The following is a 57,671-nucleotide window of genomic DNA, read 5'->3' as shown; positions in this document are numbered from 1 at the left end:
CGGCGCACCGTACCGGTCCGGGCGAGCAGAGCGCGGCGTTCCAGCCCGAGCCGGTTCTCGCTCCACTCCAGGGTCTGCAGGAGCAGTTCGTCCTTGGTGCGGAAGTAGTAGAGCAGGTGCCCGCTGCTCATGCCGACGTCCCGCCCGAGCGCCGCCATGGTCAGCCCGTCGAGCCCCCGGGCGGCGATGGCGGCCATCGCGGCGGCGAGGACGTCCTCGCGCGGCGGGGCCGCGTGATGGCGGCGGCGGGGCGCGGATGTCATGGGTTCACACCTTCGGCTGCTGCTGGGTGACGCAGTGGATGCCTCCACCGCCCGCGAAGATCGTACGGGCGTCGACCGGTACGACGGCGCGGTCCGGGAAGAGGTTCCGGAAGATCGCGGCGGCCTCCTCGTCGCGCGGGTCGTCGAAGGCGCAGAGGATCACCGCGCCGTTGCAGAGGTAGTGGTTGATGTAGGAGTAGTCGACCCACTCGCCGTCGGCCCGCAGCACGGTGGGCGCGGGCACCTCGACGACCTCCAGCCGGCGGCCCCGCGCGTCGGTCGCGGCGCGCAGCAGGGCGGCGGTCTCCCGTGTGGGTTCGTGGTCGGGGTGGGCCGGGTCGGGCTGGACGTGGACGACGACGGTGCCGGGCCGGGCGAAGGCGGCGACGATGTCGACGTGGCCGAGGGTGCCGTAGAGGCCGTAGTCGCCGGTCAGGCCCCGGGGCAGCCAGATCGCCTTCTCGGTGCCGAGGCGGGCGTGGATCTCGGCCTCGGCCTGCTCGCGGGTCCAGCCGGGGTTGCGCTCCTCGCCGAGCTGGACGGTCTCGGTGAGCAGGACGGTGCCTTCGCCGTCGACGTGCAGGGCGCCGCCCTCGTTGACCAGCGGCGAGGAGTGCACGGGCACGCCGAGGAGTCCGGCGACGGAACGGGCGATGTGCCGGTCGTTCTCCCAGCGGGCCCAGCTCTGCGCCCCCCAGCCGTTGAACGTCCAGTCCACGGCTGCCAGTTCACGGCCGTCGGTGACGAAGGTGGGGCCGATGTCGCGCATCCACGCGTCGTCGAGCGGGCGGACCGCCAGCTCGACGTCCGGGCCGAGGAGCGCGGCGGCGCTCTCCTCCTGGCCGGGGCCGACGACCATGGTGACCGGTTCGAAGCGGCGTACGGCACGGGCGACGGCGGCCCAGGCGCGGCGGGCCTCGTCGAGTTCGGCTCCGGTGGCGAAGGTGGGGTTGGGGCCGGGCCAGGCCATCCAGGTGCGCTCGTGCGGGGCCCATTCGGGAGGCATGCGGAAGGGGGCGGGGGGCTGGGGCATGGCTGGTGTCCTGGGGTGTCGGATCGTTCGGGACGTGTCGTTCGGGACGTGTCGTTCGGGACGTGTCGTTCGTGACGTGTCGTTCGGGACGTGTCGTTCGGTCAGGTCGGTCCTGCCGGCGGGCGGCGGTTTCGACGACCGGTCCTAGAGGAAGTAGAGGCGGTTCAGGGCGACAGTGTCGGCGGGCTCGGAGCGCAGCGGGTCGCCGTCCAGGGTGACCAGGCCGGTCTCGCCGTCGACGCCGACCTGTCCGGTACGGGAGTTGAGGACCAGGTCGGCCGGACCGATGCCGCGGGTGCCGCGCACGGCGACGCGGCGACGGCGCGACGGCAGGGAGTCGGCCCCGAGCTGGGTGGCCGCCTCGGAGACGAAGGCCACGGAGATGTCGGCGGGCGTCGCCCCGTAACCGCCGAACTGCGGTCCGAGGACGAGTGGTTCGCAGGTGTCGGTGGCGGCGTTCGGGTCGCCGGTGACGCCGTACGCGGGGAAGCCGGACTTGAGGACGAGCTGCGGCTTCGCGCCGAAGAACTCGGGCCGCCAGAGCACGATGTCGGCGAGCTTGCCGGTCTCGATGGAGCCGACCTCGTGCGCGATGCCGTGTGCGATGGCCGGGTTGATCGTCAGCTTGGCCATGTACCGCAGGACGCGTCCGTTGTCGTCGCCGGGGCCGTCGCCCTCCGTCGGGCCCAGCTCGGCCTTCATCTTCGCGGCCATCGCGAACGTCCGGCGCACGGTCTCCCCGGCCCGGCCCATGCCCTGGGCGTCGGAGGAGGTGATCCCGATGGCGCCCAGGTCGTGCAGCACGTCCTCGGCGCCCATGGTGCCCGCCCGGATGCGGTCGCGGGCCATCGCGGCGTCGCCCGGCAGATCCGTCTTCAGGTCGTGGACGGAGACGATCATGCCGTAGTGCTCGGCGACCGCGTCGCGACCGAAGGGCAGGGTGGGGTTGGTGGAGGAACCGATGACGTTCGGCACGCCCGCCATCTTGAGCACGTTCGGGACGTGCCCGCCGCCGCAGCCCTCGATGTGGAACGCGTGGATCGTCCGGCCCTCCAGGACGCGCAGGGTGTCCTCGACGGAGAGGCACTCGTTCAGCCCGTCGCTGTGCAGGGCGACCTGGACGTCGTACTCCTCGGCGACGCGCAGCGCGGTGTCGAGGGCGCGGGTGTGCGCGCCCATGTCCTCGTGCACCTTGAACCCGCACGCGCCGCCTTCGGCCAGCGCCTCGATCAGCGGCGCCTCGTGCGAGGAGGAGCCCCGGCCCAGGAAGCCGATGTTGACCGGCCAGGCGTCGAAGGCGTTGAAGGCGTGGCGCAGCGCCCAGGGCGAGTTGACGCCGACGCCCCAGACCGGGCCGAACTCCTGGCCGATGATCGTGGTGACGCCCGAGGCGAGCGACGCCTCCATGATGCGGGGCGAGAGCAGGTGGACGTGCGGGTCGACGGCGCCCGCCGTGGCGATCATCCCCTCGCCGGAGACGATCGTCGTCCCGGTGCCGGTGACGACGTCGACCCCGTCCAGCGTGTCCGGGTTCCCGGCGCGGCCGATGGCGTGGATGCGGCCCTCGCGGATGCCGATGGAGACCTTGCGGACGCCCAGGACGGCGTCGATGACCAGGACGTTGCTGATCACCACGTCACAGGTGTCGCGGACGGCGGCGGCCTTGAGGTGCAGTCCGTCGCGAGCCGTCTTGCCGAAGCCGGCGAGGAACTCTTCCCCCGGCTTCTGGGCGTCCGACTCGACCCGGACCGTCAGCCCGGAGTCACCGAGCCTGACCCGGTCCCCGGCGCGCGGGCCGTGGGTGGCCGCGTAGGCGTGGGGGTCCATCACGTCGTCTCCTCCGCTCCGGGGTGTTCCGGGCCGGGGCCCTGCGCTCCCGGGCCTTCCGGTCCCGGGTTGTCCGGTCCCGGGTTGTCCGGTCCCGGGTTGTCCGGTCCCGGGTTGTCCGGTCTCGGGCCTTCCGGTCCCCGGCTGTCCGCTCCGAAGCCGTCCGCTCCGGCGCTCTCCGATCCGAGGTAGCCGCAGGCCGCCGCCCGGCGCAGGGCTTCCTCCCTGGCTCCGGGCGCGTCCAGCGGCCCGTCGACCAGCCCGGCGAATCCGATGGCGATCCGGTCGCCGCCGATCGGCTCCAGTGCGACCTCGACGTGCTCGCCGGGCCCGAAGCGGACGGAGGACCCGGCGGGTACGCACAGCCGCATGCCGTAGGCGGCGGCGCGGTCGAAGGCGAGCCGGGGGTTCGCCTCGAAGAAGTGGAAGTGGGACGTGACGCTCACGGGCACGGTCGCCGTGTTGCGGACGGTCAGCCGGAGCGCGGGCTCCCGCTCCGGGTCCGGGGGGCCGGGCAGGAGGGCGCCGGGCCCCTCCTCGCCGGATCCGGCGCCCAGCGGCCGGGAGACCACGGCGAGCCGCGACCCGTCGTCGAAGACCGCCTCCACGTGGACCTCGGTCACGATGTCGGCCACGCCGGGCAGCACGTCGTCCGGTCCGAGGACGCGACGGGCCGCCTCGATGGCCTCGGCGAGCCTGCGCCCGTCGCGGGCGGCCTCGCAGACGGTGTCCGCGATCAGCGCGGTCGCCTCGGGGACGTTGAGCCTGAGGCCCCGGGCTCGGCGGGCGCGCGCCAGCTCGGCGGCGCCGAAGAGCAGCAGCCGGTCGCGCTCCGTCGGGGTCAGTCGCACGCCCCTCACCTCCTATTTAGAGTGCCACTCTAAAGGCATGGGGAACGGATACGAAAGGGCAGTGGCCTCCTTTCGAGCGGCGCTCCAAGTACCGGGCACGGAAGTGGCCACACCCGGCGGCGTGCCGGATGCGGCCGGATCGGCGGGCGGGCTTGTCAGTGGCGTCTGGTTGTCTGGACGGGTGAACGAGACCAGGGGTGTGCAGGGGGAAGGCGAGAGGTCGGCTCTGCTCGACCGGGCTCGGGCATTGGCGATGGTCGACGCGGTCTGTGAGACCAGGTACGAGATAGAGGAATGGGGTGGTTGGGGTGGCTACACGCTGACGGGGCCGGAGGAGGGGCACCCGTGCCGCGTGCTGACCAGTGACGACGGGTTCCGTGGGCTGGATGTGCACTTCCACCCGGAGGGGATGTTCGTCATGGGATGGGACAGGGATGAGGGGGCCCTCGTCCCGCCCAGTCATCTGTGGCGGCTGGTGGTGGAACAGGTCCCCGAGGCACTGCGGTCCTGCATCCGCGGCAATCCTGCCCGTAACTGGGTCAACTGGGCCGAGCCGGAGTCCGACGCCGACGATGACGACCAGGATGACTGGGTGCCCTATACGTTCGCCCTGTGGCGCTCCGCCGGTGAACCCTCCTGGCACGTGCTCGACACGCCGGCCGATTTCGAGTTCCCCGAAAGGAACGAGAAGCGGGAGCCGGTCGAGCTGGAGCGCCTGCCGCCCTGGTCGCTGCTGGCGGATCTGGTCAGTCCGTCGCCGGACCAGCTCACACACGGATCGGAAACCGTGCGGGACAAGGAATGTGACGAAGTGCCCTGGCGCAAGACGGGGATGACCCGGCCGGAAGCCGTCCGTCATGTCATCGCTCTACGGCCGCTGACCGAGCAGGTGGTCCGGACGCTGAACCCCTTCATCGGCCTGGACGACCTGCGGGAGGACATCACGGCGATCGGCTACCCCCAGGACGGCTCACGCGCCCGGCAGTCCTTCGAAGGATCGGGCAGCCCCGTCATCGTGGGCCGCGACGACACGGTCGAGTTCTCGGGATTCGCTCTGGAAGCCACCCCGGACGGACTGCACCGGATCTTCGTGCGCCACACCGGCATGGCGTGGGAAGTGACCGGCGAAGGCGCCGACGCCCGCATCGTCCAGGCCGAAGCGCACGAAGGGAACAGCCAGCGCTTCACGATCCAGCTCGTCACGGACGACGAAGGCTACGAACCGGCCGACACCTGGGTCAGGTACTCCTATTACCGGATCCTGACCGCCGACGCCCGACTCGCCCTCGAAGCCCCCCTGGCAAGCGGCCCGCTGTTCCTCGCGGGACCGGACGACGGCCCCGGCCAGCGTTTCGAAGCCGAAAGCGCCTACCTCTCGGTGAACGAGCCCCCACTCCGGCACTACCAAACCCTTCACTCCATCGCCGGCCGCGTCCACATCCCGGATCCCCCTCCCGCTGAACGACAGTGAACAGCGCCACGCGCCCCGTCGCCGAAGGTCCAAACTCCGCCTCATGGCCGATTGGCCTCGTTCACCAGGTATTCCGCCGGCGGAGGTCGTGAGCCCGGCGCTGGCGGTGCACGATCCGGATGTCTGGCGGTGCACGATCCGGATGTGCCGTGGGGAAGGCGGCCGGGCGGGAACTTCGGCCGCCGACCGGCGGAAACGGCCGTAGCCGTTCCCGCTCGGCAGCGCTCGGATCACCCCGCGCCATCTCCGGATCACGACCCGGGGGCGGAGTGTTCGCCTGCTCGACCGAACAAGCCCTAGCCGAGCGGGTGCATCCAGCCGTGGGTGTCCTCGGCCACACCCCGCTGGATGTCCAGCAGCCGCTCGCGCAGCCTGCTCGTGACCTCGCCGGGCGTGCCGTCGCCCTGGGTCCACTCGCCGTCCGCGGACTTCACGAGGCCGACGGGCGTGATGACGGCGGCGGTGCCGCAGGCGAAGACCTCGGTGAGCGTGCCGCTCGCGGTGTCGTCGCGCCACTGGTCGATGGAGACGCGGCCCTCTTCTGAGCCGTAGCCGAGGTCGCCGGCGACCGCGAGCAGCGAGTCGCGGGTCACGCCCGCGAGCAGCGAGCCGGTCAGGGCCGGGGTGACGATCTTCTTCGAGCCGTCCTCCTGGGCGTACACGAAGTAGAGGTTCATGCCGCCCAGTTCCTCGACCCACTTGTGCTCGACGGCGTCGAGGTAGGCGACCTGGGCGCAGCCGTGGGCGGCGGCCTCGGCCTGGGCGAGGAGGGAGGCGGCGTAGTTGCCGCCGGTCTTGGCGTCGCCCATGCCGCCCGGGACGGCGCGGACGCGGTCCTGGGAGAGCCAGATGGAGACGGGCTTGACGCCGCCGGGGAAGTAGGCGCCCGCGGGCGAGGCGATGACCAGGAAGAGGTATTCGTTGGCCGGCCTCACACCGAGGCCGACCTCGGTCGCGATCATGAACGGCCGCAGGTAGAGGGATTCCTCGCCGCCGTGCGCGGGGACCCACGCCTCGTCCTGCCGGACCAGGGCGTCGCAGGCGGCGACGAACGTCTCGACGGGCAGTTCGGGCATCGCGAGCCGTGCCGCCGAGCGCTGGAAGCGCCGCGCGTTGGCGTCCGGGCGGAAGGAGGCGACCGAGCCGTCGGGCTGCCGGTAGGCCTTCAGCCCCTCGAAGATCTCCTGCGCGTAGTGCAGGGTCATGTTGGCGGGGTCCAGCGACAGCGGACCGTACGGGACCAGCTGGGCGTCGTGCCAGCCGCGGCCCTCGGTCCAGCGGATCGTCACCATGTGGTCGGTGAAGTGCCGGCCGAATCCGGGGTTGGCCAGGATCGCCTCGCGCTCCGCGGCGGACAGCGGGTTCGAGGAAGGCTTGAGCTCGATCGTGGGCGTCGTCATGAGTGCGTGTCCTTCACCGGTCTTGTATGTGATGGACCGCGCTCACGTCCGCTCCGGCCCGACGTTGTCCGGTCAGGTCCTCGGACGTCCGAGCTTTGCCACGAGCCACGGCCCCGCGTTCGATTATCACTTGCGGGGGGCCGTGCACGAAACGGGGTGAATGCGGTCCAGGGGTCGATGGTGGCACCCGGGGCCGCACAGGTGAAGCCGCCGGGTCCTGTGCGACCCGGCGGCTTCGAAGTTAGTCGTCGGGTCAGCCCGCTACGCGTACCGCGAGCGCGTCGCCGATCTCGTCGGTCGTACGCGTGGTGCTCCCGTCGCGCTCCGCGAGGTCGGCGGAGACGGCGTCCTCGACGCGGGCGGCCTCGGCCTCGTATCCGAGGTGGCGCAGCAGGAGGGCGACGGAGAGGATCGTGGCCGTCGGGTCGGCCTTGCCCTGTCCGGCGATGTCCGGGGCGGAGCCGTGGACCGGCTCGAACATCGACGGGAAGGCGCCCGTCGGGTTGACGTTGCCGGAGGCCGCCAGGCCGATGCCGCCGGTCACGGCGGCGGCGAGGTCGGTGAGGATGTCGCCGAAGAGGTTGTCGGTGACGATGACGTCGAAGCGCTCCGGCTGGGTGACGAAGAAGATCGTCGCGGCGTCGACGTGCAGGTAGTCGGTGCTCACCTGCGGGTATTCGGCGGCGACCCGGTCGAAGGTGTTCTTCCACAGGTGGCCGGCGTAGACGAGGACGTTGTTCTTGTGGACCAGCGTCAGCTTCTTGCGCGGGCGGGCGGCGGCGCGCTCGAAGGCGTCCCGCACGACGCGCTCGACGCCGTAGGCGGTGTTGACGCTGACCTCGGTGGCGACCTCGGCGGGCGTGCCGGTCCGCAGCGAGCCGCCGTTGCCGGTGTACGGGCCCTCGGTGCCTTCGCGGACCACGACGAAGTCGATGTCGGGGCGGCCGGCGAGCGGGGTCGCGGTGTTCGGGAACAGCTTCGAGGGGCGCAGGTTGATGAAGTGGTCGAAGGCGAAGCGCAGCTTCAGCAGCAGCCCGCGCTCCAGGACGCCGGAGGGTACGGACGGGTCGCCGATCGCGCCGAGGAGGAGGGCGTCGTGGTTCCGCAGCGCCTCCAGCTCCGCGTCCGGGAGGGTGTCGCCGGTGCGGTGCCATCGCTGGGCCCCGAGGTCGTACTCCTTGGTCTCCAGCTTCACGTCCTGCGGGAGGACGGCGTTGAGGACCTTGAGACCCTGGGCCACGACTTCCGGGCCGATTCCGTCACCGGGGATCACTGCGAGATCGATGCTGCGAGACATGCCGGAAGCCTAACGGTGCGTCCCACCCCATGACATCCGTTGTCCACCATACGGACGTACCGACCATACGGACGTACCGAGGGGCGGAGCGGCGTACGGCGGCGGGTTGGTCGCGGGCGCGGGGCCGCACCCGGGCCCGCCGGGTGCTTGCGGCTGGGGCCCGGCTGCGGGCGGCGGGTGCGGGCGGCGGGTGCGGCGGGCGGCTCAGTGGCCGGTGGAACCGCCGTTGTCCCGGCGGTCGAGGGCGCGCTGGAGCGCGGCGGCGGCGTTCTTGCGCTCCGACTCGGCCTGACGGGCGGCGTGACGGACGCGGCGAGCAGTGGTCTGGGCCATGATGGATCGACTCCTGGAGATCGCGTGGATGTACGAGACCGGGACGCGGAGCGCGGGCTGCGGCCGGGTGAACGGGCGCGGCGCTTGCGGGCATCACGGTGTCGAGAATCGGGATCGGGATTTCGAGGCGCCGGAAGGGGCGGGGAGCGTACGCCGCAGGGATTGCCTGCTTCGGGACGTGCGCCCGCGACCGCCAGTCGCTGGTTCGAGCGATTCGTTCGGCTCATTCCACGCTAAGGCAGTCGGGCCGCTCTGTCTCCACAGTTACTCGGACTTCCTACTATCTGAGACGATCGATGTCACGCCGTGTTCGCGCGGTCTCCGGATCAGACTCCGTGCGAAGCCCTTCCCTCCACCTTCCTCCCTGGCCAGAGGCGGTGTCCGGGCTGTTCGGGCCGTTCGGGCCGCTGCCGGGGTCCGGCCGGGGTCCGCCGGGCCGAGAGCGGTGCTCTCAGAGCAGATCGCCGTCGCGCCAGTCGAAGGCGAGCGGTCGATCGGCCGAGGGAAGCGGACGGCCGGCGGCGGCGCGGACGTAGGTGGTGCCCTCCTCCTCCGGCAGCGGAACGGGCCCGTGCGGGCCGAGGGCGACGAGCCGGCCCGGCCAGATCCGCCAGCCGCGGCCCGCGTAGAGCGCCGCGCCCGCCGCGGAGGCCGACAACGCCCCGAAGTCGTACGCCCCGTCGACGACGCGTTCCAGCGCGGCCATCACCCGGCCGCCGAGCCCCGCGCGGCGGTGGTCGGCGCGGACGGCGACGCCTTCGACGTATCCGGCCCGGTAGGAGCGGTCCGCGTGGAGCACCCGGCGCTGGACGACGCTGCCGTGGGCGATCAGCACTCCGTCGGCCCCGCGCACCAGGGCGTGCACGCCACCGAGGCAGTGCTCCCAGTCCTCCTCGCCGAAGTCGCCGTCGAAGGCGGTGTCGAGCAGGGCGCGGATCTCGTCGCGCTCGGGCGCGGTCAGTTCGTGGGTGGGAACGGTGCGGACGTCGCGGGCGGGGGCGGTGCGGACGTCAGGGGACTCGGTCATGGAGCCCAGCCTTCCAGCCCCCGGCCGGCCGCGTCGACGCGTTTCCCGGGCGGGGCGTTCCCGGGCGGGGCACGGGCGGGCCCGCCCGGACCGGGTGGCGCGGGGTCCGGGCGGGCGCCGGGTCGGTGCGGCGGCGCGGGGCTCAGTACACGGTGACGCCGTAGGCGGCCAGGGCTTCCTTGACCGGCTGGTGGATGGCGGAGCCGCTGGTGCCGGTGCAGCCGGAGCTGCCCGAGTGGATGCCGAGGGCGACGGTTCCGGCGAAGTGCGCTCCGCCGCTGTCGCCGCCCGCGGAGCAGGCGGTGGTGCGGACCATGTTGTAGACCGGCCCGTCGCCGTAGTTGACGGTGACGTTCACGGCCGTGACGGTGCCGCTGGTCACCTTCGTCGTCGATCCGCTCTTGCGGATGGCCTGGCCCACCACCGCGTCGGCGGCGGAGGAGATCTCCTGGCTGCCGCCGTTGTGGAGGTCGACCGTGCCGGCGGGCGAGGAGCCGTCGGTGTAGCGGACGATGCCGTAGTCGTTGGTCGGGAAGCTGGTGCCCTCCCGGACGCCGACGACCGGACCGCCGGAGGCGGCCGACCAGTTGGCGGAGAGGTTGGTGCAGTGCCCGGCGGTCACGAAGTAACGGGCCCCGCCCTTGGTGACGTTGAAGGCGGCCGAGCAGCGGCTGCCGCCGCCGTAGATCGCGCCGCCGCCCAGCACCTCGCGCTGGAAGACGCCGGGGACGCGCTCGACGGCGACCGCGCCGCCGAGCCGTTCGGCGACGGCGTCGAGACGGGCCATCTCCCGGGCGGAGACGGAGGAGTCGGCCTCGACGGCGACCTGGTTGGTGCGCGGGTCGACGCCCCAGGAGGTGCCGGTGATCTTCGCCTCGGCCTCCAGGACGTCCATCGCGGCGGCGAGCTGGGCGGCGCTGCGGGCCACCCGGCGCACGGCGGCCCCGGCGGCACGGGCCTCCTTCTCGGCGCGGTCGGTGGTGACGGTGACGACCAGCTCGCCGGTGGCGCGGTCGAGGTAGCTCCCGGCGGTTCCCGCGCCGAGCCTGCGTTCGACGGCGGCGTCGAGCGCGTACGCGGCGGGCGCGGGGACGGCCGAGGGAGCGGGGACGGCCGAGAGGGCGGGGGCGGCGGAGTCGGGGGCTTCGGCGGCGGTGGCGGGGGTGGCGCCGAGGCCGAGGGCGCCGGCGACGAGGAGCAGGGAAACACCGAGGCGGGCACGGGAGTTGCGTCTCATGGGGGGACTCCTACTCGGAGGACGTGGGGGACGTTCCGAGCAGAAATTTGACATGCTCATTACCTAGACCACAAGACCGCGTGCCTTGCCGCACGCCTTCCCGAGCGGCCCCCAGGGCCTCCCGGGTCCTCCCCCGGCCTCCCGAGCGACCTCCGGCCCCATGGAAACCGCCCCCCGGCCGGCAGGGGGGCCGGTCGGGGGGCGGTGCTCGGCGGGCCCGGGGCGGCGTGCTGCGGCACCCCGGGCGCGGGCGTCAGCCCTGGTGCGGGTAGGTGTAGTCGGTCGGCGCGACCAGCGTCTCCTTGATGGCCCGGGTCAGGGTCCAGCGCTGGAGGTTCTGCGGAGCGCCCGCCTTGTCGTTGGTGCCGGAGGCACGGCCGCCGCCGAAGGGCTGCTGGCCGACGACGGCGCCGGTCGACTTGTCGTTGATGTAGAAGTTGCCCGCGGCGTAGCGCAGCTTCTCCATCGTGTACGCGGCGGCGGCGCGGTCGCCCGCGATGACCGAGCCGGTGAGCGCGTAGTCGGAGACCGACTCCATCTGCTCCAGCATCGCGTCGTACTTCTCGTCCTCGTACACGTGGATCGCGAGGATCGGACCGAAGTACTCGGTCGTGAAGACCTCGTTCTCGGGGTCGGAGCACTCGATGACGGTCGGGCGGACGAAGTAGCCCACCGAGTCGTCGTAGGTGCCGCCCGCGACGATCCGGCACGCCGGGTCGGACGTCGCGCGGTCGATCGCGGCCTTGTTCTTGGCGAACGAACGCTCGTCGATGACGGCCCCGATGAAGTTCGACAGGTCGGTGACGTCGCCCATCGTGATGGAGTCGACCTCGGCCGCGAACTCCTCCTTGAAACCGGAGTTCCAGATGGAGGCCGGGACGTACGCCCGGGAGGACGCCGAGCACTTCTGGCCCTGGTACTCGAAGGAGCCGCGGGTCAGCGCGGTCTTCAGCACGGCGCGGTCGGCGCTCGGGTGCACGACGACGAAGTCCTTGCCGCCGGTCTCGCCGACGAGCCGCGGGTAGGTGCGGTAGTTGGCGATGTTGTTGCCGACCGTCTTCCACAGGTGCTGGAAGGTGGGGGTCGAGCCGGTGAAGTGGATGCCGGCCAGGTCGCGGTGGTTGAGGGCCACCTCGGAGACCGCGATGCCGTCGCCGGTGACCAGGTTGATGACGCCCTTGGGCAGACCGGCCTCCTCCAGCAGCCGCATCAGCAGCACGGCGGCGTGGGTCTGCGTCGGGGACGGCTTCCACACGACGACGTTGCCCATCAGGGCCGGGGCGGTCGGCAGGTTGCCCGCGATGGCCGTGAAGTTGAACGGCGTGATCGCGTAGACGAAGCCCTCCAGCGGGCGGTGGTCCATGCGGTTCCACACGCCCGGGGAGTTGGCCGGGGGCTGCTCGGCGAGGATCTGGCGCGCGTAGTGCACGTTGAAGCGCCAGAAGTCGACGAGCTCGCAGGGCGTGTCGATCTCGGCCTGCTGGGCGGTTTTGGACTGGCCCAGCATGGTGGAGGCGGCCAGCGTCTCGCGCCACGGGCCGGACAGCAGCTCGGCCGCGCGCAGGATGATCGCCGCGCGGTCGTCGAAGGACATCGCGCGCCAGGCCGGAGCGGCGGCGAGGGCCGCGTCGATGGCGTCCTGGGCGTCCTGCTCGGTGGCGCCGGCGAAGGTGCCGATGACGGAGCGGTGGTTGTGCGGCTGGACGACGTCGACGCGCTCGCCCGCGCCCATCCGCTTCTCGCCGCCGATGGTCATCGGCAGGTCGATCGGGTTCTGGCTGAGCTCCTTGAGCTTCGCCTCCAGGCGGGCGCGCTCCGGGGAGCCCGGGGCGTAGGAGCGGACCGGCTCGTTGACCGGAGCGGGGACCTGGGTCACAGCGTCCATGAGTGCCTTGTCTCCTTGGTGTCGGCGTGGATGGGGATCGGCGGGGGTTCTCGCGCCCCGGTTCTCAGCCCTTGGTGAGGACGGAGCGGGCGAAGAACAGCAGGTTGGCCGGCTTCTCCGCGAGGCGGCGCATGAAGTAGCCGTACCAGTCGGTGCCGTACGCCGTGTAGACGCGCATCCGGTGGCCCTCGGCCGCGAGCCGGACGTGCTCGTCGCTGCGGATGCCGTACAGCATCTGGAACTCGTACTCGTCCAGTTTGCGCCCGGCCTGCCGGCCCAGCTCCTGCGCGACGGCGATGAGGCGCGGGTCGTGCGACCCGATCATCGGGTAGCCCTCGCCCTCCATCAGGATCCGGGTGACGCGGACGTACGCCTTGTCGATCTCGGCCTTGTTCTGGTACGCGACCGAGGCGGGCTCCTTGTAGGCGCCCTTCACGATGCGGACGCGGCTGCCGGCGGCGGCCAGGCGGCGGGCGTCGGCCTCGGTGCGGAAGAGGTAGGACTGGATGACGCATCCGGTCTGCGGGAAGTCCTTCCGCAGCTCCTCGTGGATGGCGAACATCGAGTCGAGGGTGGTGTGGTCCTCGGCGTCCAGGGTGACCGTGGTGCCGATGGCGGCGGCGGCCTCGACGACCGGGCGCACGTTGGCGAGGGCCAGCTCGTGGCCGCCCTCCAGCGCCTGGCCGAACATGGAGAGCTTGACGGACATCTCGGCGCGGACGCCCAGGTCCAGGACCTTCAGCCGCTCGACGAGCTCCAGATAGGCGTCGCGGGCCGCCTCGGCCTGCGCGGGGGTGGTGATGTCCTCGCCGACGACGTCGAGGGTGACCTCCAGGCCCTTGCCGGCCGCGTCCTCGACGATCGGCACGACCTGGTCGACGCTCTCACCGGCGATGAAGCGGTCGACGACCTGCTTGGTGCCGGGCGCGGCCGAGATGAACCGGCGCATCTTGTCGCTGCGGGACGCGGCGAGAATCACGGGACCCAGCACGGGGCACCTCCACGAATGTACGGACGAGAGACCGTGACGGCACGGACGCGGACGGACCGGTACGGCACGGATGACCACCGTGAAATCTAGGGACCGCTCCGATCCTGTGCCATCGACACCTGTCACGCATCCGTGGCCGCGCTCTCAGACATCTGTCTGAAGGAATGCGAGAATGGCCGGGTGACAGGCGATTACCAGGAACTGGTCGACGAGATCTCCGCCCTCCTCGACGCCCCGGCCACCCTGGAGAACCGGGACTTCGGCCTGGTCGCCTTCGGGGCCCACGACAGCGACGACGACACGGCGATGGACCCCGTGCGCACCCGTTCCATCCTGACCCGGCGCTCCACCCCGGCCGTCCGGGCCTGGTTCGAGGGCTTCGGCATCACCCGGGCCACCGGCCCCGTCCGCATCCCGGCGGCCCCGGAGGCCGGGGTCTTCCGGGACCGGATCTGCCTGCCGGTACGCCATCGGGGCGTCGTCCTCGGCTACGTCTGGCTCCTGGACGCCGACCCCGGCCCGGCCGAAGGGCAACTGGCCGCGGCGATGGAGGTGGCCGCCCGGATCGGGGCGCTGCTCTCCGACGAGGCGCGGGCCGGGGCGGACCTCTCCCGGGAGTTCGGCGCGGTCCTCGCGGCCGGGCCGGGCCGGCAGCACGACAGCGCGGTGGCCGCGCTGCGCGAGGCGCTGGGCCGGGACGCGGAGGGGCTGCACGCCGTGGTGTGCGTGACGCCGTGGGCCGACGACACGCCCTCGGTCCGTACGGTCACGTCCGCGGCGGCCCTGGCCGCCGTCGCCCCGCCGGGCGCGGCCGGCTCCCTGTCGCTGGCGGCCCTGGTCCGGCTGCGCTCGGCCGGTCACCTGGACCCGGCCGCGAACGCCGCCGAGCGGCTGCGCTCGGCCGCCGGCGGGACCGCGACCGCCGGGATCGCCGCGCCCCGCTGGGGCCTGGACGAGCTGGCGGTGTCGTGGCGGGAGGCCACCGCCTCGGCCCGCGCCGCCCGCGCCGAGGCCCGCCTGGGCCCGGTCGCCCGGTGGTCGGCGATCGGACCGTACCGACTGCTCACCGCGCTCCCGCACCCGTCGGACGCCGCCCGTGACCAGGCCGTCGTCACGCTGCTCGCCCCGCCGCACCAGGATCTCGTCCGCACCGCCGAGACGTTCCTGGACTGCGCCGGCCAGGCGAGCCGGACCGCCGCCGAGCTGGGCATCCACCGCCAGACGCTCTACTACCGGCTCTCCCGCGTCCAGCAGATCACCGGCCTCGACCTGAACGCCGGCGAGGACCGGCTGCTGCTCCACATGGCGCTGAAGGGCGCGCGGCTCTGAGCGTGCCGCGGCCCCCGGTCTCCGGGGACGCTCGAAGCCCCCGCCGCCTCGACGGCCCCGCTACGGGCCGTCCGCCGGGTCCGGTTCGTCGACCGGCCGCGCGCTGACCAGGGCGGCCAGGACCAGCGGCGCGTCCCCGTCGCTGTGGCCGACGCCCACCGCGAACCAGCGGTCGGGCGGACCCACCGGGCCCCAGACGAGCAGATCGCCGTACAGGTCCTCGGCGAACAGCGCCGCGAACAGCGGTTCCACCCTGTTCCCCGCCTGCCACCGGAGCAGCGGAACGTGCGTGCGGACCGTGCGGTGCGGGCCCCACCCGGCGTCGAGCGCCTCGCTCAGGGCGGCCAGCCGGGCCTCGCCGGCCTCCTCCGCGTCCGTCCACTCGCCGCCGTACACCCCGCTCAGCGCGTCGCCCTCCCACAGCGGGACGATACGGAAGCCCGCGCCGGCGGTCGCCGACCACTCGCCCGTGACGGGGTCGCCCTCCGCGCGGGTGGGACCGGCCTCCGGTACGGGGGCGGCGAGCAGTTCCCCGACCTCGGCCGCCGCACGGGCCGCCGCGAACGGCTCGCCCGCACGCGAGGTCACAGGACGGCCCGGTCCATGGGGCGCGGCAGGGGGTCGAGCGCACCCGCCTCGCGCAGCCGCCGGTACGCCCGGACCACCGCCGCGCCGTCCCCCGGGGCCGCGAGGCCGAGGAGCACGCCGCCGCCGGGCAGTTCCTCGCGGGCCGCGTCCAGGTCCTCGGGTGCCAGCGCGGCCCGTGCCGGGGAGAGATAGCCGTACCGGCCGACGACCGGATCGCCGACGAGGAAGCCGCCGTCGTCCTCCAGGGCGTCGAGCACGTCGTCGTCGCTCACGTCCCCGAAGTCCGGCTCCCAGGTCCGTGCCAGGAGCGCGAGGAGCGCGTCCTCCGGGACGGCGGCGTCGTCCGGCGTGTGCAGGACGACGGCCACGGACTGGAGCAGGAACTCCGGTTCGCCTCCGGCGAGTCCGCTGACCTCGGCCTCCCAGCCGGGTGTCCCGGTGCCGACCAGCCGCAGGCCGGTGCCCGTGAGGTCCGACCAGTCCGCGGCGCTCTGCGCGGCCCGCAGAGCCGCGAGCAGGGCGTCGCCGTCGGCCGTGATGGCGTCGGCCGGTCCGCTGCTGTGGACCTGGCTCCAGTCGTCCGTCGCCTGCGGGACCAGGGCGGCGAGTCCTTCGAGGGTCTGCCGCCACCGCTCGGCCAGGGCCTCGGCCGACTCCGGCCGGGGTCCCCAGAAGCCCCGCACTACACGTCGCATGTCCGTCTCTCCTCCGTCGCCCGGCCCGTGCCGCTCCCCCGGCCGCACGGCCGGGATCACCACGCGTGCAGGCTACTCGTCGAAGGCCCCCGGTTTCCTGGTGCTGTCACCGGGCTTGGTCGGCGAGTGGACCACCCTGATCGGCAACTGCTCGTCGCGGAACGCCTTGCGGGCCGCCTTCGCGACGTCCGGATCGGAGAAGTGCCACTCCACGGTGCGCCCGCCCGACGCCTCCACCTGGGCCCGCGCCTCCGTCACGAACTTCTCCCTGCCGGACGGGGTGAGCGCGCCGCGGTCGGACTTGGACAGATAGCTGCCGTAGCCGTTCTTGGCCTCCAGGTAGGTCTGCCTGCCGGAGTCCCAGCCGTCGTACTCCACGGCCGGCTTGCCCTCCCTCGGGTGCGGTACGACGTACTCCTGGCCCCGGTTCGTCCCGGTGACCTGCTCCTGGTAGCGCAGCCACGACTCGTTCTTCCAGTTGGGCGCGGGGTTGCGGTCCCGGCTCGCCCAGAAGCCGTCGCCCGCGTCGGCGTCGCCGAGCGTGCGGTCCTTCAGGTCGTCGGCCCAGGACGGCGGGTTGTAGTTGCGCGGGTCGGAGGTGTCGTTGCGCTGCGGCTCCGGGTACTGCTTCTTGTCCAGCTCGGCCTTGCGCGCCCGCTCCGGCTCCTCCAGGCGCTTCTGCTCCAGGTGCGCGGCCCGCTCCTGCGCCCGCGCCTCGGCGGCGGCGGCCTTGGCCGCCTCGTCGCAGCCGCCCTCCGCCATAACGCTCCGGCCTCCGGAGCCAGCCGCCAGGACCCCCGTACCGGAACCGGGGACCCCACCGGCCCCTCCTCCCCCGTACCGCAGCGGGGCGGCCGGACCGGAGGCGATGACGCAGCCGGTCCTGCGGGCCGCGTCCTCGGCGCCGTCGGCCGCCTCGTCGGCCTCCTTGGCCGCCTTGCGGACTCCGTCGAGGTCGCCCGCCTCCGCCGCCTTGCGGGCCCGGCGGGCCGCCGCGCCCGCGTCGCCCGCCGCCTCGGCGATCTCGGAGGCGACCTTGCCGACCTTGCCGATCTTCCCGACCTTGCCGACGACCTTCCCGACGTTGTAGCCGGGGATGAACAGCGAGCCGATGTTCCAGATCACGTCGGTGACGGCCCGGGTCTTCTCCCCGTTGTTCCAGCGCTCGCGGACGTCGTCGCCGACGAAGACGTCGTCCGCGACGGTGCCCGCGGTGTTCACGGACGCCTTGCTCCAGTCCCAGAGCGCGCCCAGGTAGTCGCCGTCGCGCCACTTGTCGCCCGCACCGGAGGAGTCCTTCGTCCACCGGTCGCCGAGCTGACGGCCGTAGTCGGCCAGCCCGGACCAGGTCTCGGGCTTGAACAGGTCGATGATCCCGGTGATGTCGCCCCAGATCCCGTCGACCACCACGCCCTTGACGACCTGCGTGGTGCGGTCCCAGGCGCAGCCGAAGAAGCCCCAGCCGCCGCAGTCCTCCTTGTCGTCGGCCCGCTCGCCGCCGTCGCCGTCCTCGCCCTCGCCCTCGCCCTCGGCGGAGGCGGGCACGTCGTGGACGGCCTCGGGCTCCTCGGCGTCCTCGGGATAGGTGTCCTCGCCGGTGCCGGGCCGGCCCTCGTCGTCCGGGCCGCCGGTGCCGCCGCCCTCCGTACCGGCGGTGGTGCCGCCCGTACCGGAGGAACCGCCCTCCGTACCGCCGGTGCCCCCGGTGCCGGAACCGCCCTCCGTACCGCCGGTGGAGCCCGTACCGCCGGTGGCGTCGCCGCCGGAGCCGCCGGTGACCGTCGATCCAGCGTCCGCGCCGCCGGACGTACCGCCCTCGGAGGCGCCGCCCTCCGCGCCCCGGGCCGAACCGCCCTGCGCCCCACCGCTGTTCGCGCCCTCGCCGGCCTCCACGGAGCCGCTGCCGGGAGAGACGGGGCACGAGCTGCCGGTCAGCGAGCAGATCGCCGACTGGAGCCCCTCGGTGATCCGGCCGCCGAGACCGCCGACCGTCATGGCCCCGATCAGCGCGACGACGATCAGCACCAGGCCCAGGTACTCCAGGGCGGACTGGCCCCGGTCCCGGCGCCAGGTGATCATGTGCGGGAGCGAGAACTTCGGCTGCTCGCCTCGTTCGCCGGGCGGCAGCGCGAACCACGCCCGGCTCGGCGGCCGACTGAGCAGCACCAGGATCAGGACGGGCAGGACGAGCTGGGTGAACCCGTCCGGCGAACCGGACACCAGGTTGGCGGTGCCGCCGAGGATCAGCCAGACCTGGACGGCGACGATTGCCCACAGGACCCGCTTGCCACCGGTGCGCACATGCCGCGCCAGCAGCGCCGCGAGCACGCCGGGCGCGGAGGCGTACAGCAGGATGCCGAGCACTTCGGCGCCCATCGCGTCCGCGGCGAGCGCGGAGCCGGACAGGCCGACCGCGCCCAGGACCGTCGCGGCGAACAGGACGAGGAGCAGCACCCGCACCACGCCGAGCCGGCGGGGAAGTTCACGGCGGGCCGGGCCGGTCGGGGCCGGGCCGCCCGGAACGGGTATGCCACCGATAGCAGACATACGTGACCCAACCCCCGCTGCCCATGAGTGACGTGACGATGAGTCACCCTAGGGTCGGCGGACCGTGCCCGTCGTGGGCCCGTGGGCCCAACCCCGGGCCCACAACGCCTCGCGTGGCGTCGCCCGGCACGGGGCGGGGCGCACAGCGACGTACCCGGCGGCCGGACACCGCCCGGTACGGGACGGGTGTCCGGCCGCCGGGTACGGAGCGGCGGGCCGGTGGAGCGGGCCGGACCGGTGGGTGCGGCCGGCCCGGAAGGTCAGTCCGTCAGGTCCACCGAGCGGGCCGAGGCGGCGCCGATCTCGTCGGAGATCTCGTTCAGCACGGCCGGCGGGACGGTGTCGTCGACGGTGAGCACGACCAGGGCCTCGCCGCCGGCGGCGGCCCGCGAGACCTGCATGCCCGCGATGTTCAGACCGGCCTCGCCGAGGATCTTGCCGACCGCGCCGACGACGCCGGGGCGGTCCTGGTAGCGCAGGACGACCATGTGGTCGGCCAGGGCCAGGTCGACGTCGTGGTCGCCGATGGCCACGATCTTCTGGAGGTGCTTGGGTCCGGCCAGCGTGCCGGAGACCGCGACCTCCTCGCCGCCGGCGAGCGTGCCGCGCACGGTGACCACGTTGCGGTGCTCGGGCGACTCGGAGCTGGTGGTGAGGCGGACCTCGACGCCGCGCTCCTGCGCGAAGAGCGGGGCGTTGACATAGCTGACGGTCTCGTCGACGACGTCCTCGAAGACGCCCTTGAGCGCCGAGAGCTCCAGCACCTTGACGTCGTGCTGGGTGATCTCGCCGTACACCTCGACGTCGAGGCGGGCCGCGACCTCGCCCGCGAGCGCGGTGAAGATCCGGCCGAGCTTCTCGGCGAGCGGCAGACCGGGGCGCACGTCCTCGGCGATGACCCCGCCCTGGACGTTGACGGCGTCCGGGACCAGCTCGCCGGCGAGCGCGAGGCGGACGGACTTGGCGACGGCGATGCCCGCCTTCTCCTGGGCCTCGTCGGTCGAGGCGCCCAGGTGCGGGGTGCACACGACCTGGTCGAACTGGAAGAGCGGGGAGTCCGTGCAGGGCTCCTTCGCGTACACGTCGAGCCCGGCGCCGGCGACGCGGCCCTCCTTGAGCGCGGAGGCCAGCGCCTCCTCGTCCACGATGCCGCCGCGCGCGGCGTTGACGATGCGCACCGAGGGCTTGACCTTGTGCAGCGCCTCGTCACCGATCAGGCCCAGCGTCTCGGGCGTCTTGGGCAGGTGCACGGTGATGAAGTCGGCGGCCTCCAGCAGCTCGTCCAGGCTGAGGAGCTTGACGCCCATCTGCGCGGCGCGGGCCGGCTGGACGTAAGGGTCGTAGGCGACGATCTTCATGCCGAAGGCCGACATGCGCTGGGCGACCAGCACGCCGATGCGGCCGAGGCCGACGACGCCGAGGACCTTCTCGCTGAGCTCGACCCCGGTGTACTTGGACCGCTTCCACTCGCCGTTCTTGAGCGCGGTGTTGGCCTGCGGGATGTTGCGCGCGGTGGCCACCAGCAGACCGCAGGCCAGCTCGGCGGCGGTGACGATGTTGGACGTCGGGGCGTTGACGACCATCACGCCGGCCTTGGTGGCCGAGGAGACGTCGACGTTGTCCAGACCGACGCCGGCGCGGGCCACGACCCGGAGCCTCTTCGCGGCGGCGATGGCCTCGGCGTCGACCTTGGTGGCGGAGCGCACCAGGATGGCGTCGACGTCGGCGATCGCGGGGAGGAGTTCGGCGCGGTCGGCGCCGTTGCAGTGCCGGATCTCGAAATCCGGACCCAGGGCGTCGACCGTGGCGGGCGACAGCTCTTCAGCGATGAGTACGACAGGTTTCGAGCTCACGTGAGTCCTCACAAGTCCAGTGCGGACGGCCGTCCCGACGGCCGCAGGCGGTGGAGGGGCTAGCCGCGTGGTAGACGCACGACACTGTGGGCCCTGACGCGTGGTTCTGTTGAGAAGTGTAGTCATGCGGTGGGCCGTCCACTGCGCCCCGGTGGAAGGATCACCCGCACGAGGGTGGACGTGGTGTACACCGTGTGCGGCCGTCGTCCCGCCGCCGCCTCCCGCGCGTGATCCGCAGTGACACGGCGGCGCGAGGCGGGTACCGCGGAGCGGAGCGGGACGGGTGGATCAGGACCCGGCCGCCCCGCTCCCCGCCGGCTAGACCTCTTCGTCGTTCACCCAGCTCATGAGCTTGCGCAGCTCACGGCCGGTGGTCTCCAGCAGGTGGTCGCCGTCGGCCTTCTTGTACTCGTTGTACTTGGGCAGACCGTTGTGGTACTCGGCCATCCAGTTCTTGGCGAAGGTGCCGTCCTGGATCTCGGCGAGGACCTTCTTCATCTCGGCCTTGGTGGCGTCGGTGATGATCCGCGGGCCGGTGACGTAGTCGCCCCACTCGGCGGTCTCCGAGATGGACCAGCGCATCTTCTCCAGGCCGCCCTCGTACATGAGGTCGACGATGAGCTTCAGCTCGTGCAGGCACTCGAAGTACGCGATCTCCGGCTGGTAGCCGGCCTCGGTCAGCGTCTCGAAACCGGCCTTGACCAGGGCGGCGGTGCCACCGCAGAGGACGGCCTGCTCACCGAACAGGTCGGTCTCGGTCTCCTCGGTGAAGGTGGTCTTGATGACGCCGGCGCGGGTGCCGCCGATGCCCTTGGCGTACGACAGGGCGAGCGCCAGGCCGTTGCCCGAGGCGTCCTGCTCGACGGCCACGATGCACGGAACGCCGCGACCCTCCTCGTACTGGCGGCGAACCAGGTGGCCCGGGCCCTTCGGGGCGACCATGCAGACGTCGACGCCGGCCGGCGGCTTGATGAAGCCGAAGCGGATGTTCAGACCGTGGCCGAAGAACAGCGCGTCGCCGTCCTTGAGGTTGTCCTTGACGGACTCCTCGTACACCTGGGCCTGGATCGGGTCCGGGACGAGGATCATGATGACGTCGGCCTCGGCGGCGGCCTCGGCCGGGGTCACCACGCGCAGGCCCTGCTCCTCGGCCTTGGCCTTGGACTTCGAGCCCTCGTGCAGACCGACGCGGACGTCGACGCCGGAGTCGCGGAGCGACAGCGCGTGGGCGTGGCCCTGGCTGCCGTAGCCGAGGACCGCGACCTTGCGGCCCTGGATGATGGACAGGTCGGCATCGGCGTCGTAGAACAGCTCGGCCACTGGGTCTTCTCCTTGGTGTGCAGGTGTTGCGTCCCACCGTACGGCGGGGTGCGTCGTGTGCGTTGTCAGGTCTCGCCATGCGAGCGCGGCGGACGGCCGCCCGCCCGGGGCCGGCCGCTCAGGCCGATCGGTCGAGCGCGCGCAGGGAGCGGTCGGTGATCGAGCGCGCGCCGCGCCCTAGGGCGATGGTGCCGGACTGGACGAGCTCCTTGATGCCGTACTGCTCCAGCATCTTGAGCATGGCCTCCAGCTTGTCGGCCCCTCCGGTCGCCTCGATCGTGACCGCCTCCGGGGAGACGTCCACGGTCTTGGCGCGGAACAGCTGGACGATCTCGACGATCTGGGAGCGGGTCTCGCTGTCGGCGCGCACCTTCACCAGGACGAGCTCCCGCTGGATCGCGGCGGCGGGCTCGAGTTCGACGATCTTCAGGACGTTGACCAGCTTGTTGAGCTGCTTGGTCACCTGCTCCAGTGGCAGGTCCTCGACATTCACGACGATGGTGATGCGGGAGATGTCGGGGTGTTCGGTGGTACCGACCGCGAGCGAGTCGATGTTGAAGCCGCGTCGGGAGAACAGGGCGGTGATCCGGGCGAGGACACCGGGCTTGTTCTCGACCAGGACGGAGAGTGTGTGCTTTTCGGACATGGAGGCGGTCTCTCTCTGTCTCTCAGTCTTCGTTGTCGCCGAAGTCGGGGCGGACGCCGCGTGCGGCCTGGACCTCGTCGTTGGAGGTGCCGGCGGCGACCATCGGCCAGACCATGGCGTCCTCGTGGACGATGAAGTCGATCACGACCGGGCGGTCGTTGACGGAGTTGGCCTCTTCGATGACCTTGTCCAGGTCGGCCGGGTCCTCGCAGCGGATCGCGTAGCAGCCCATGGCCTCGGACAGCTTGACGAAGTCCGGGACGCGGGTGCCCTTGGCCGGAGCGCCGTCGGTGTCCGATCCGCAGTGCAGCACGGTGTTGGAGTAGCGCTGGTTGTAGAAGAGGGTCTGCCACTGGCGGACCATCCCGAGGGCGCCGTTGTTGATGATCGCGACCTTGATCGGGATGTTGTTGAGCGCGCAGGTGGTCAGTTCCTGGTTGGTCATCTGGAAGCAGCCGTCGCCGTCGATCGCCCAGACCGTGCGGTCGGGCCGGCCGGCCTTCGCGCCCATCGCGGCCGGGACCGCGTAGCCCATGGTCCCCGCGCCGCCGCTGTTGAGCCAGGTGGCGGGCTCCTCGTAGTCGATGAAGTGGGAGGCCCACATCTGGTGCTGGCCGACGCCCGCCGCGAAGATCGTGCCCTCGGGGGCGAGCTTGCCGATGCGCTGGATGACCTGCTGCGGGGAGAGGCTGCCGTCCTCGGGCAGGTCGTAGCCGAGGGGGTAGGTGTCGCGCCAGCGGTTGAGGTCCTTCCACCAGGCGGTGTAGTCGCCGGCCCCGCTCTCGGTGTGCTCCGCCTGGACCGCCTGGACCAGGTCGGCCAGGACCTCGCGGGCGTCGCCCACGATCGGGACGTCGGCGGTGCGGTTCTTGCCGATCTCGGCGGGGTCGATGTCGGCGTGGACGACCTTGGCGTACGGGGCGAAGCTGTCCAGCTTGCCGGTGACGCGGTCGTCGAAACGGGCGCCGAGGGCGACGATCAGGTCGGCCTTCTGGAGCGCGGTGACGGCAGTGACCGAACCGTGCATGCCCGGCATGCCCACGTGCAGCGGGTGGCTGTCGGGGAAGGCGCCGAGCGCCATGAGGGTGGTGGTGACGGGCGCGCCGGTCAGCTCCGCGAGGACCTTCAGCTCGGCGGTGGCGCCGGCCTTGAGGACGCCGCCGCCGACGTACAGCACCGGACGCCGGGAGTGCGTGATCAGCTTGGCGGCCTCGCGGATCTGCTTGGCGTGCGGCTTGGTGACCGGGCGGTAGCCGGGCAGGTCCTGGGTGGGCGGCCAGCTGAACGTGGTCCGGGCCTGGAGGGCGTCCTTGGCGATGTCGACGAGGACCGGTCCGGGGCGGCCGGTGGAGGCGATGTGGAAGGCCTCGGCGATGGTGTGCGGGATGTCCTCGGCCTTGGTGACCAGGAAGTTGTGCTTGGTGACCGGCATCGTGATGCCGCAGATGTCGGCTTCCTGGAAGGCGTCGGTGCCGATGGCCTTGGAGGCGACCTGGCCGGTGATCGCGACCAGCGGGACGGAGTCCATGTGCGCGTCGGCGATCGGGGTGACCAGGTTGGTGGCGCCGGGGCCGGAGGTGGCCATGCAGACGCCGACCTTGCCGGTGGCCTGCGCGTACCCCGTGGCGGCGTGGCCCGCGCCCTGCTCGTGGCGGACCAGGACGTGGCGGACCCGGGTGGAGTCCATCATCGGGTCGTAGGCGGGGAGGATCGCGCCGCCGGGAATGCCGAATACGGTGTCGGCGCCGACTTCCTCGAGAGAGCGGATGAGGGACTGCGCGCCCGTGACGTGCTCAACGGTGGCGGAGGACGGTCCGCCGCTACGGGCGCGCGGCTGCGGGTGGTGGGCCCCGGTGGCCTGCTCGGTCATCGGCATTCTCTTCTCGAAGCTGAGGGTTTTCGCGGGTGTTTTTCGCGGGCGTTTTGCAGCGGTTTGAGAGGTGTCAGTGCAACAAAAAACCCCTCGTGCCGTGAGGCAAGCGAGGGGAGCGCGCCGGGTGCGGTCGCAGAGTGCCGTGCAAGGACTCCGCTTCAGCCGACGCGCTTTTCAAGTACGAGAATTCGGGTGCGCATGGCATTGACCCTCTCTCCGGCACGCATGACGTGTCAAGTGGGTGGGACGGGCGTCTCACCATGTGATCCGGTGAGCAGCGGAATCGAGCCGCCCGCCATCACCGGCCGGGCGCTCGGCACACCGGGCACGGGGAACTGCCCGCGCACCAGCGCGCGGCGCAGCCGGTACTCGTCGAGCGGGCCCGAGAAGGCCATGCCCTGGCCGTGCGTGCAGCCCATGGCCCGCAGGGCGAGCACCTGCTCCGGAACGTCGACGCCGTCCGCGACGGACTGCAGGCCCAGGTCGCAGGCGATCCGCAGCAGACCGCTGGTGATCTTGTGCAGTCTGGCCGATTCGACCACCCCCTCCACGAGGCACCGGTCCAGCTTGAGGACGTCGATGGGGAGCCGGCGCAGTGCGTTGATCGCGGCGAAGCCGCTGCCGAAGCCGTCGAGCGCGATCCGTACGCCGAGCCTGCGCAACGCCACCAGACGTCGTTCCAGGTCGTCGAAGGAGACCCGGGGGTCGCTGTCGGCGACCTCGATCATCAGGGCGCCGGACGGCAGCCCGTGGCGGGTCAGCAGCGCCTCGATCGACCCGAAGGGCGGGGCCTGGTCCAGCAGCCGGCCGGCCGACAGCCGTACGGAGACGGCGACCGGGTGCCCGGCCCTGGCCCGGTCGGCGGCCTGGGAGACGGCCTCCTCCAGGAGCCAGCGGCCGAGCTCGGCGGTGCGCTCGTCGTCGCCGCCGACGCGCAGGAACTCGGCAGGGGTGAAGAGGATGCCCTGGGCGGAGCGCCAGCGGGCCTGGGCCGCGACGGCCGCCACCGACCCGCTGGCGAGGTGGACGACGGGCTGGTGGAGCAGGGCGAACTCGCCTTCGCGCAGTGCGGTGCGCAGCCGGGTGGCCAGCTCGGAGCGGCGGACGACGTCGGCCTGCATCTGCGGGGCGTACAGCTCGACGCGGTCCTTGCCGCCCGCCTTGGCTCGGTACATCGCGAGGTCCGCGTTGCGCATCAGGTCGGTGGGGCTGATGGCGGGCTCGGCGAAGGCGACGCCGATGGAGGCGGCCACCCGGACCTCGCTGGCGCCGATCCGGTAGGGCTGGGAGAGGGTGAGGCGCAGCCGCTCGGCGATCTCGTGGACCTGGTACTCCCGGGCGCCCTGGTCGCGGGTGCCGTCGCCGATGATGAGCGCGGCGAACTCGTCGCCGCCGAGGCGGGCGGCGGTGTCCCCGGCCCGGACGGAGTCCTGGAGGCGGCGGGCGGCCTGGATGAGCAGTTCGTCGCCCGCCTGGTGGCCGATGGTGTCGTTGACGGCCTTGAAGCCGTCGAGGTCGATGAAGAGCACGGCGGTGCCGGGGTCCGCGGCCCTCCGGCCGCCGAGCGCCTGGCGCACGCGGGCGGTGAACAGCGCCCGGTTGGGCAGGTCGGTGAGCGGGTCGTGCTCGGCGTTGTGCTGCAACTGGGCCTGGAGCCGTACGCGTTCGGTGACGTCCCGGCTGTTGAGGAGCAGGCCGCCCTGGTGGCGGTTGACGGTGGACTCGACGTTGAGCCAGTCGCCCGTGCCGGAGCGGAAGCGGCACTCGATGCGGGTGGTGGGCTCCTCGTGGGGCGGGGCGGTCAGGAAGCGGCGCAGTTCGTGGACGACGCGGCCGAGGTCGTCGGGGTGGATGATCGAGGAGAGCTCGGAACCGACGAGATCGTCCGCCTCCCGCCCGTAGACCCCTGCGGCGGCCGGGCTGACGTAGCGCAGGGTGCCGCTCGGGGCGGCGATCATGATGACGTCGCTGGATCCCTGCACCAGCGAGCGGAAGTGGTTCTCCTTCTGGGCCAGTTCCTGGGTGAGGGCGATGTTGTCCAGGAGCATGATGCCCTGCCGGACGACCAGGGCGAGGGCGACCGTGCAGCCGGTGACGACGACGACCCGGTCCACCCGGCGGTCCTCGATGACGTTGTACAGGATGCCCAGGGTGCAGACGGCCGCGGCGAGGTACGGCGTCAGCGCGGCCAGTGATCCGGCGATCGGGCGGCTGGTCATGGCGCGGGGCGGGGCGGGGCTCTTGACCTCGGAGCCCCGTCGCCGGGCGCCCCAGGGGGCGTAGGCGAGGAGCAGCGACCCGGCGAACCAGCCCGCGTCGAGCAACTGGCCGGAGGCGTACGTGGAGCGCAGCAGCGGCGAGGTGAACACCGCGTCGCTCAGCACGGTCAGCGCGAGGGCGGCGATGGCGGTGTTCACCGCGGAGCGGTTGACGCCCGCCCGGCGGAAGTGCAGCGCGAGCACCATGGAGACGAGCACGATGTCGAGCAGCGGGTAGGCGAGGGAGAGCGCGGCGGGAGCGACGCCGGCGCCCGTCTCCTGGGCTCCCGCCAGGTCCGCCGTGTGGGCGAGGGCGAGGCTCCAGGCGAGCGTCAGCAGGGAGCCGCCGATCAGCCAGGCGTCCAGGCCGAGGCAGACCCAGCCGGCCCGGGTGACGGGGCGCTTGGCCAGCACGAGCAGGCCCACGATGGCGGGCGGCGCGAAGCAGAGGAAGAAGACGTCGGCCGGTGAGGGTGTGGGCACGGGGACGCCGAGCACCACCTCGTACCAGCCCCAGACCGCGTTCCCGCAGGCGGCCATGAGCGAGGAGAGGGACAGCAGCAGCCAGGCGGGGCGCAGGCGGCGTCCGCACTCCCGGGCGTACAGGAAGCAGGAGACGGCGGCGATCAACGCCGCCACGGCGAGGCCGAAGTCCCCCATGACGAGGGCCAGTCGGGGCGAGCCCCAGCCGAGCGCCGCGCCCACGGAGTATGCCGCGCAGACGAGGCCGAGCAGGATGCGGGAGCGCAGGCCCGGGGCGGAGGCGGACTGCGGCGCGAGCAGGGCCCCCAGCGCGCTCACCGGAAGGCCCCCCGTCCCGGGTCCGCGAGCGCCCGGCATCCCGCGGCCGGACGCCCGGCGGGGCCCGTCCGGCGGCGCGCCGCGCGCATCGGGGCGTACGGCGCGAGGGGCCTCGGCCGCTTCCGTCCGAGGGGGGAATCCGGCCATCGGCGGGTGGAGCGCACCCCGGCGGCGCGTGAGGTCCGCAGCCCGCTCCGCCGCGTCGAATCGTCTCTCCATGAACAGCACATCGCCCGTCGCCCCCTAGCGTTCCGGTGCTCCCCCGACGCCGTCCCTGCACGGCGCGGCTCCCCGTGCGGACGATACACCAGGTTCGTCACTCAGGGCCATAGCTTCTCTACGCTCCGTGACGAAAGCCGAGGTGGGCGGCACTGTGCGCACGGTGACCGCCCCGTAGCGTGGCCGTCCGGACCTCTCAGCCGGTGACATGGACGAGGTTGTCCAACGGCTCCCCGGCGGCGAACCGGGTGAGCTGGCGGGCCAGCAGCCTCCGGGCGCGCGGCCGGAACGCCGAGGTGCTGCCGCCGACATGGGGCGTGATCAGGACGTTCCGAGCATGCCAGAGAGAGTGGCCCGCGGGCAGGGGTTCGGGGTCGGTCACGTCGAGTGCCGCCCGCAGCCGCCCGGAGTCGAGTTCGGCCACCAGGGCGTCGGTGTCCACGACCGGGCCCCGGGCGACGTTGACCAGCAGGGCGCCGTCCCGCATGGCGGCGAGGAAGCGGGCGTCCACCAGCCCCCGTGTGGAGGGGTTCAGCGGAGTGGACAGGACGACGACGTCGGCCTCGGGCAGCAGGGCGGGCAGTTCGTCGAGCGGGTGCACCGGACCGCGCGCGGTGGTCCGCGCGGAGCGCGCGACGCGTGCGACCCGCGCGCACTCGAAGGGTTCGAGCCGGTCCTCGACGGCCGCTCCGATGGAGCCGTATCCCACGATGAGCACGGACTTGTCGGCGAGGGCGGGGTAGAAGCCGGAGTGCCACTCCTGTGCCTGCTGCCCCCGCACGAACCGCGGGACTCCGCGCAGCGAGGCCAGGATCAGGGTGAGCGCCAACTCGGCGGTGGACGCGTCGTGGACCCCCTTCGCGTTGCACAGGCGTACGCCGGCGGGCAGCAGGTCCAGGCCCGGCTCCACGTGGTCGATGCCGGCGGTGAGCGTCTGGACCACCTGGACGGCGCTCATCGCGCCGAGCGGGCGCTGTGACGTGTCGGCGCCCTTCATGTACGGGACGACGTAGAAGGCGCAACGGGCGGGGTCGCCGGGGTAGTCGGGGCCGCCGTCCCAGAAGAGGGGTTCGAGCCCCGGGGGCAGTTCGCCGATCTCGTCGGCGGTGAAGGGCATCCACACGGTGTCGGCCGCCGTGCCGCCGGTCGCAGAAGTCATGGTCGCGAGGCTATGCGACCGCGTGCGCGCCCCACAGGACGGCTGCGCGGAGGGCCGGCGGAGGCAGAGGTTACTTTGGGGTGCGGTTCGGCCCGGTGACGGCGGGCACGAGGGAGGGTTCGGGGAGTTGGAGCGCAGGACTATCGGGGCGGCGGGGCTCGCCGTGGGAGCGGTCGGGCTGGGGTGCATGCCGATGAGCTGGGGTTACAGCGCGTCGCAGCAGCGCGGTGACCGTTCGGTGCGGACGGTGCACGCGGCGCTCGATGCGGGTGTCCGGCTGCTCGACACCGCGGACATGTACGGGCCGTTCACCAACGAGCTCCTGGTGGGCCGGGCGCTGAAGGGACGTCGCCCGGAGGCGTTCGTCTCGACCAAGTGCGGTCTGCTGGTGGGTGATCAGCACATCGTGGCCAACGGGCGGCCCGGATACGTGCGGCGGGCGTGCGACGCGTCGTTGCGGCGGCTGCAGACGGATGTGATCGACCTCTACCAGCTGCACCGGGCCGACCCGGAGGTTCCCGTGGAGGAGACCTGGGGCGCGATGGCGGAGCTGGTCACGGCCGGCAAGGTGCGGTCGCTCGGGTTGTGCGCGGTGGGGGCGCGGGCCCCGCGCCGGTCGGGCGCCGGGCCGCATGCCGGAACGATCCGGCAGTTGGAGCGGGTGCAGCAGGTCTTCCCGGTCAGTGCCGTCGAGGCGGAGCTGTCGGTGTGGTCGCCCGAGGCGCTGGCGGAGCTGCTGCCGTGGTGCGCGGCGCGCGGCGTGGGCCTGCTGGCGGCGATGCCGCTGGGCAGCGGGTACCTGACCGGGACGCTGAAGCCGGGGCAGGGGTTCGAGCCGGACGATCTGCGCGCCCGCCACCCGCGGTTCACGGCGGAGATGATGGCGGCGAACCAGCCGGTGGTGGCCGGGCTGCGGCGGATCGCGGAGCGGCACGGCGCGAGCGTGGCCCAGGTGGCGCTCGCGTGGGTGTTGGCGCAGGGCCCGCACGTGGTGGCGGTGCCGGGGGCGAAACAGGAGCGGTGGGCGGTGGAGAACGCCGGGGCCGCGAACCTGGTGCTGGACACGGGGGATCTGGCGGAGATCGCCGGGCTGCCCCGGGCGCGCGGGTCGTGGGACTGAGCGGGCGGCGGGACGCTCGCCTGCCGGGCGGGCGTTCGCGTACCGGGTGTGCGCGGGCGTTCCGGCGAGGCGCGGTGGCCGTCGTGGCGCGCCCGGCGCAGACTGCGGGACAGCCCTTGAGTCAGGCAGGCGTCGAAAGGATCGGTTCAGTGCGCGGTGCTGTGTTCGGATCAGTTCAGTCCCCCGCGGTGCGCAGAGGGGCGGTCGCCGCCCTGGCGGCGGCGTCGCTGCTGCTGTCGGCCGGGTGCTCCTCCGACGGCGGGTCGGGGAGCTCGGCGGGCGGGGGCGCGTCGGATCGGCCGGCGGCCTCGAATGCCTCCACCTCCCCTGCCTCCCCGGGCCCGTCGGTCGCGTCGGCGCCCGCGAAGGGGTCGGCGAGGGTCGTCCGGACGCTGGCGGAGGGCCTGAAGACGCCGTGGGGACTGGCCGCGCTGCCGGGTGGCGACCTGCTGGTCGGCTCGCGCGACGAGGGGACGATCCACCGGATCGACGGCGAGAGCGGCAAGCAGGCGCTGCTGGGTTCGGTGCCGGGGGTGTCGCCGGCGGGCGAGGGCGGTCTGCTGGGGCTGGCCGTCCCCTCGACGTTCGGCGCCGACCAGCTGGTGTACGCCTACGTCACCACCGCCTCGGACAACCGGATCGTCCGGATGCAGTACGACGAGGCGCGTCCGGCGGGCCAGCAGCTCGGAGCGCCGGACACCATCCTGCGGGGCATCCCGAAGGGCACCATCCACAACGGCGGCCGGATCGCGTTCGGCCCGGACCGGATGCTGTACGCGGGCACGGGCGAGACCGGGGACAGCGGGCTGGCGCAGGACAAGAAGTCGCTGGCGGGCAAGATCCTGCGGATGACGCCGGACGGCGAGCCGGTGCGCGGCAACCCGGAGGCGGACTCGGTGGTGTACTCCTACGGGCACCGCAATGTGCAGGGGCTGGCCTGGGACGCCGAGAAGCGGCTGTGGGCGGCCGAGTTCGGCCAGAACACCTGGGACGAGCTGAACCTGATCGTGGCCGGCGGCAACTACGGGTGGCCCGAGGTCGAGGGCAAGCGGGGCGAGCGGGGGTTCATCGACCCGGTCGCCGAGTGGCGGACGTCCCAGGCGTCGCCCAGCGGCATCGCGTACGCCGAGGGCTCGATCTGGATGGCCGCGCTGCGCGGTCAGCGGCTCTGGCGGATCCCGCTCTCCTCCTCGGACACGGAACCATCCGCCGCCCCCCAGTCGTTCTTCGAGGAGAGGTACGGCCGTCTGCGCACCGTGGCGAGTGCGGGGGGCGACCGCGTGTGGGTGACCACCAGCAATACGGACGGCCGGGGGACTCCGAAGCCGGGGGACGACAGGATCCTGCTGGTGGAAGTGGGGTAGGAGCACCACCGAGCAGGATGCCGGAGCCCGAGCCGAACGCCGAAGCCCGAGCAGGATGCCGAAGGGAGCACGGCCCGTGTTCAATTTCTTCGAGGAGCTCTTCGCTCCGGGCCGCAAGCACGCGTCCGACGAGCGCAAACGGCTGGAGCTGAGCCGCGTCGACCTCAACGCCGGTGATCCGGGCCGGGGGCCGATAGACCTCACCTCCGGCAAGGTGACCGTCCGCGCGCCCGACGCCGACCGGGCGGACCGGCCCGCGCGTTCGGGCTCGCACGACGCCGCCCTGGACCGGGATGCCTCTCGCGACCGGCCCCGGCCGGCGCACGAGTCGGATCCGCGCGGGCACGCCGAGGACGGGTGACCGGGTCCGCCGCCCGTCTGAGCGGGCGGCGGGCCGGGTCAGCCGGCCGCCGGAGCGGGGGCCGTGGGCAGGGAGAGGAAGAGGTCGAAGTACATGCCCGCCGAGATCAGGACGCCGAGCACGCCGAGGGCGACCCCCGCCAGGGCGACGGCGCGGATCCAGGTGGGCCGCGCCCGGTCGGACGGAGCGCCGAAGGCGGGACGGACCAGGACGAAGACGCCGACGAGCAGGGCCAGCACCGCGAAGAGGCCGTTGACCAGGGCGGTGGTGTGCCAGGCGTCACCGTAGATCTCGGAGATCTGCTGGGCCGCGCTGCCACCGCCGGACGTCTTGATCTGGCCCAGCAGCGTCTCGCGTTCGGCGGCGATCCTGCCGCTCCACGCGCCGGTCAGGGCGACGACGCCGAGGGCGGCGGAGACGACGGCCGCCGCGCCCGTGCCCACGCCGTGGGACGTCCTGGCGAGGGCGTCGGCCTCCAGCTCCTCCTCGGCCTCCAGGTCCTCGTCCTCCGCGTCCTCCAGGTTCTCGGCCGCCGGGTCCAGCCGCTCCTCGTCGGTCGTCTCCTTGGCCAGCGGATCGCGGGAGGCGGGGACGGCCGCGGCCTCGGACGAGGCGGCGTCGGCGGTGTTCGGCTCCGCGTCGTCAGACGTGGCGGAGGCGGTCGGGGTGGAGGAGGGGGTGGTGTTCATGCGCCGCACGCTAGGGGGTCCGGATGAGAAGCCCCTTAACGCCGCGCCCGGCGCACCTCTCCTTCAGCCCCTGCGGGCCCGCCATTCCGGGGCCAGGACGGACCAGATCTCCGAATCGTGGCGCTGCCCGCGGTAGAGGTAGTTCTGGCGCAGCACCCCGTCACGGGTCATGCCGAGCCGCTTGGCCACCGCGATCGACCGGGTGTTCGCGGCGGAGGCGTCCCACTCCACGCGGTGCATGCCGCGCTCGTACACCGCCCAGTCGATCAGGCGTTCGGCGGCGCGGGTGATGAGTCCGCGCCCCTGTGCGGCGGGCTCCAGCCAGACGCCGATCTCGCAGTTGCCCGAATCGGCGTCGAAGATCCGGAAGAGGACGCCGCCGACGAGCGTTCCGTCCAGCCAGATGCCGCAGAGCCGTCCGGTGTCGGCCGCCTGCTTGTCGGCGTACCGCTGGAGCAGGTTCCTGGCCGAGGCGAGGTCGGTGGCCGCGGCGGCGAATGGGATCCAGGCGTCCACCAGCTCGCGGGCCCGGTCCATGTGGGTGAGGAACTCCTCGGCCTGCCAGGCCTCCAGCGGGCGCAGCTGCGCCCCGTCGTCACCCAGGGATATGGCGAACATCGTGCGGTGCTCCTCGTTCTACGGCCGGACCCGGTGGGCACGCTCCACCGGCGGTCCAGCCTCCTCCTCCTGCGTGCGTGCTTCCGGGATCTTCGCATGCGGCAGCCCGCGGTCGGGCGGCTCGATGCTGATCCGGGGCAGCAGGCGGTCCAGCCGACTGGGCAGCCACCAGTTGGCCCCGCCGAGCATGTGCATCAGGGCGGGCACGAGCAGCGTGCGCAGCACGAAGGCGTCCAGCGCCACGGCGGTCGCCAGGGCGATGCCGAACATGGCGATCACCCGGTCCCCGCTGAGCACGAAGGCCAGGAAGACGGAGATCATGATCACGGCGGCGGAGTTGATCACGCGGCCGGTCTCGGCCAGGCCCACCCGGACCGCCCGCCGGTTGTCGCCGGTCTCGCGCCACTCCTCGTACATCCGGCCGACCAGGAAGACCTGGTAGTCCATGGAGAGGCCGAACAGGACCGAGACCATGATCACCGGCAGGAACGGTTCGATGGGGCCGGCGCTGCCGAGGCCGAGCAGTTCGCTGCCCCAGCCCCACTGGAAGACGGCGACGACGACGCCGAACGAGGAGGCGACCGCGGCCACGTTCATGACGGCTGCCTTGATGGGGATGCCGATCGACCGGAAGGCCAGGAGCAGCAGCAGGCAGCCGAGGGCGACGACGACCCCGACGAAGAGCGGCAGCTTGCCGATGATGATCTCGGCGAAGTCGTCGTAGCTCGCGGTCACCCCGCCGACGTGCGCGGTGAGCGAGGTGTTGTCCTCGATCGGCGGCAGCACGTCCGCGCGGATCCGGTCGACGAGTTCGCTGGTCTGCTGCGACTGCGGTTCCGACTGCGGCAGGACGGTGAGGAACGCGGTGTCGCCGCTGCTGTTGTACGTGAGCGGGCTGACCGAGGCGACGCCGTCGGTGGCGCGCAGCTGCCCGGGCAGTGCGGCCAGGGCCAGCCGGTCGTCGGCCCCGTCGAGCTGGGCGGCGATGGTGAGGGGCCCGTTGACGCCGGGGCCGAAACCGTCGGCGAGGAGGTCGTACGCCTGCCGGGTGGTCGAGGTGGCCGGGTTGTTGCCCTGGTCGGAGGTGCCCAGGTGGAGGCCGAGGGCGGGCAGGGCGAGCACCGTCATGACGACGGCCGCGATGCCGCCGAGGATCTTGGGGTGGCGTTCGACGAAGGACGACCAGCGGGCGGCGAAGCCGGTGGTCTTCTCGGGCTGCGGCCCCTGCTCGGCGAGCCGGCGCCGTTCGCGGCGGCTGAGGGCCCGCGTCCCGATGAAGGAGAGGAGCGCGGGCAGCAGCGTGACGGAGGCCGCCACGGTGAGGACGACGGTCAGCGAGGCGGCGATCGCGACGCCGTTGAGGAAGTCGAGCCGCAGGATCAGCATGCCGAGCAGGGCGATGCAGACCGTCGCCCCGGCGAAGACGACGGCCCGCCCGGTGGTCACCACGGCGTTCTGGGCCGCGTCGGCGACCGACAGGCCGCGCCGCAGCCCTGTGCGGTGCCGGGTGACGATGAACAGCGCGTAGTCGATGCCCACGCCGAGGCCGACGAGCATGCCGAGCATCGGGGCGAAGTCGGCGACGGTCATGACGTGGCCGAGCAGCACGATGCCCGCGTAGGCGGTGCCCACGGAGACCAGGGCGGTGGCGATGGGCAGCAGGCTGGCGGCGAGCGAGCCGAAGGCGAGGAAGAGGACGACGGCCGCGACGACCACGCCGACGGCCTCGCTGAGGCGGACGGAGGGCGCTTCGGTGAGGGCGACGGCGGTGCCGCCGAGTTCGACCTGGAGGCCGTCGGTCTCGGCCGCCTTGGCGGTGTCGACGAGGGCCTGGGCCTGGGCGGCCGGGATGTCGCCGGTGGGCCGGTCGAAGGTGACCGTCGCGTACGCGGTGCGGCCGTCCTCGCTGATCCTGCCGTCGCCCGGCGGGCCGTAGGGGCCGGCGACGTCGCCGACTCCGGGCAGTTCCTCGACCGCGTGCAGGGTGCGCGTCATGGTCTGTTGGACGTCGGCGGCGCGCACGGTGGAGCCGGTGGTGTGCCAGACGATCGTGTCGCTGTCGCCGCCGAGGTCGCTGAAGCCGCGCGCGAGCAGTTCGGTGGCGCGGCCCGACTCCGTACCGGGCACCTCGTAGTCGTTGGTGTACGCGGAACCCGCGAAGCCCGCCGCGGCGGCCGTGCCGCCGAGGGCGGCGAGCCAGATGAGGAGAGCGGCGAGGCGGTGCCTGATGCACCAGCGGGCGATTGCGGCCAACGGTCGGACTCCCTGCGGGTTCGTGGACGTCCGCCGGCGGACGACGGGGTCCGTCGGCGGACGTCACATGACCTGAGATATCCACCCTGACACCACAACGTGATCCTTTGTCCGTTTGGTGTCTGCAATCACAGGGTTTCTGTTCCGTTCCCCGCGCCGGGACGACGGCCCGTTCAGCCGGAGACGCTCTCCCGGCCGTTCTCGATGTGCCCCATGAGCCGCCGCCGGAATCCGTCCTCGCCGTCCGCCGTGACGTCGAGGTCGTACCAGCCGTGCGCGTCCGCCGCCGAGTGCACGACCGTACGGCTGCGCCCCGGCTTGACGGCGACCCGGCGCGTCCAGTCCCGCAGGTCGTCCTCGTCGACGTAGCCGAGCGGGCGCACGGTGAAGGTCAGGGTGCGTGGGCCGGTGTTGCGCAGCGTGAGGTGGAGGTCGCGCTCGCGGGCGTCGATCCGCGAGGAGACCTCGGCGCCGCCGTCGGCCGGTCCGGCGAACTCGCGCCGGAAGCCGTTCGGGCCGGTGACCGTGAACCGGTACGCCTCCCCCGCCGGCCGCACGGTCCAGTGCGCCGCGCCCTTCACGTCCCGGTGGAGCGGGGCGGGGAACTCGTCCGCGTACGGGTAGAGCGCGAAGTGCGCGTCGGCCCGGCCGGTGTTGCGCAGCTCCACCCGCAGGCCGCCCGCCGAGCGGCGGACCTGGGCGTCGGGCTGGTAGGGCAGCGGCCTCGCCGGGCGCGCGCCGGGCTCCTGCTCGGGCAGCCGCTGGACGGACGGCGGGATGGGCTGCCAGCGTCCGCCGAACGGCGGGATGGCGCCGGGCCGCTGGAGGGCGGGCCGCCGCCGGGCACGGGTGAAGTCGAAGGCGGAGGTGAGGTCCCCGGTGGCGCGCCGCCGCCAGGCGCCGATGTTGGGCTCGCGCACACCGGTCCAGCGCTCCAGGAAGCGGATCACGGAGGTGTGGTCGAAGACCTCCGAGCAGACGTATCCGCCGACCGTCCACGGGGAGACGACCAGCAGCGGCACCCGGATGCCGAGGCCGGTGGGACGGCCCTCCCAGTGCTCCTCGGCGGCCTCGGGGGGCGCGACGGGCGGCGGCACGTGGTCGAAGAAGCCGTCGTTCTCGTCGTAGTTGATCAGGACGGCGGTGTGCCGCCACACGTCGGGGTTCCGGCCGAGGGCGTCGAGGATCTTGTAGAGGATCGTGGCGCTGTGCACGGGCGAGGAGACGCTCGGATGCTCGGAGTCGACCGCCGAGGGCACCAGGTAGGAGACCTCGGGCAGGGTTCCGGCGGCGACGTCCTCGGCGAACTCGTCCGCCAGCGTCCCCGTCTCCACCCGCCGCAGCCCCCGCTCGAACAGGCTGCGCTCGGTGCGGGTGAGCGTGGCCACGCCCTCCTCCAGCAGCCCGAGCAGCCGTTCCCGCTCCGCCGCGTCGTCGCTGTCGCGGACGGCGGCGTAGAACGCCTCCATGTACGTGTGGCCGCCGGTGCGGGCGAGGGCCTTGCGGGCGATCGCCTTGAAGGTGGCGAAGAACTCGATCTGGTTGTCGGTGAAGTTCTCCCACTCGGTGTACGTGCGCCAGCTGCGCCCGGCCCTCTCCAGCCGCTCGGCGTAGGTGGACCAGTCGTAGCCGGGGTGGGTCCCCTCGTCGTACGCGTCGTTGCCCACGGCCCGCTCGCCGTTCGCCTCGAAGCCCGTCTTCCCGCTCCACAGGTGGTTGCGGTTGGGGCTGGTCGAGGTGTGGATGGAGGAGTGGTAGGCGTCGCACACGGTGAAGGTGTCGGCCAGCTCGTAGTGCAGCGGGATGTCGCGGCGGTCGTAGTACGCCATGGTGGCGGCCGTCTTCGCGCTGATCCAGCCGTTCATCCAGCCGCCGCCCCAGGCTTCGGCGCCGCCGTTCCAGGAGTGGTCGAGGGCGCCGATGTACTGGAGGTCCTTCTTCTGCTGCTCGGCGGCCCCGCGTACCGGGAACGGCAGCACGGTCGAGCCGGGCGGGCCGGGCTGCTCGAAGACGCTTCCGCCGGAGGGCAGCTCGATCGCGTTGCGGTCGGCGAAGCCGCGTACACCGCGCAGGGTCCCGAAGTAGTGGTCGAAGGAACGGTTCTCCTGCATGAGGATCACCACGTGCCTGATCGACCCCAGCCCGTCGCCGGACCCCGCGCGGTCGGGCTGCGCGGCGATGGCCGCCTGGAGCGACGGCGGCAGGAACGATCCGGCCGCAGCGGCGCCGAGCGCTCCGCCGCCCAGCGCGAAGAGCCGTCGCCGTGACATGTCCGTGGTCAAGGAAGCCTCCCGGTTCCGGTGGTTACAGCCGGGAAGCTAGCCAGGTCAGGTGGCGGTGGGAAGGACTGCGTACGGAGCGGTGGTGAACGTCCGGCAGGCCCGGACCGGAGTCCGGCCCCGCCTGCCGGTGCCCCTCACACCCCGATGAGGCGCAGCGATGCCCAGAGGGCGAGCGTGGCGGCCAGGAGCGTCGCCGGTACGGTCGCGAGCCCCAGCCGGGTGAAGTGGCCCAGCTCCGGGGCGTCCCCGTGGGCGTGCAGGATGCGCCGCCACAGCAGCGTGGCCAGCGATCCGACGTAGGTGAGGTTCGGCCCGATGTTCACGCCGATCAGGGCGGCGAGCAGCGGTCCGGGTCCGGCCGCCGCGACGACCGGCAGCAGGGCGAGGATCGCGGGCAGGTTGTTGATCAGGTTGGCGAGCAGCGCCGCGACCACGGCGACGCCGAGCAGCGCGGGCAGCGTGTCGCCGTCGGGCAGCAGGGAGGCGATCCCGTCGCCGAGGCCGTTGTCGACCACCGCCTTCACGACGACCCCGAGGGCGAGGACGAAGAGGCAGAACAGCGGATTGGCCGCGCGGACGACGGCGAGCGGAGTCGTCTCCCGCCGGGCGAGGGCGCGCACCGCCAGCACGAGGGCCCCCGCCAGGGCCGCCCACAGCGGCTCGGCCCCCGCGAAGGACGTCACGACGAACCCGGCCAGGGTCAGCGCCAGCACGACGACCGTGAACACGGGTACGGGTGTGCGCTCCGCGCCGGGATCCGGCGCGTGCGCCCCGGCGGCCAGGTCGGCCCTGAACGCGCGGCGGAACACCGCGTACTCGACGGCGATGGCGGCGAGCCACGGCAGGGCCATCAGCGCGGCGAACCGGGTGAAGGAGAGGCCGCTCGCGGTGAACGCCAGCAGGTTGGTGAGGTTGGAGACGGGGAGCAGGAGGGACGCGGAGTTGGCCAGGTGCGCGCAGGCGTAGACGTACGGGCGCGGCCGGGCGCCGACCCGGGCCGCGGTGGCGAGGACGACCGGGGTGAGCAGGACGACGGTGGCGTCCAGGCTGAGGACGGCGGTGATCACGGAGGCGACGGCGAAGACGCCGCCCAGCAGCGGGCCGGTCCGCCCCCCGCAGGCGCGGGCGACCAGGTCGCCGGCGGCCCGGAACAGGCCGTCGTCGGCGCAGAGCCGGGCCAGCACCAGGATCGCGGCGAGGAAGCCCACTACCGGCAGCAGCTCCGCCACCTGCTCCCGGGCCCCGGACCAGGACACCGCCCCCACGGCCACCGCGAGGACGGCGGCGGGCACGGCGAGGGTCGCCTCCGGCAGTCCCCGGGGGCGGGCGACGGCGAAGGCGAGGACGGCCAGCAGGAGGGCGAGGGAGACGATCTCGGCGGCGACGGTGTTCAGCGGTTTCTCCGGACGGGTGAGGGGGCGGTGCGCCCGCGGTACGGGTGCACCGCCCCCTCGGGTGACGGTCGGCGGGCCGGGATCAGCCCTCGACGCCGAGCTTCTCCAGGATCAGCTCGCGCACGCGCGCCGCGTCCGCCTGGCCGCGGGTCGCCTTCATGACCGCGCCGACGAGCGCGCCCGCCGCCGCGACCTTGCCGCCGCGGATCTTGTCCGCGATGGCCGCGTTGCCCGCGATGGCCTCGTCCACGGCCGTGGACAGCGCGCCCTCGTCCGAGACGACCTTCAGGCCGCGCTTGTCGACGACGCCGTCGGGGTCGCCCTCGCCCGCGAGGACGCCCTCGATGACCTGGCGGGCCAGCTTGTCGTTGAGGTCGCCCGCTGCGACGAGCTCGGCCACCCGGGCGACCTCGGCCGGGGTGATCGGCAGCTCGTCGAGGCCGCGGCCGGTCTCGTTGGCGTTGCGGGCCAGCTCGCCCATCCACCACTTGCGGGCCTGGTCCGAGGGAGCGCCCGCCTCGATCGTGGCGACGATCAGCTCGACCGCGCCCGCGTTGAGGATGGACTGCATGTCGTGCTCGGACACGCCCCACTCCTCCTTGAGCCGCGCCCGGCGCAGCCGGGGCAGCTCGGGGAGGCCCTTGCGGAGCTCCTCCACCCACTCCCGCGCCGGCGCGACGGGCACCAGGTCGGGCTCGGGGAAGTAGCGGTAGTCCTCGGCGTTGTCCTTGATGCGGCCGGCCGTGGTGGAGCCGTCCTCCTCGTGGAAGTGCCGGGTCTCCTGCACGATCGTGCCGCCCGAGGACAGCACGGCCGCGTGCCGCTGGATCTCGAAGCGCGCGGCCCGCTCGACCGAGCGCAGCGAGTTCACGTTCTTCGTCTCGGAGCGCGTGCCGAACGTCTCGGTGCCGTTGGGCCGCAGCGACAGGTTCACGTCGCAGCGCATCTGGCCCATCTCCATGCGGGCTTCCGAGACCCCGAGGGCCTTGATCAGCTCGCGCAGCTCGGCGACGTACGCCTTGGCGACCTCGGGGGCGCGGGCGCCGGCTCCCTCGATCGGCTTGGTGACGATCTCGATGAGCGGGATGCCGGCCCGGTTGTAGTCGAGCAGGGAGTGGGACGCGCCGTGGATACGGCCGGTGGCTCCGCCGACGTGCGTCGACTTGCCGGTGTCCTCCTCCATGTGGGCCCGCTCGATCTCCACGCGGAAGATCTCGCCGTCCTCCAGCTGGACGTCCAGATAGCCGTTGAAGGCGATCGGCTCGTCGTACTGGGAGGTCTGGAAGTTCTTCGGCATGTCCGGATAGAAGTAGTTCTTCCGGGCGAAACGGCACCACTCGGCGATCTCGCAGTTCAGCGCGAGGCCGATCTTCACGGCCGACTCCACGCCGATCTCGTTGACGACCGGCAGCGCGCCGGGCAGTCCGAGGCAGACCGGGCAGGTCTGGGAGTTGGCGCCCTGCTTCAGCTCGGTGGAGCAGCCGCAGAACATCTTGGTCTTGGTGCCGAGCTCGACATGGACCTCCAGGCCCATGACGGGGTCGTAGGACGCGAGCGCGTCCTCGTACGACACCAGGTCGATGACAGTCACGGTGAAACTTTCCCTCTCAGCCCAGCAGGACGTCGTCGTCGCCGAGACGCTTCAGTTCGCGATAGAGGATCGCGAGGCCGGTGACGATGGCGGCCGCGGAGACGGCCGCGTCGACGAGCCGCAGCACGTCGTTGTCGCTGCGCGCCAGCTTCGCCTGCTTGGCGACGCTGAGCGCACCGAACGCGGTGCTGCCGAGCGAGATGTACAGCCCGGTCTTGGACTTCTTGAAGTTACTGGCCTTCTTTGCCATGGCACTCACAGCGACGGAGCCTCCTCAAGCAGCGGGTGCCCCCACTTTTCCACGAATGCGGCCTCGACGGCGGCTCCGACCTTGTACAGCCGGTCGTCCTTCATGGCGGGGGCGATGATCTGCAGCCCGACCGGCAGGCCGTCCTCCGGGGCCAGGCCGCAGGGCAGCGACATGGCGGAGTTGCCGGCCAGGTTGGTCGGAATGGTGCACAGGTCGGCGAGGTACATCGCCATCGGGTCGTCGGCGCGCTCGCCGATCGGGAAGGCGGTGGTCGGCGTCGTCGGGGAGACGATCACGTCGACCTGCTCGAAGGCCCGCGCGAAGTCCCGCGTGATGAGGGTGCGGACCTTCTGCGCCGAGCCGTAGTACGCGTCGTAGTAGCCGGAGCTGAGCGCGTACGTGCCGAGGATGACCCGGCGCTTGACCTCGTCGCCGAAGCCGGCCTCGCGGGTGAGCGCGGTGACCTCCTCGGCCGACTTCGTGCCGTCGTCGCCGACCCGCAGCCCGTAGCGCATGGCGTCGAAGCGGGCGAGGTTGGAGGAGCACTCGGACGGCGCGATGAGGTAGTACGCCGAAAGGGCCAGGTCGAAGGACGGGCAGTCCAGCTCGACGACGGTGGCGCCGAGCTCCCTCAGCAGCTCGACCGACTCGTCGAACCGCTGGACCACGCCGGCCTGGTAGCCCTCGCCGCGGAACTGCTTGACGACGCCGACGCGCATGCCCTGTACGGAGCCGTTGCGGGCGGCCTCGACGACCGGCGGGACCGGGGCGTCGATGGACGTCGAGTCCATCGGGTCGTGCCCGGCGATCGCCTCGTGCAGCAGCGCCGCGTCCAGGACCGTGCGGGCGCAGGGGCCGCCCTGGTCGAGGGAGGACGAGAAGGCGACCATGCCGTAGCGGGAGACGCCGCCGTAGGTGGGCTTGACGCCGACGGTGCCGGTGACGGCGGCGGGCTGGCGGATCGAGCCGCCGGTGTCCGTGCCGATGGCGAGCGGGGCCTCGTAGGAGGCGAGCGCGGCCGAGGAGCCGCCGCCGGAGCCGCCCGGGACGCGGGTGAGGTCCCACGGGTTGCCGGTCGGGCCGTAGGCGCTGTTCTCGGTGGAGGACCCCATGGCGAACTCGTCCATGTTGGTCTTGCCGAGGATGACGACGTCGGCGGCGCGCAGCTTCCGCGTGAGCGTCGCGTCGTACGGCGGGACCCAGCCTTCGAGGATCTTGGAACCGACGGTGGTCGGCATGTCCTTGGTGGTGAAGATGTCCTTCAGCGCGAGCGGGACGCCGGCCAGCGGGCCGAGCTTCTCGCCCGCCTCGCGCTTGGCGTCCACGGCACGGGCCTGGGCGAGCGCGCCCTCGCGGTCGACGTGCAGGAAGGCGTGGACCTTCTCGTCGACGGCGTCGATCCGGGCCAGGTGGGCCTCGGTGACCTCGACCGCCGTGAGCTCGCCGGAGGCGATCTTCGCGGCGATCTGGGCCGCGGTGAGCTTGATGATGGTGCTGTTGTCCGTCATGGCGGTTAGTCCTCCCCCAGGATCTGCGGCACCTTGAAACGCTGCTGCTCCTGGGCCGGGGCGCCGGAGAGCGCCTGCGCGGGGGTGAGCGACGGACGGACCTCGTCCGCGCGCATGACGTTGGTCAGCGGCAGCGGGTGGGAGGTCGGCGGTACGTCTTGGTCGGCGACCTCGGAGACGCGGGCGACCGCGCCGATGATGTCGTCGAGCTGACCGGCGAAGTGATCGAGCTCTTCGCCCTTCAGCTCCAGACGCGCCAGCCGGGCGAGGTGGGCGACCTCCTCGCGCGTGATGCCAGGCATGCAGCGATCCTCAGGGGTTGGTGTGCGGTTTTGGCCCCAATCCTATGGGGTCTCCCGCGACCGGGTCCCCCACCCCGATCGGGCCGGCCCGATCGGGCGGCCCGGGGCCCGCTCAGGCCGTCGCCCCACCCGACACCGCCCGCCCCGGAGCGGGGCGTTCCGCCTCGGACTCGCCGTCGGCGGCGGCTGCGGCGGCCGCCTGCGCGGCCAGCTCGGCCGGCCGCCGCCACCCGTGCTCACCGCGCGCCCGCAGCCAGGCCGTCGTCTCCTGGGGCGGCATCGCGGCGGCCACCAGCCAGCCCTGCACCGCGTCGCACCGCAGGTCCCGCAGCCGCTCCCACGTCTCGTCGTCCTCGACGCCCTCGGCGACCACCACCAGGCCGAGCGAGTGCGCCAGGTCGATCGTGCAGCGGACGATCTCCGCGTCCTCGTGGTCGACCGCGAGCCGGGCGACGAAGGAGCGGTCGATCTTCAGCTCGCTGACCGGCAGCCTGCGCAGATGGACCAGGGAGGAGTAGCCGGTGCCGAAGTCGTCCAGGGACATCTTCACGCCGTGGGCGGTGAGACCGGCCAGGGTGTCGGCGGCCCGCTGCGGGTCCTCCAGCAGGACGTGCTCGGTGATCTCCAGCTGGAGCGCTCCCGCGGGCACGCCGTGGCGGGCCAGCCGGGCGGCGACGCTGCCCGCGAAGCCCGGGGTGTGCACGTCGCGGGGGGAGACGTTGACCGCGACCGGGACGCGCAGGCCCTGCGCGCGCCACCGGGCCACCTGGGCGAGGGCGGTCTCCAGCACGTACTCCGTGAGGTGCGGCATCAGGCCGGAGGACTCGGCGATGGCGATGAACTCGTCCGGCGGGACCCGGCCGCGCTCCGGGTGCACCCAGCGCACCAGCGCCTCCAGCCCGGCGACCTGTCCGTCGAAGCGGACCTTGGGCTGGTAGTGCAGTTCGACGTCGCCCGCGTCCAGGGCCCGGCGCAGGTCGCCCAGGAGCCCGAGCCGGTCGGGGGTGTTGCTGTCCCGCTTGGACTCGTAGACCTCCACCCCCGTGCGGTCGCGTTTCGCCTGGTACATGGCCACGTCCGCGCGGCGCAGCAGCCCCTCCGCGTCCAGCGCGTGGTCCGGGTAGACGGCGACCCCGGCGCTGGCCTCCAGGACGAGGGTCAGCCCGTCCAGGTCGAGCGGCGAGGACAGCTCGGCGACCAGGTGCCGGGCGACCCGCTGGGCGCTGGTGGTGGAGTCGGCCTGCGGCAGCAGGACGGCGAACTCGTCGCCGCCGAGCCGGGCCGCCTCCGCGCCGTCCGGCAGGGCGAGCCGCAGGCGCTCCGCTATCTGGAGCAGCAGCCGGTCGCCGGCGAGGTGCCCGAGGGTGTCGTTGACGGCGCGGAAGCGGTCGAGGTCGATCAGGACCAGGGCGGAGCGGGTGCCGACGCTCTCCGCGTCCTCCAGCGCCGACCAGGTGCGCTCCAGCAGCCACTGGCGGTTGGGCAGGCCGGTCAGCGGGTCGCGCAGCTGCTCCTCGGCGCGGGCGCGGGCGATCCAGAGCGTGGAGTCCAGGGCGATCAGCGGCACCGCGAACAGCGGCAGCAGGATCGGCATCGACACGGCGACGACGCAGATCAGCGGGGCGATGCCGAGCAGGGCCACGGCGATGAGCCCCTGCCGGAGCAGCGCCGTGCGGGCGACGGTCGGCAGCCCGCCGTTCTGGGGGGCGCGTGCGTACCACAGCAGGACGCGGGTGACGAGCAGGTACGTGGAGGCGGTCAGCAGGACTTCCGGGACGGCGGCGATACCCCAGTCGAGTGGCTGCCAGGGCTGCTCCACCGTCGGGGCGATGCCGAACGCGGCCAGCACGAGCGCCGCCGCGGCGATGCCGAGGATGTCCACCGCGCCGTGCAGTGCGCCCTGCCGCCAGTTGTGCCGGCGGGCCGCGCCGACGAGCACCACGACGACGAGGCTGACCAGGCCCGCGGGGAGCCAGCCGTAGAGCAGCAGCACGGCGAGGGTCAGGGCGGCCCCGGAGCCCGTGCCGCCCCACCAGCGGTCGCGGCCGAGCGCGACGAGATGGCCGACGATGATCCCGGTGAGCAGCGCGAGCGACCAGCCCGCGGGCCCGGCCGGGAAGAGCGCGTGCCCCTCGCGGACCGTGCGGCCGAAGCCGACCGACAGGAGTAACGCGGCGGTGCCCACGACCACGGCGCCCACGGGGGGCGTGAGGCCGACGAAACCTTGCAGCCGCGACACCGGTGCGGCGCTCTCGGTCGGTTTCATTCCGTCCCTCTCACAGCCGGCGGTGCCGATGTACCTCGGTGGCGTCCGCTTCCGGGCCGGCGCGGCCCCGTCGGGGCGGCCGTGCACGGCGGGCGCACCTCTCAACAGTAGGCCGCGAAAGGCTTCCAGGGGCAGCGCTCCACCGCTCTCGCCCGAATGCGGACCGACCGTCCGTCACCGCCCGCTATGCGCCGAACGGGTGACGCGGGGGGCCGTTCGGGGTCCGGTGGGCCCTTCCTCACCCCTCTGACCCGTTTCTTCCCTGCCCGGCGCACGCCACGCCGCAGCCGCGTCTCGAAGACGTCTCGATCCGGGGAGCGCGGGGCGTACGGGCGAGAAGCGCTCCGGCCGCCCCGGCGTGGCGTCCCGGCAGGCCGCCGCACCCGTCACCCGTCACCCGTCGGCGGCCTCCGGCGCGGGCAGGGCGGCCTCCCGGGCGGCGTCGGGCCCCTGTTCGAGGAGGACGGCGAATCCGTCCTCGTCCAGCACGGGCACCTTCAGCTGGACGGCCTTGTCGTACTTGGAGCCGGGGTTGTCGCCGACGACCACGAAGGCGGTCTTCTTGGAGACGGAACCGGCGACCTTCGCCCCGAGGCTCTGCAGCGCCTCCTTGGCCCCGTCGCGGGTGTGGGCGGCGAGGGTGCCGGTGACGACGACGGTGAGCCCTTCGAGGGGGCGCGGGCCCTCGTCCTCGTCGGAGCCCTCGTCGGCCATCCGCACCCCGGCCGCGCGCCACTTGCGCAGGATCTCGCGGTGCCAGTCCTCGGCGAACCACTGCTTGACCGAGGCGGCGATCGTGGGGCCGACGCCGTCGGCCGCGGCCAGCTCCTCCTCGGTGGCCTCGTCGATCCGGTCGACGGAGCGGAACTGCCGGGCCAGCTCCTGGGCGGCGACCGGCCCGACGTGGCGGATGGAGAGGCCGGTGAGGATGCGGGCGAGCGGCGCCTCCTTCGCGGCGGCGATGCCCTCCAGCAGGGCCAGCGCGTTCTTGCGGGGCTCGCCCTGCTGGTTGGCGAAGACGGTGGCGGTCTTCTCCTCGCCGGTCTTCGGGTCGCGCTTGGGCAGTCCGCTGTCCTGGTCCAGGACGTAGGCCCGGATCGGCAGCAGCCGGTCGATGGTGAGGTCGAAGAGGTCGCCCTCGTCCCGCAGGACCGGCTCGGCGGGCTCCAGCGGCTTGGTCAGGGCGGCGGCGGCGACATAGCCGAAGTGGTCGATGTCGAGGCTCTTGCGTCCGGCGAGGTAGAAGACGCGCTCGCGCAACTGGGCCGGGCAGGAACGGGCGTTGGGGCAGCGGAGGTCGATGTCGGCCTCCTTCATGGGCCGCAGCTCCGTCCCGCACTCGGGGCAGTGGGAGGGCATCTCGAACGGCTTCTCGGTGCCGTCGCGCAGGTCGACGACGGGGCCCAGGATCTCCGGGATGACCTCGCCGGCCTTGCGGATCACGACGGTGTCGCCGATCAGGACGCCCTTGGCCCGGACCACGTTCTGGTTGTGCAGGGTGGCGAACTCGACCTCGGACCCCGCCACTTCGACCGGCTCGACCTGGGCGTACGGGGTGACGCGGCCGGTGCGGCCGACGCCGACGCGGATGTTGACCAGCTTGGTGTTGACCTCTTCGGGGGCGTACTTCCAGGCGATGGCCCAGCGCGGGGCGCGCGAGGTGGAGCCCAGGCGGCCCTGGAGCGGGATCTCGTCGAGCTTGACGACGACTCCGTCGATCTCGTGCTCCACGGAGTGCCGGTTTTCGCCGTAGTGGGCGATGAACTCGCGTACGCCCGCGAGGGAGTCGACGACCTTGTTGTGCTTGGCGGTGGGCAGGCCCCAGGCGTGGAGCAGGTCGTAGACCTGGGAGAGGCGGTCGAGGGAGAGGCCCTGGTGCGCGCCGATGCCGTGCACGACCATGTGCAGCGGGCGGGTGGCGGTGACCTTCGGGTCCTTCTGGCGCAGCGAACCGGCGGCGGCGTTGCGCGGGTTGGCGAAGGGCTTGTCGTCGGCGGCCACCAGGCGGGCGTTCAGCTCCTCGAAGTCCTCCATCGGGAAGAAGACCTCGCCGCGGACCTCGACCAGCGCGGGGACGTCCTCGCCGGTGAGCCGGTGCGGGATCTCCGCGATCGTGCGGACGTTGGGCGTGATGTCCTCGCCGGTGCGGCCGTCGCCGCGGGTCGCCGCGCGGGTCAGCCGGCCCTGCTCGTAGGTGAGGTTGACGGCGAGGCCGTCCACCTTGAGCTCGCACAGGAAGTGGTGGTCGGGCGTGCCGGTCTCCTTGGCGACGCGGTCGGCCCAGGCGGCCAGCTCCTCGTCGTCGAAGGCGTTGTCCAGGGAGAGCATGCGCTCGCGGTGCTCGACGGAGGTGAACTCCGTGCGGTAGGGCCCGGCCACCTTCTGCGTCGGGGAGTCCGGCGACCGCAGGGCCGGGTGCTCGTCCTCCAACGCCTCCAGGGAGCGCATCAGCCGGTCGAACTCGGCGTCGCTGACGACCGGCTGGTCCTTCACGTAGTACCGGAAGCGGTGCTCCTCGATCTGCTCGGCGAGCAGCGCGTGCCGCTCGCGCGCCTCCGCCGGAACCGTGGTCCCCTGCTCCGCCCGCTGTTCGCCGGCCATCGTCCCGTCCTCCCGTTTCCCGTCGTCCCCGTCACTCAGGGTTGTCTGCGAGCGATCTCGCGGCCCTGGCGCAGTGGGCGAGCGCGGCGCGGGCGTACGCGGGCGAAGCCCCCGCGAGTCCGCACGACGGGGTGATCGCGACGGACTCGGCGAGAGTCCCCGGATTCAGCCCCAACCTGCTCCACAGCGTCCTGACACCCATGACGCTACCGCCCGGGTCGGACAATCCGTCCGAGGCGGCCTCCGTGGAGGGCACCACGCCGAGGAACAGCCCGGTGCCGCCTTCGGCGGCTTCCCCGATCGCCTCCTCCTCACGCTCCGTGAGCAGGGAGAAATCGAACGAGATGGCGTCGGCCCCGGCCCTGCGCAGCAGCGCGAACGGCACCTCGGGTGCGCAGGAGTGGACGAGCGTCGCCCCGTCGCCCTCCGCCTGGACGGCGAGCACGTCGCGCAGGGCCGCCTCGACGACCTGGCGGTCCACCGCGCGGTAGGTGCGGTAGCCGCTCGCCGAGCGGACGCGGCCGAGCAGGACGGAGGTCAGGGAGGGCTCGTCCAGTTGCAGCACGATCCGCGCTCCGGGCATGCGGCGGCGCACCTCGGCGAGGTGGCCGCGCAGCCCCTCGGCCAGTGAACCGGCCAGGTCGCGGCAGGCCCCCGGATCGCCCAGCATGGCCTCGCCGCCGCGCAGTTCCAGGGCGGCGGCGAGCGTCCACGGGCCGACGGCCTGCACCTTGAGCAGTCCTTCGTAGCCCTGGGTGAACTCCTCCAGCGCGTCCAGGTCCTCGCCGAGCCAGGAGCGGGCGCGGCGGGTGTCGCGGCCGGGCCGGTCGCTGATCCGCCAGCCGCTCGGCTCGACGTGCCCGTACATCTCGACGAGCATGCCGATGGTCCGGCCGATCATGTCGGCGCCGGGGCCGCGCGCGGGCAGCTCCGCCAGGTGCGGCATGCCCAGGCCGTCGGCGAAGGACCCGGTGACGGTCTTCGCCGCCTCCCTCGCGTCTCCCCCGGGCATCGAGCCGATTCCGGTCGCCGGACACCCGCTGAACTTGCTCTTCTCGCTCACGCGGGAAGCCTACGGTCCTCCGGGAGCACCCGGTGCGCGCGGGGGCGGGCGCGTGCGCACCGGGTGCGGGGTCAGCGGCCGGGGCGGACCGTGAGGTCGTTGACCTCGGCGTCGCGCGGCAGGTCGATCGCCATGAGGATCGTGGTGGCCACCGACTCGGGGTCCATCCAGCGGGCGGCGTCGTACTCCTTGCCCTCCTGCTGGTGGACCTTGGCCTGCATCGGGCCGGCCGTGCGGCCGGGATAGACGGAGGTGACACGGACCCCGTTGTCGTGCTCCTCGTGCCGCAGCGAGTCGGCGAGCGCCTTGAGCCCGTGCTTGCTGGCGGCGTACGCGCCCCACTGGGCGTGTGCGGCGAGCCCCGCTCCGGAGTTCACGAACAGGACGTGGCCCCGGGCGACGCGCAGTTGGGGCAGGAGCAGGCGGGTGATCTCGGCGGGGGCGACCAGGTTGGCGTTGAGCTGGAAGTGCCACGCCTTGGGGGTCAGCTCGGCGACCGCGCCGAGCTCGACGACGCCCGCGATGTGCAGGAGGGTGTCGATCCGCTCGGGCATGGTCTGCTGGCCGAACGCCCAGGAGAGCCGGTCCGGGTTGCCGAGGTCGCCGACGAGCGTGCCGGCGCCCGGGTGCAGGGCGGCGAGCTCCTTGGCCCGGCCGGCGTCGCGGGCGAGCAGCACGAGGTCGTCGCCGCGCTCCAGGAGGCGGCGGGCGACGGCCGCGCCGATGCCGGAGCCGGCGCCGGTGATGAGGTGGGTTGCCATGGGTGGATGATCCCATCACCGGGCCGGTCGCCGGGTGGCGGGCCGGTCACCGCAGGCCGGCGGACTCCTCCAGATGGGCCAGCGCGCCCACGCCGTCCTCGGCGAAGAAGACCAGCTCCGTGAGGGGCACGGGCAGGAAGCCCTCGTCCTCCATGCGGCGGAACTGCTGGTGCAGGCCGTCGTAGAAGCCCGCCGTGTTGAGCAGGACGACCGGCTTGGTGGCCCTGCCGTGCTTCTTGAGCTCCAGGATCTCGGTGGCCTCGTCGAGCGTGCCGGTCCCGCCGACCATGATCACGACGGCGTCGGCCTTCTCCAGCAGGAGGGCCTTGCGCTCGGCGAGGTCGCGGGCGATCACCATCTCGTCGGCGTTCTCGCGGGCCTTCGCGGCGAGGAAGTCGACCGACACGCCGACGAGCCGCCCGCCGGCCGCCTGCACGCCGTCCGCCACGACCTTCATCAGGCCGCTCTCGGAGCCGCCCCAGACCAGCGTGTGGCCGCCCCGGCCGATCAGCTCCGCGAACTCCCTCGCGGGGCCGGTGTAGCGCTCGTCGAGGTCGGCGGCGGAGAGGAAGACGCAGATGTTCATGGGGTCACCGTACGGCCCGGTGACCGGCCCGCTCCCGGGCCGTGCGCGGCGTCGGCGGTCACCCGTTCCGGGGAACGGGCCGGGCGGGGGAAGATTACGGGCGCGTACACCGCTGTAGTGGGTATGACTGCCACCCGAGGACACCTCATCACCGTCGAGCAGGGCTCCGAGCACGTGCGGGCGGTGCACGAGGGCCGGGTCCTGGCCGAGAGCCGCCGTCCCCTCGTGCTGCGCGAGACGGGCTGTCCCGCCCGGTACTACCTGCCGCCCGAGGACGTACGGACCGAACTGCTCAGCCCGTCGGACACCAGCACCCACTGCCCGTTCAAGGGCGACGCCTCCTACTGGTCGCTGCCGGACGCCGCCGACCTCGTCTGGGCCTACCCGGACCCGAAGCCCGAAGTCGCCGAGATCAAGGACCACTTCTGCTTCTACGCCACCGAGACCGTCGCCGACTGACGTCGCCGACCGACCGTCAGGACCGCTTCTCCCGGGGGCCCGGGAACTCACGCGAGGTTTCCCGGCCCGCGGCGATGAGTTTCGCCGCCCGCCCCGGTCAACCGTCGCATGGACCAGATTCTCTCCGCCGACGGCACCCCGATCGCCTACCGCCGCCAGGGCGAGGGCCCGCCCCTGGTGCTGGTGGGCGGTGCGCTGTGCGCTGCGGCGGCCGATGAGCAGCTGGCCGCCCTGCTGGCCCCGCGCTTCACCGTGCTCACCTACGACCGCCGGGGCCGGGGGGCCAGCGGCGACGCGGGGCGGTACGCGGTGGGCCGTGAGGTGGAGGACCTGGCCGCCGTGGTCGGGGCGGCCGGTGCGGGCGCGCGCCTCTTCGGGATGTCCTCCGGCGGGGCGCTGGCCCTGGAGGCGGTGGCGGCCGGGCTCCCGGTGGACCTGCTCGCCGTCTACGAGCCGCCGTACGGCCCCGGGACCTGGGGGCCGCTGCCCGCGGCCGAACGCCGGGCCCGGCTGCACCGGCTGCTGGCGGCCGGGGACCGGGGCGGCGCGGTGGAGCTGTTCCTGGCCTCGACGGGCGTGGCCGGGGAGATGATCGCCCGGATGCGGCGCGCGCCGCTGTGGCCGGGCCTGGAGGCGCTGGCGCCCACGCTGGCGTACGACGAGGCGCTGTTGGGCGACGGGGCCGTCCCGGCCGGGCGGTTCGCCGCCGTCGCCGCGCGCACGCTGGTGGTCTGCGGCGGCTTCAGCTCCGCCCCGGCGCGCGCGGCAACCCGGACGCTGGCCGAGGCGCTGCCGCGCGGCCGGCACCGCACGCTGACGGGGCAGATGCGCGAGGTCGCCCCGCAGGTGCTCGCCCCGGTGCTGGCGGACTTCTTCGCCGAGGACGTGTACCTGCGCCGGGCCTCATGACCCGACAGGGGGCTCAGGAGCCGGAGGAGACCCGCTCGCGGCGCACGGTGGTGGCGATGGTGGCCGAGCCGACGACGCGGGTGCCGTCGTACAGGACGACCGCCTGGCCGGGGGCCACGCCCCGGACCGGCTCGCCGAAGGAGACGCGCAGCTCGGTCCCGTCGACCAGCTCCGCCGTCACCTCGGTCTCGCCGCCGTGGGCCCGCAGCTGCGCGGTGTACGTACCGGGGCCGGACGGGGGCGTTCCGCACCAGCGGGGCTTGATGGCGGTCAGCGAGGTCACGTCGAGGGCCTCGACGGGGCCGACGGTGACGGTGTTGTCCACCGGGGAGATGTCGAGGACGTAGCGCGGCTTGCCGTCGGGGGCCGGGTGGCCGATCCTCAGGCCCTTGCGCTGGCCGATGGTGAAGCCGAACGCGCCGTCGTGGGTGCCCAGCTTCGTACCGGACTCGTCGAGGATGTCGCCCTCGGCCGGGCCGCCGAGGCGGTCGGCGAGGAAGCCCTGGGTGTCGCCGTCCGCGATGAAGCAGATGTCGTGGCTGTCGGGCTTCTTCGCGACGGCGAGGCCCCGGCGCTCGGCCTCGGCGCGGATCTCGTCCTTGGTGGTGAGGGTGTCGCCGAGCGGGAACATGGCGTGGGCGAGCTGCTTCTCGTCCAGGACGCCCAGCACGTAGCTCTGGTCCTTGGCCATGTCGGAGGCGCGGTGCAGCTCGCGGCTGCCGTCCTCGGTGAGGACGACCGTGGCGTAGTGGCCGGTGCAGACGGCGTCGAAGCCGAGGGCGAGGGCCTTGTCGAGGAGCGCGGCGAACTTGATCTTCTCGTTGCAGCGCAGGCAGGGGTTGGGGGTGCGGCCGGCCTCGTACTCCGCGACGAAGTCCTCCACGACGTCCTCGCGGAAGCGTTCCGCCAGGTCCCAGACGTAGAACGGGATACCGATGACGTCGGCCGCGCGGCGGGCGTCCCGGGAGTCCTCGATGGTGCAGCAGCCGCGCGCCCCGGTCCGGAAGGACTGCGGATTCGCGGACAGCGCGAGGTGGACACCGGTCACGTCGTGGCCCGCCTCGGCGGCGCGCGCCGCGGCGACGGCGGAGTCGACGCCGCCCGACATCGCGGCGAGGACACGCAGGGGGCGCTGGGAAGTCTCAGTCATAGCCCCTCAAGGGTACGGGTCGCCGGGAACCGAACGCTCGCGGATACGCGTTGACGATCACATGGGGACCAACGAGAGCACCCGGGCTTCACGCAGGAAGAAGAAGCCGGCGCGAGGCGTCAGCCGGCGCGCACTGCTGATCGGCGGCGGTGCGACGGCCGCCGTCGCCGCCGCGGTGCTCGCCCGCGACGAGCTGGCGCGCCTGTGGTACCGGGTGCCCGGGGTGGAGAAACCGCGCAGACCGGGTGAGCTGGACTACGCGGCGGCCACCTGGGTGGGGGCCGCCGACGCGAACTGGCGGCGGGCGGACCGCCCCGACGACTATCCGGTCGACCGGGTGATCATGCATGTCACCCAGGGCAGCTTCGACAGCGCCGTCCAGGTGTTCCAGAACCCGGCGCACCGGGCGGCGACGCACTACATCGTGGGTCAGGACGGCCGGGTGGTGCAGATGATCCGTGAGCTGGACGTGGCCTACCAGGCGGGCGACCGCTCCTACAACGAGCGCGGCATCGGCATCGAGCACGAGGGGTTCGTGGACCGGCCGAAGGACCTCACCCCGGCCATGTACGCCGCCTCCGCGCGGCTCACGGCGGACATCTGCGCGCGCCACGGGATACCCGTCGACCGGGAGCACATCATCGGGCACGTGGAGGTGCCGGGCACCGACCACACCGACCCGGGGCCGCACTGGGACTGGGACCGGTACATGGAGCTGGTGCGGCGGGCCGGGACGGCCCGGCGCCCGGCCTCGCCGGTCCCGAAGCCCGCCGCCGGCTGAACCGCCGGGCGGGACGGCCGGAAAAGCGACGGCCGAGGGGGACGGCCGGAGAAGGTCGGCCGGAGCGGGTCAGCTGAGTCCGGCCGTCCGCGCGCGCTCCACCGCCGGGCCGATCGCCCGGGCGAGCGCCTTGACGTCCTCCTCGGTGGAGGTGTGGCCGAGGGAGAAGCGCAGGGTGCCGCGGGCGAGGTCGGGATCGGTCCCGGTGGCCAGCAGCACATGGCTGGGCTGGGCGATCCCGGCGGTGCAGGCGGAGCCGGTGGAGCACTCGATCCCCTGGGCGTCCAGGAGCAGGAGCAGCGAGTCGCCCTCGCAGCCGGGGAAGCTGAAGTGGGCGTTGGCCGGGAGCCGGCCTGCCGGGTCCGGGTCGCCGCCGAGCACGGCGTCCGGCACGGCCTGCCGTACGGCGTCGACGAGGTCGTCGCGGAGGGCGCCGACGCGCCGGGCGAAGGCTTCCCGTCCCTCGGCGGCGAGGCGTCCGGCGACCGCGAACGAGGCGATGGCGGGCACGTCCAGGGTGCCGGAGCGCACATGGCGCTCCTGGCCGCCGCCGTGCAGCACGGGCACGGGGCTCTGGTCGCGGCCCAGCAGCAGCGCGCCGATGCCGAACGGCCCGCCGATCTTGTGGCCGCTGACCGTCATCGCGGCGAGCCCGGAGCGGGCGAAGTCGACCTCCAGCTGACCGAACGCCTGCACCGCGTCGGCGTGCATGGGGATGCCGAACTCGGCCGCCACCGCGGCCAGTTCGCGGACCGGCATGATCGTGCCGATCTCGTTGTTGGCCCACATGACGGTGATCAGGGCGACGTCGTCGGGATCGCGCAGGACGGCCTCGCGCAGATCCTGCGGACGCACCCGCCCGTAGCGGTCGACCGGGAGGTATTCCACCCTCGCGCCCTCGTGCTCGGCGAGCCAGTCGACGGCGTCCAGGACGGCGTGGTGCTCCACGGGGCCGGCGAGGACCCGGGTGCGGCGGGGGTCGGCGTCGCGGCGGGACCAGTAGAGGCCCTTGACGGCGAGGTTGTCCGCCTCGGTGCCGCCGGAGGTGAGGACCACCTCGCTGGGGCGTGCGCCGAGGGCGTCGGCGAGGGCTTCTCTGGACTCCTCGACGGTACGGCGGGCCCGGCGCCCGGCGGCGTGCAGGGAGGACGCGTTGCCGGTGACGGCGAGCTGGGCGGTCATCGCCTCGATCGCTTCGGTGAGCATCGGCGTGGTCGCGGCGTGGTCGAGGTAAGCCATGGTGGCCCCGATTCTACGAGCACGGGGCGGGGCGCACGCCGGGCGCATCACGCTCCGGGGCCCGCGCACGCCCGCGACGCCCGCGAAGGGCCCGGTCCGGACGGGTCCCGGCCCGGTCCGCGCGGTCCGGGGCAGGCGCTCCGGCCGCGGGCGGGCCCGCCCGGACGCGCTCCGCGTCCTACGCGGTGCGCGGGGCCTTGGCCAGTTGCCGTGACTGGGCGACGAGCCGGTCCGCGCTGTCCCAGACCTCCGCGTCCTCCTCCAGGAAGCCGCCGGCGAGGTTGCGCGTGGTGATGGCGACGCGCAGCGGGCCCGGCGCCGGACGGCAGCGGACGTGCGTGGTGAGTTCGACGGTCGGGGTCCAGCCGCTCAGGCCCAGCTCGAACGAGGTCGGCGGCAGCGCGTCCACGGTCAGCAGCAGCGAGAGCGGATCCGGGTCGCGGCCGTCGGCCAGGGCGAACCAGCCGCGCATCTCGCCCTTCCCCGACGGGGCGCCGACGGCCCAGCCGACGGTGGCCGGGTCGAGTCCGATGTCCAGGCGCTCGGTGATGGCGGAGCTGCCCGGGATGGGCGCGGAGCCGTCGTTCGCGCCGAGGCAGCGCTCACGGACGGGCATCGCGGGCGGCAGCGCCGTGGTGCGGACGTCGTCGGGGAGCGTGTCGAGGTCGCCGTAGGTGGCGAGGACCCGGATGCGCTCGACCTCGCTGCCGTCCTCGGCGTACTGGAAGAGGGACGCCTGGCCCGTGGAGAGGGTGCGGCCGGTGCGGACGACCTGCGTCCGCACGACCGCCGGGCCGGGCACGGAGGCGGTGAGGTAGTGCGCCGAGACCGAGAACGGGTCGGGGTGCGGCAGGGCCTGGCCCAGCGCGCGGCCGATCAGGGCCAGCAGGTAGCCGCCGTTGACGGCGTGGATGATCGTCCAGCCCGCGGAGAGCTCCGCGTCGTAGACGCCCTCCTCGCGCGGGGTGACCGCGGTGTCCCGGTCGAACTCGCTGTCGCCGATGGTCGCCCGGACGGTCTGCGCCGCCCCTGTCGCTGCCTGTGCCATGGAACGCACGGTACACCGAATTCATTACTGAGCGGTAGCTTTTTTGTTCGGGCGGACGGCTCAGGTGGCCGCCGGGATCTCCTCGGTCTCCTCCGTCATCGCCGAGCGCCGGTTGTAGGCGCGCGGCGCCCGCCAGTGGAAGTGCATGGCGAGCAGGCGCAGGGTGAACGCCGCGATCACCGCCGTACCGCTGGTGACCGCGTTGAGGGCGTCGAAGCGGATGCACAGGACCACCATCACCGCGCCGACGATCGCGGGGACCGCGTAGAGGTCGCGGTCCCAGCGCAGCAGCGAGGGCACCTCGTTCGCCAGCACGTCCCGCAGCACGCCGCCGCCCACCGCGGTGGCCAGCCCGAGCACCGCGGAGGCGGTGAGGCCGAGCCCGTACTCGTACGCCTTGACCGTCCCCGTCACGCAGAAGAGGCCGAGCCCCGCCGCGTCGAAGACGTTGACGCCCGCCTGGATGCGCTCCACGTGCGGGTGCAGGAAGAAGACCAGCGCCGCGGCGACCAGCGGCATGGTGAAGTAGCCGAGATCGGTGAAGGCGGCGGGCGGGATCGCGCCGATCATCACGTCACGGAACAGCCCTCCGCCCAGCGCTGTCACCTCCGCGAGAACCGCGATGCCGAAGACGTCGAAGTTCTTGCGGACGGCGAGCAGGGCGCCCGAGATCGCGAAGACGAAGATCCCGACGAGATCGAGCGCGTGCTGGACGGAGGGCGTGAACAGTTCGGTGAGCACCGGACAATTGTGCCGGTCCTACTCCGCGCGGCCCTCCTTGGCCTCGGCCGGTACCGGAACGGGCCCGTCCGCCTGGGCCGGAACCGTCCCGGACGGCTCGGCGCCCTCGGCGGTCTCCACCGCCTCGTTCGCCACGGCCTCCGTCGCCACGACGGCCTCGATCCCGGTGGCCAGGGTCTGCTGGACCGTGCCCGCCTCGATCCCGGCCGCGTAGTGGCACGCCACCTTGTGGCCGCCGCCCAGGTCGGTGAGCGGCGGGCGCTCCGTGGCGCACTTGGTCTCCTGCACCCACGGGCAGCGGGTGTGGAAGCGGCAGCCGGCCGGCGGGTTCGCCGGGGAGGGCAGGTCGCCGTGGAGCAGGATGCGCGTCCGCCGGTCCTCGACCTCGGGGTCGGGCACCGGCACGGCCGACATCAGCGCCTTGGTGTACGGGTGCTTGGGCCCCGCGTACAGCGCGTCGCTCGGCGCCTCCTCGACCAGCCCGCCCAGGTACATGACCCCGATGACGTCCGAGATGTGCCGGACCACGGCGAGGTCGTGCGCGATGACCAGGTAGGTCAGGCCCAGCGACTCCTGGAGCTCCTCCAGCAGGTTGATGACCTGCGCCTGCACCGACACGTCGAGCGCGGAGACGGGCTCGTCGCAGATGATCACGTCCGGTTCCAGGACCAGCGCGCGGGCGATGCCGATGCGCTGGCGCTGGCCGCCGGAGAACTCGTGCGGGTAGCGGGACATCGCGTTGGCCGGCAGCCCGACCTTGGCCAGGATGTCCTTGATCTTCTCCCGGCGCTCGTCCCGGTCCTCGCCGATGCCGTGGGCGGCCATGCCCTCGGAGAGGATCGACTCGATGTTCTGGCGCGGGTTGAGGCTGCCCAGCGGGTCCTGGAAGACCATCTGGAGCCGCCTGCGGAACGCCCGCATCTCCTCGGACGGCAGCTTCGCCAGGTCGGTGCCGTCGAAGACGACCGCGCCGTCGGTGATGTCGTTCAGCCGCAGCACCGCCCGCCCGAGCGTGGTCTTGCCGCACCCGGACTCGCCCACCAGGCCGTAGGTCTGGCCGGCCTCCACGCTGAGCGAGACGCCGTCCACGGCGTAGACGTGGCCCACCGTACGGTCGAAGAGGAGGCCCTTCTTGACCGGGAAGTGGACTTTGACGCCGTCCAGTTCGAGCAGACTCATGCCGGGACCTCCGCCTTGGGCAGGACCGGGTTGACGCAGCGCACCTGATGTCCGGCCGTGCGTGGTTCGGTCAGTTCGGGAGTGCCGGTCAGGCACCCCATCGTGTAGTGGTCGCAACGGGGTGCGAAGGCGCAGCCGTCGGCCCAGGCGATCTTGTCGTTGATGGACCCGCGGATCGGGTGGAGAGGTTCGCCGCGCGGGGCGTCGAGCCGCGGGATGGAACCGAGCAGCCCGTGCGCGTACGGGTGGGTGG

General features: G+C 72.9%; 48 protein-coding genes (1 of these 48 only partly in view). 8 read left to right on the top strand and 40 right to left on the bottom strand.

The annotated features are described in order from the left end of the window. The 4 genes from EES43_RS21700 to ureA all read right to left on the bottom strand — a co-directional run. Positions 1 to 263: the 5' end (the start) of a TetR/AcrR family transcriptional regulator gene (locus tag EES43_RS21700; protein WP_124270260.1), read on the bottom strand. Its footprint begins 349 nt before the window's first position; the window shows 263 of its 612 coding nt (coding positions 1-263); it begins with the start codon at positions 261 to 263; its stop codon lies beyond the left edge, outside the window. 4 nt (positions 264 to 267) lie between these two features. Then, entirely contained in the window at positions 268 to 1,296 is a 1,029-nt protein-coding gene (locus EES43_RS21695; protein WP_124270259.1) for an agmatine deiminase family protein, read from the bottom strand. A gap of 144 nt (positions 1,297 to 1,440) precedes the next feature. Further along, positions 1,441 to 3,123 (bottom strand): urease subunit alpha, encoded by a 1,683-nt coding sequence (locus EES43_RS21690; protein WP_124272098.1) that lies wholly within the window; start codon positions 3,121 to 3,123, stop codon positions 1,441 to 1,443. Beyond that, positions 3,123 to 3,974 carry an urease subunit gamma gene (ureA, locus tag EES43_RS21685; RefSeq protein ID WP_124270258.1) on the bottom strand — a complete coding sequence of 284 codons (852 nt, stop codon included), beginning with the start codon at positions 3,972 to 3,974 and terminating at the stop codon, positions 3,123 to 3,125. The genes EES43_RS21690 and ureA overlap by 1 nt, the downstream gene beginning before the upstream one ends. Positions 3,975 to 4,011: 37 nt before the next feature. Between ureA and EES43_RS21680 the strand changes: the two genes are divergently transcribed. Beyond that, positions 4,012 to 5,445: an RICIN domain-containing protein gene (locus EES43_RS21680; RefSeq protein WP_206430100.1), complete on the top strand. Its 1,434-nt coding sequence runs from the start codon at positions 4,012 to 4,014 to the stop codon at positions 5,443 to 5,445. A gap of 296 nt (positions 5,446 to 5,741) precedes the next feature. Here the strand turns inward: EES43_RS21680 and EES43_RS21675 are convergent, their stop codons facing one another. The 7 genes from EES43_RS21675 to EES43_RS21650 form a co-directional block, all read right to left on the bottom strand. Beyond that, on the bottom strand, positions 5,742 to 6,845 hold the full coding sequence (locus tag EES43_RS21675; RefSeq protein ID WP_124270256.1) for a branched-chain amino acid aminotransferase: 1,104 nt from the start codon (positions 6,843 to 6,845) through the stop codon (positions 5,742 to 5,744). Between the two features lie 253 nt (positions 6,846 to 7,098). After that, positions 7,099 to 8,142, bottom strand: a complete 1,044-nt coding sequence (locus tag EES43_RS21670) for a 3-isopropylmalate dehydrogenase (protein WP_124270255.1) — start codon at positions 8,140 to 8,142, stop codon at positions 7,099 to 7,101. Between the two features lie 204 nt (positions 8,143 to 8,346). After that, entirely contained in the window at positions 8,347 to 8,475 is a 129-nt protein-coding gene (locus EES43_RS31745; RefSeq protein ID WP_277426078.1) for a hypothetical protein, read from the bottom strand. A 451-nt stretch (positions 8,476 to 8,926) separates the two neighbouring features. Next, positions 8,927 to 9,502: a GNAT family N-acetyltransferase gene (locus EES43_RS21665; protein ID WP_124270254.1), complete on the bottom strand. Its 576-nt coding sequence runs from the start codon at positions 9,500 to 9,502 to the stop codon at positions 8,927 to 8,929. A 142-nt stretch (positions 9,503 to 9,644) separates the two neighbouring features. Next, a complete protein-coding gene (locus tag EES43_RS21660; RefSeq protein WP_124270253.1) occupies positions 9,645 to 10,739 on the bottom strand; it encodes a S1 family peptidase in 1,095 nt (364 codons plus the stop codon). 253 nt (positions 10,740 to 10,992) lie between these two features. Next, on the bottom strand, positions 10,993 to 12,624 hold the full coding sequence (gene pruA / locus EES43_RS21655; protein WP_124270252.1) for an L-glutamate gamma-semialdehyde dehydrogenase: 1,632 nt from the start codon (positions 12,622 to 12,624) through the stop codon (positions 10,993 to 10,995). A gap of 64 nt (positions 12,625 to 12,688) precedes the next feature. Next, positions 12,689 to 13,615 (bottom strand): proline dehydrogenase family protein, encoded by a 927-nt coding sequence (locus tag EES43_RS21650; RefSeq protein WP_124270251.1) that lies wholly within the window; start codon positions 13,613 to 13,615, stop codon positions 12,689 to 12,691. Between the two features lie 180 nt (positions 13,616 to 13,795). Between EES43_RS21650 and EES43_RS21645 the strand changes: the two genes are divergently transcribed. Beyond that, positions 13,796 to 14,944 (top strand): PucR family transcriptional regulator, encoded by a 1,149-nt coding sequence (locus EES43_RS21645; protein ID WP_124270250.1) that lies wholly within the window; start codon positions 13,796 to 13,798, stop codon positions 14,942 to 14,944. A 60-nt stretch (positions 14,945 to 15,004) separates the two neighbouring features. Here EES43_RS21645 and EES43_RS21640 read toward each other — a convergent pair whose 3' ends face one another. From EES43_RS21640 to EES43_RS21600, 9 genes are all read right to left on the bottom strand, one after another. Beyond that, positions 15,005 to 15,532, bottom strand: a complete 528-nt coding sequence (locus EES43_RS21640) for a hypothetical protein (protein ID WP_124270249.1) — start codon at positions 15,530 to 15,532, stop codon at positions 15,005 to 15,007. After that, a complete protein-coding gene (locus EES43_RS21635; RefSeq protein ID WP_124270248.1) occupies positions 15,529 to 16,227 on the bottom strand; it encodes a hypothetical protein in 699 nt (232 codons plus the stop codon). Before EES43_RS21635 ends, EES43_RS21640 begins: the two co-directional genes overlap by 4 nt. A gap of 72 nt (positions 16,228 to 16,299) precedes the next feature. Continuing rightward, a complete protein-coding gene (locus tag EES43_RS21630) occupies positions 16,300 to 18,774 on the bottom strand; it encodes a Tox-REase-5 domain-containing protein (RefSeq protein ID WP_124270247.1) in 2,475 nt (824 codons plus the stop codon). 260 nt (positions 18,775 to 19,034) lie between these two features. Next, positions 19,035 to 20,627 (bottom strand): phosphoglycerate dehydrogenase, encoded by a 1,593-nt coding sequence (serA, locus tag EES43_RS21625; RefSeq protein ID WP_124270246.1) that lies wholly within the window; start codon positions 20,625 to 20,627, stop codon positions 19,035 to 19,037. 318 nt (positions 20,628 to 20,945) lie between these two features. Continuing rightward, positions 20,946 to 21,947 (bottom strand): ketol-acid reductoisomerase, encoded by a 1,002-nt coding sequence (gene ilvC / locus EES43_RS21620; RefSeq protein WP_124270245.1) that lies wholly within the window; start codon positions 21,945 to 21,947, stop codon positions 20,946 to 20,948. 118 nt (positions 21,948 to 22,065) lie between these two features. Next, on the bottom strand, positions 22,066 to 22,593 hold the full coding sequence (gene ilvN, locus EES43_RS21615) for an acetolactate synthase small subunit (protein WP_124270244.1): 528 nt from the start codon (positions 22,591 to 22,593) through the stop codon (positions 22,066 to 22,068). A gap of 22 nt (positions 22,594 to 22,615) precedes the next feature. Continuing rightward, on the bottom strand, positions 22,616 to 24,469 hold the full coding sequence (locus EES43_RS21610) for an acetolactate synthase large subunit (protein ID WP_124270243.1): 1,854 nt from the start codon (positions 24,467 to 24,469) through the stop codon (positions 22,616 to 22,618). Positions 24,470 to 24,699: 230 nt separating this feature from the next. Next, a complete protein-coding gene (locus EES43_RS21605) occupies positions 24,700 to 27,525 on the bottom strand; it encodes a putative bifunctional diguanylate cyclase/phosphodiesterase (protein WP_124270242.1) in 2,826 nt (941 codons plus the stop codon). 415 nt (positions 27,526 to 27,940) lie between these two features. Continuing rightward, positions 27,941 to 28,903 carry a 2-hydroxyacid dehydrogenase gene (locus EES43_RS21600; protein WP_124270241.1) on the bottom strand — a complete coding sequence of 321 codons (963 nt, stop codon included), beginning with the start codon at positions 28,901 to 28,903 and terminating at the stop codon, positions 27,941 to 27,943. Between the two features lie 163 nt (positions 28,904 to 29,066). Here EES43_RS21600 and EES43_RS21595 point away from each other — a divergent pair, with 163 nt between their 5' ends. From EES43_RS21595 to EES43_RS21585, 3 genes are all read left to right on the top strand, one after another. Continuing rightward, a complete protein-coding gene (locus EES43_RS21595) occupies positions 29,067 to 30,023 on the top strand; it encodes an aldo/keto reductase (protein WP_124272097.1) in 957 nt (318 codons plus the stop codon). 149 nt (positions 30,024 to 30,172) lie between these two features. After that, on the top strand, positions 30,173 to 31,387 hold the full coding sequence (locus tag EES43_RS21590; RefSeq protein WP_124270240.1) for a PQQ-dependent sugar dehydrogenase: 1,215 nt from the start codon (positions 30,173 to 30,175) through the stop codon (positions 31,385 to 31,387). 76 nt (positions 31,388 to 31,463) lie between these two features. Next, positions 31,464 to 31,748, top strand: a complete 285-nt coding sequence (locus EES43_RS21585; RefSeq protein ID WP_124270239.1) for a DUF6191 domain-containing protein — start codon at positions 31,464 to 31,466, stop codon at positions 31,746 to 31,748. 38 nt (positions 31,749 to 31,786) lie between these two features. On the opposite strand, the gene EES43_RS21580 is transcribed toward EES43_RS21585, so the two are convergent. The 14 genes from EES43_RS21580 to EES43_RS21515 all read right to left on the bottom strand — a co-directional run bounded on the left by EES43_RS21580 (position 31,787) and on the right by EES43_RS21515 (position 49,912). Beyond that, a complete protein-coding gene (locus EES43_RS21580; protein WP_124270238.1) occupies positions 31,787 to 32,437 on the bottom strand; it encodes a hypothetical protein in 651 nt (216 codons plus the stop codon). 63 nt (positions 32,438 to 32,500) lie between these two features. After that, positions 32,501 to 33,055: a GNAT family N-acetyltransferase gene (locus tag EES43_RS21575; protein ID WP_124270237.1), complete on the bottom strand. Its 555-nt coding sequence runs from the start codon at positions 33,053 to 33,055 to the stop codon at positions 32,501 to 32,503. Between the two features lie 18 nt (positions 33,056 to 33,073). Further along, positions 33,074 to 35,308 carry an MMPL family transporter gene (locus EES43_RS21570; RefSeq protein WP_124270236.1) on the bottom strand — a complete coding sequence of 745 codons (2,235 nt, stop codon included), beginning with the start codon at positions 35,306 to 35,308 and terminating at the stop codon, positions 33,074 to 33,076. Positions 35,309 to 35,481: 173 nt separating this feature from the next. After that, positions 35,482 to 37,590: a phosphocholine-specific phospholipase C gene (locus EES43_RS21565; protein WP_124270235.1), complete on the bottom strand. Its 2,109-nt coding sequence runs from the start codon at positions 37,588 to 37,590 to the stop codon at positions 35,482 to 35,484. A 134-nt stretch (positions 37,591 to 37,724) separates the two neighbouring features. After that, the gene (locus EES43_RS21560) at positions 37,725 to 38,984 is read right to left on the bottom strand and encodes an SLC13 family permease (protein WP_124270234.1); all 1,260 of its coding nucleotides are present in this window, start codon (positions 38,982 to 38,984) and stop codon (positions 37,725 to 37,727) included. An 82-nt stretch (positions 38,985 to 39,066) separates the two neighbouring features. Next, positions 39,067 to 40,575: an Asp-tRNA(Asn)/Glu-tRNA(Gln) amidotransferase subunit GatB gene (gene gatB, locus EES43_RS21555; protein WP_124270233.1), complete on the bottom strand. Its 1,509-nt coding sequence runs from the start codon at positions 40,573 to 40,575 to the stop codon at positions 39,067 to 39,069. 16 nt (positions 40,576 to 40,591) lie between these two features. Further along, a complete protein-coding gene (locus tag EES43_RS21550; RefSeq protein ID WP_124272096.1) occupies positions 40,592 to 40,825 on the bottom strand; it encodes a hypothetical protein in 234 nt (77 codons plus the stop codon). A 5-nt stretch (positions 40,826 to 40,830) separates the two neighbouring features. Then, positions 40,831 to 42,333 carry an Asp-tRNA(Asn)/Glu-tRNA(Gln) amidotransferase subunit GatA gene (gatA, locus tag EES43_RS21545; RefSeq protein WP_124270232.1) on the bottom strand — a complete coding sequence of 501 codons (1,503 nt, stop codon included), beginning with the start codon at positions 42,331 to 42,333 and terminating at the stop codon, positions 40,831 to 40,833. Positions 42,334 to 42,338: 5 nt separating this feature from the next. Beyond that, positions 42,339 to 42,635 (bottom strand): Asp-tRNA(Asn)/Glu-tRNA(Gln) amidotransferase subunit GatC, encoded by a 297-nt coding sequence (gene gatC, locus EES43_RS21540; protein WP_003966094.1) that lies wholly within the window; start codon positions 42,633 to 42,635, stop codon positions 42,339 to 42,341. Positions 42,636 to 42,747: 112 nt separating this feature from the next. Continuing rightward, positions 42,748 to 44,901, bottom strand: coding sequence for a putative bifunctional diguanylate cyclase/phosphodiesterase (locus EES43_RS21535; RefSeq protein WP_124270231.1), 2,154 nt, complete (start codon positions 44,899 to 44,901; stop codon positions 42,748 to 42,750). 393 nt (positions 44,902 to 45,294) lie between these two features. Beyond that, positions 45,295 to 47,502 carry an NAD-dependent DNA ligase LigA gene (gene ligA / locus EES43_RS21530; RefSeq protein WP_124270230.1) on the bottom strand — a complete coding sequence of 736 codons (2,208 nt, stop codon included), beginning with the start codon at positions 47,500 to 47,502 and terminating at the stop codon, positions 45,295 to 45,297. 31 nt (positions 47,503 to 47,533) lie between these two features. After that, entirely contained in the window at positions 47,534 to 48,565 is a 1,032-nt protein-coding gene (locus EES43_RS21525) for a methionine synthase (protein WP_124270229.1), read from the bottom strand. 71 nt (positions 48,566 to 48,636) lie between these two features. Beyond that, positions 48,637 to 49,326, bottom strand: coding sequence for an SDR family oxidoreductase (locus EES43_RS21520; protein WP_124270228.1), 690 nt, complete (start codon positions 49,324 to 49,326; stop codon positions 48,637 to 48,639). A 46-nt stretch (positions 49,327 to 49,372) separates the two neighbouring features. After that, positions 49,373 to 49,912, bottom strand: a complete 540-nt coding sequence (locus EES43_RS21515) for an LOG family protein (protein ID WP_124270227.1) — start codon at positions 49,910 to 49,912, stop codon at positions 49,373 to 49,375. A gap of 123 nt (positions 49,913 to 50,035) precedes the next feature. Between EES43_RS21515 and EES43_RS21510 the strand changes: the two genes are divergently transcribed. Both EES43_RS21510 and EES43_RS21505 read left to right on the top strand, forming a co-directional pair. Continuing rightward, entirely contained in the window at positions 50,036 to 50,371 is a 336-nt protein-coding gene (locus EES43_RS21510) for a DUF427 domain-containing protein (protein WP_124270226.1), read from the top strand. A gap of 108 nt (positions 50,372 to 50,479) precedes the next feature. After that, positions 50,480 to 51,280 carry an alpha/beta fold hydrolase gene (locus EES43_RS21505; protein WP_124270225.1) on the top strand — a complete coding sequence of 267 codons (801 nt, stop codon included), beginning with the start codon at positions 50,480 to 50,482 and terminating at the stop codon, positions 51,278 to 51,280. Positions 51,281 to 51,293: 13 nt separating this feature from the next. Here EES43_RS21505 and mnmA read toward each other — a convergent pair whose 3' ends face one another. Beyond that, a complete protein-coding gene (mnmA, locus tag EES43_RS21500; RefSeq protein WP_124270224.1) occupies positions 51,294 to 52,430 on the bottom strand; it encodes a tRNA 2-thiouridine(34) synthase MnmA in 1,137 nt (378 codons plus the stop codon). Positions 52,431 to 52,491: 61 nt separating this feature from the next. Between mnmA and EES43_RS21495 the strand changes: the two genes are divergently transcribed. Next, a complete protein-coding gene (locus EES43_RS21495; protein WP_124270223.1) occupies positions 52,492 to 53,211 on the top strand; it encodes an N-acetylmuramoyl-L-alanine amidase in 720 nt (239 codons plus the stop codon). 69 nt (positions 53,212 to 53,280) lie between these two features. Here EES43_RS21495 and EES43_RS21490 read toward each other — a convergent pair whose 3' ends face one another. The 5 genes from EES43_RS21490 to EES43_RS31495 all read right to left on the bottom strand — a co-directional run. Beyond that, positions 53,281 to 54,450 carry a cysteine desulfurase family protein gene (locus EES43_RS21490; protein WP_124270222.1) on the bottom strand — a complete coding sequence of 390 codons (1,170 nt, stop codon included), beginning with the start codon at positions 54,448 to 54,450 and terminating at the stop codon, positions 53,281 to 53,283. Positions 54,451 to 54,628: 178 nt separating this feature from the next. After that, the gene (locus tag EES43_RS21485) at positions 54,629 to 55,498 is read right to left on the bottom strand and encodes a thioesterase family protein (RefSeq protein WP_206430099.1); all 870 of its coding nucleotides are present in this window, start codon (positions 55,496 to 55,498) and stop codon (positions 54,629 to 54,631) included. A gap of 60 nt (positions 55,499 to 55,558) precedes the next feature. Next, positions 55,559 to 56,239: a trimeric intracellular cation channel family protein gene (locus tag EES43_RS21480; RefSeq protein ID WP_124270220.1), complete on the bottom strand. Its 681-nt coding sequence runs from the start codon at positions 56,237 to 56,239 to the stop codon at positions 55,559 to 55,561. Between the two features lie 18 nt (positions 56,240 to 56,257). After that, the gene (locus tag EES43_RS21475) at positions 56,258 to 57,418 is read right to left on the bottom strand and encodes an ABC transporter ATP-binding protein (protein WP_124270219.1); all 1,161 of its coding nucleotides are present in this window, start codon (positions 57,416 to 57,418) and stop codon (positions 56,258 to 56,260) included. Then, the coding region (locus EES43_RS31495; protein WP_346774302.1) for an oligopeptide/dipeptide ABC transporter ATP-binding protein at positions 57,415 to 57,671 on the bottom strand (257 nt) is incomplete at its 5' end. The genes EES43_RS21475 and EES43_RS31495, both read right to left, overlap by 4 nt.

It is taken from the genome of Streptomyces sp. ADI96-02, from assembly GCF_003846185.1.
GTDB lineage: Bacteria > Actinomycetota > Actinomycetes > Streptomycetales > Streptomycetaceae > Streptomyces.
The sequence above is the reverse complement of the archived record's forward strand: the minus strand, read 5'-3'. Positions and strand labels throughout refer to the sequence as shown.

Excerpts from the sequence above, each read along its gene's own strand:
- EES43_RS21490 (WP_124270222.1), bottom strand. The coding sequence starts at position 54,450 with ATGGCTTACCTCGACCACGCCGCGACCACGCCGATGCTCACCGAAGCG.
- EES43_RS21495 (WP_124270223.1), top strand. The coding sequence starts at position 52,492 with ATGGGGACCAACGAGAGCACCCGGGCTTCACGCAGGAAGAAGAAGCCG.
- EES43_RS21575 (WP_124270237.1), bottom strand. The coding sequence starts at position 33,055 with ATGTTCGCCATATCCCTGGGTGACGACGGGGCGCAGCTGCGCCCGCTG.
- EES43_RS21690 (WP_124272098.1), bottom strand. The coding sequence starts at position 3,123 with ATGGACCCCCACGCCTACGCGGCCACCCACGGCCCGCGCGCCGGGGAC.
- EES43_RS21660 (WP_124270253.1), bottom strand. The coding sequence starts at position 10,739 with ATGAGACGCAACTCCCGTGCCCGCCTCGGTGTTTCCCTGCTCCTCGTC.
- EES43_RS21535 (WP_124270231.1), bottom strand. The coding sequence starts at position 44,901 with ATGAAACCGACCGAGAGCGCCGCACCGGTGTCGCGGCTGCAAGGTTTC.
- EES43_RS21550 (WP_124272096.1), bottom strand. The coding sequence starts at position 40,825 with ATGGCAAAGAAGGCCAGTAACTTCAAGAAGTCCAAGACCGGGCTGTAC.
- ilvN (WP_124270244.1), bottom strand. The coding sequence starts at position 22,593 with ATGTCCGAAAAGCACACACTCTCCGTCCTGGTCGAGAACAAGCCCGGT.
- EES43_RS21665 (WP_124270254.1), bottom strand. The coding sequence starts at position 9,502 with ATGACCGAGTCCCCTGACGTCCGCACCGCCCCCGCCCGCGACGTCCGC.
- EES43_RS21520 (WP_124270228.1), bottom strand. The coding sequence starts at position 49,326 with ATGGCAACCCACCTCATCACCGGCGCCGGCTCCGGCATCGGCGCGGCC.
- EES43_RS21475 (WP_124270219.1), bottom strand. The coding sequence starts at position 57,418 with ATGAGTCTGCTCGAACTGGACGGCGTCAAAGTCCACTTCCCGGTCAAG.
- ligA (WP_124270230.1), bottom strand. The coding sequence starts at position 47,502 with ATGGCCGGCGAACAGCGGGCGGAGCAGGGGACCACGGTTCCGGCGGAG.
- EES43_RS21675 (WP_124270256.1), bottom strand. The coding sequence starts at position 6,845 with ATGACGACGCCCACGATCGAGCTCAAGCCTTCCTCGAACCCGCTGTCC.
- EES43_RS21680 (WP_206430100.1), top strand. The coding sequence starts at position 4,012 with ATGGGGAACGGATACGAAAGGGCAGTGGCCTCCTTTCGAGCGGCGCTC.
- EES43_RS21580 (WP_124270238.1), bottom strand. The coding sequence starts at position 32,437 with ATGAACACCACCCCCTCCTCCACCCCGACCGCCTCCGCCACGTCTGAC.
- EES43_RS21510 (WP_124270226.1), top strand. The coding sequence starts at position 50,036 with ATGACTGCCACCCGAGGACACCTCATCACCGTCGAGCAGGGCTCCGAG.
- EES43_RS21505 (WP_124270225.1), top strand. The coding sequence starts at position 50,480 with ATGGACCAGATTCTCTCCGCCGACGGCACCCCGATCGCCTACCGCCGC.
- EES43_RS21610 (WP_124270243.1), bottom strand. The coding sequence starts at position 24,469 with ATGCCGATGACCGAGCAGGCCACCGGGGCCCACCACCCGCAGCCGCGC.
- EES43_RS31745 (WP_277426078.1), bottom strand. The coding sequence starts at position 8,475 with ATGGCCCAGACCACTGCTCGCCGCGTCCGTCACGCCGCCCGTCAGGCC.
- EES43_RS21600 (WP_124270241.1), bottom strand. The coding sequence starts at position 28,903 with ATGACTTCTGCGACCGGCGGCACGGCGGCCGACACCGTGTGGATGCCC.
- gatC (WP_003966094.1), bottom strand. The coding sequence starts at position 42,635 with ATGCCTGGCATCACGCGCGAGGAGGTCGCCCACCTCGCCCGGCTGGCG.
- EES43_RS21695 (WP_124270259.1), bottom strand. The coding sequence starts at position 1,296 with ATGCCCCAGCCCCCCGCCCCCTTCCGCATGCCTCCCGAATGGGCCCCG.
- EES43_RS21635 (WP_124270248.1), bottom strand. The coding sequence starts at position 16,227 with ATGCGACGTGTAGTGCGGGGCTTCTGGGGACCCCGGCCGGAGTCGGCC.
- EES43_RS21670 (WP_124270255.1), bottom strand. The coding sequence starts at position 8,142 with ATGTCTCGCAGCATCGATCTCGCAGTGATCCCCGGTGACGGAATCGGC.
- EES43_RS21485 (WP_206430099.1), bottom strand. The coding sequence starts at position 55,498 with ATGGCACAGGCAGCGACAGGGGCGGCGCAGACCGTCCGGGCGACCATC.
- mnmA (WP_124270224.1), bottom strand. The coding sequence starts at position 52,430 with ATGACTGAGACTTCCCAGCGCCCCCTGCGTGTCCTCGCCGCGATGTCG.
- EES43_RS21630 (WP_124270247.1), bottom strand. The coding sequence starts at position 18,774 with ATGTCTGCTATCGGTGGCATACCCGTTCCGGGCGGCCCGGCCCCGACC.
- pruA (WP_124270252.1), bottom strand. The coding sequence starts at position 12,624 with ATGGACGCTGTGACCCAGGTCCCCGCTCCGGTCAACGAGCCGGTCCGC.
- gatA (WP_124270232.1), bottom strand. The coding sequence starts at position 42,333 with ATGACGGACAACAGCACCATCATCAAGCTCACCGCGGCCCAGATCGCC.
- EES43_RS21515 (WP_124270227.1), bottom strand. The coding sequence starts at position 49,912 with ATGAACATCTGCGTCTTCCTCTCCGCCGCCGACCTCGACGAGCGCTAC.